Source organism: Dactylosporangium sp. NPDC006015, from assembly GCF_040614215.1.
Classification (GTDB): Bacteria; Actinomycetota; Actinomycetes; order Mycobacteriales; family Micromonosporaceae; genus Dactylosporangium; species Dactylosporangium maewongense.
This window is the reverse complement of record NZ_JBEXUD010000029.1, coordinates 1-57,671: the sequence shown is the minus strand read 5'-3', so window position 1 is coordinate 57,671 and position 57,671 is coordinate 1. Positions and strand designations below refer to the sequence as shown.

General features: G+C 71.6%; 39 protein-coding genes, 2 pseudogenes and 1 riboswitch. Of the genes and pseudogenes, 25 read left to right on the top strand and 16 right to left on the bottom strand.

The genetic code is table 11. The features are described from left to right. Positions 1-30: 30 nt before the first annotated feature. Positions 31-648, top strand: coding sequence for a Pr6Pr family membrane protein (locus ABZ321_RS37830; RefSeq protein ID WP_354900340.1), 618 nt, complete (start codon positions 31-33; stop codon positions 646-648). Here the strand turns inward: ABZ321_RS37830 and ABZ321_RS37825 are convergent. From ABZ321_RS37825 to ABZ321_RS37795, 7 genes and pseudogenes are all read right to left on the bottom strand, one after another. Further along, positions 601-1,053: pseudogene (locus ABZ321_RS37825) on the bottom strand (FAD-linked oxidase C-terminal domain-containing protein); the annotation flags it as partial. The gene ABZ321_RS37830 and the pseudogene ABZ321_RS37825 sit on opposite strands and share 48 nt — an antisense overlap. Before the next feature lie 686 nt (positions 1,054-1,739). After that, a pseudogene (locus ABZ321_RS37820) lies at positions 1,740-2,528 on the bottom strand (FAD-binding oxidoreductase); the annotation flags it as partial. Positions 2,529-2,889: 361 nt separating this feature from the next. Continuing rightward, the gene (locus ABZ321_RS37815; protein ID WP_354900338.1) at positions 2,890-3,891 is read right to left on the bottom strand and encodes a chlorophyllase; all 1,002 of its coding nucleotides are present in this window, start codon (positions 3,889-3,891) and stop codon (positions 2,890-2,892) included. Positions 3,892-4,176: 285 nt separating this feature from the next. Further along, entirely contained in the window at positions 4,177-4,353 is a 177-nt protein-coding gene (locus ABZ321_RS37810; RefSeq protein ID WP_344503667.1) for a DUF6104 family protein, read from the bottom strand. Between the two features lie 94 nt (positions 4,354-4,447). Further along, positions 4,448-8,203, bottom strand: a complete 3,756-nt coding sequence (locus tag ABZ321_RS37805) for a multifunctional oxoglutarate decarboxylase/oxoglutarate dehydrogenase thiamine pyrophosphate-binding subunit/dihydrolipoyllysine-residue succinyltransferase subunit (protein WP_354900337.1) — start codon at positions 8,201-8,203, stop codon at positions 4,448-4,450. A 205-nt stretch (positions 8,204-8,408) separates the two neighbouring features. After that, a complete protein-coding gene (locus ABZ321_RS37800) occupies positions 8,409-9,335 on the bottom strand; it encodes an ABC transporter permease subunit (protein ID WP_344513651.1) in 927 nt (308 codons plus the stop codon). After that, on the bottom strand, positions 9,332-10,243 hold the full coding sequence (locus ABZ321_RS37795; RefSeq protein WP_344513653.1) for an ABC transporter ATP-binding protein: 912 nt from the start codon (positions 10,241-10,243) through the stop codon (positions 9,332-9,334). Before ABZ321_RS37795 ends, ABZ321_RS37800 begins: the two co-directional genes overlap by 4 nt. Before the next feature lie 132 nt (positions 10,244-10,375). Here ABZ321_RS37795 and ABZ321_RS37790 point away from each other — a divergent pair, with 132 nt between their 5' ends. Then, the gene (locus ABZ321_RS37790) at positions 10,376-14,404 is read left to right on the top strand and encodes an Ig-like domain-containing protein (RefSeq protein WP_354900335.1); all 4,029 of its coding nucleotides are present in this window, start codon (positions 10,376-10,378) and stop codon (positions 14,402-14,404) included. Between the two features lie 12 nt (positions 14,405-14,416). Here ABZ321_RS37790 and ABZ321_RS37785 read toward each other — a convergent pair whose 3' ends face one another. Then, positions 14,417-14,821, bottom strand: a complete 405-nt coding sequence (locus tag ABZ321_RS37785; protein WP_344513655.1) for a DUF3052 domain-containing protein — start codon at positions 14,819-14,821, stop codon at positions 14,417-14,419. Positions 14,822-14,913: 92 nt separating this feature from the next. Here ABZ321_RS37785 and ABZ321_RS37780 point away from each other — a divergent pair, with 92 nt between their 5' ends. The 7 genes from ABZ321_RS37780 (at position 14,914) to ABZ321_RS37750 (ending at position 22,023) form a co-directional block, all read left to right on the top strand. Further along, positions 14,914-15,663: a GNAT family N-acyltransferase gene (locus ABZ321_RS37780; RefSeq protein WP_354900333.1), complete on the top strand. Its 750-nt coding sequence runs from the start codon at positions 14,914-14,916 to the stop codon at positions 15,661-15,663. 5 nt (positions 15,664-15,668) lie between these two features. Continuing rightward, positions 15,669-16,463: a lysophospholipid acyltransferase family protein gene (locus ABZ321_RS37775; protein ID WP_354900331.1), complete on the top strand. Its 795-nt coding sequence runs from the start codon at positions 15,669-15,671 to the stop codon at positions 16,461-16,463. Between the two features lie 56 nt (positions 16,464-16,519). Next, positions 16,520-17,332 carry a DUF4097 family beta strand repeat-containing protein gene (locus tag ABZ321_RS37770; RefSeq protein ID WP_344513661.1) on the top strand — a complete coding sequence of 271 codons (813 nt, stop codon included), beginning with the start codon at positions 16,520-16,522 and terminating at the stop codon, positions 17,330-17,332. Beyond that, on the top strand, positions 17,332-17,982 hold the full coding sequence (locus ABZ321_RS37765) for a PadR family transcriptional regulator (RefSeq protein WP_344513663.1): 651 nt from the start codon (positions 17,332-17,334) through the stop codon (positions 17,980-17,982). Before ABZ321_RS37770 ends, ABZ321_RS37765 begins: the two co-directional genes overlap by 1 nt. Positions 17,983-18,064: 82 nt before the next feature. Then, positions 18,065-18,805 (top strand): response regulator transcription factor, encoded by a 741-nt coding sequence (locus tag ABZ321_RS37760; RefSeq protein WP_344513665.1) that lies wholly within the window; start codon positions 18,065-18,067, stop codon positions 18,803-18,805. A gap of 9 nt (positions 18,806-18,814) precedes the next feature. Beyond that, positions 18,815-20,278, top strand: coding sequence for a HAMP domain-containing sensor histidine kinase (locus ABZ321_RS37755; protein ID WP_344513667.1), 1,464 nt, complete (start codon positions 18,815-18,817; stop codon positions 20,276-20,278). After that, a complete protein-coding gene (locus ABZ321_RS37750; RefSeq protein WP_354900328.1) occupies positions 20,275-22,023 on the top strand; it encodes a trypsin-like peptidase domain-containing protein in 1,749 nt (582 codons plus the stop codon). The genes ABZ321_RS37755 and ABZ321_RS37750 overlap by 4 nt, the downstream gene beginning before the upstream one ends. A 75-nt stretch (positions 22,024-22,098) precedes the next feature. On the opposite strand, the gene glpK is transcribed toward ABZ321_RS37750, so the two are convergent. Further along, complete coding sequence (gene glpK, locus ABZ321_RS37745; protein ID WP_344513671.1) at positions 22,099-23,571, bottom strand: glycerol kinase GlpK; 1,473 nt, start codon at positions 23,569-23,571, stop codon at positions 22,099-22,101. Between the two features lie 108 nt (positions 23,572-23,679). Between glpK and ABZ321_RS37740 the strand changes: the two genes are divergently transcribed. From ABZ321_RS37740 to ABZ321_RS37720, 5 genes are all read left to right on the top strand, one after another. Next, positions 23,680-27,093, top strand: a complete 3,414-nt coding sequence (locus ABZ321_RS37740; RefSeq protein ID WP_354900326.1) for a cyclic nucleotide-binding protein — start codon at positions 23,680-23,682, stop codon at positions 27,091-27,093. A 9-nt stretch (positions 27,094-27,102) separates the two neighbouring features. After that, positions 27,103-27,318 carry a hypothetical protein gene (locus ABZ321_RS37735; RefSeq protein ID WP_033358663.1) on the top strand — a complete coding sequence of 72 codons (216 nt, stop codon included), beginning with the start codon at positions 27,103-27,105 and terminating at the stop codon, positions 27,316-27,318. 38 nt (positions 27,319-27,356) lie between these two features. Further along, entirely contained in the window at positions 27,357-28,772 is a 1,416-nt protein-coding gene (locus ABZ321_RS37730) for a hypothetical protein (protein WP_354900324.1), read from the top strand. A gap of 64 nt (positions 28,773-28,836) precedes the next feature. Continuing rightward, the gene (locus tag ABZ321_RS37725; protein ID WP_354900322.1) at positions 28,837-30,111 is read left to right on the top strand and encodes a CehA/McbA family metallohydrolase; all 1,275 of its coding nucleotides are present in this window, start codon (positions 28,837-28,839) and stop codon (positions 30,109-30,111) included. 82 nt (positions 30,112-30,193) lie between these two features. Next, the gene (locus ABZ321_RS37720) at positions 30,194-30,571 is read left to right on the top strand and encodes a hypothetical protein (protein ID WP_344513679.1); all 378 of its coding nucleotides are present in this window, start codon (positions 30,194-30,196) and stop codon (positions 30,569-30,571) included. On the opposite strand, the gene ABZ321_RS37715 is transcribed toward ABZ321_RS37720, so the two are convergent. The 3 genes from ABZ321_RS37715 to ABZ321_RS37705 all read right to left on the bottom strand — a co-directional run bounded on the left by ABZ321_RS37715 (position 30,568) and on the right by ABZ321_RS37705 (position 35,463). Beyond that, on the bottom strand, positions 30,568-32,679 hold the full coding sequence (locus ABZ321_RS37715) for an EAL domain-containing protein (RefSeq protein ID WP_344513680.1): 2,112 nt from the start codon (positions 32,677-32,679) through the stop codon (positions 30,568-30,570). The genes ABZ321_RS37720 and ABZ321_RS37715 overlap by 4 nt on opposite strands. 14 nt (positions 32,680-32,693) lie before the next feature. Then, complete coding sequence (locus ABZ321_RS37710; RefSeq protein ID WP_354900319.1) at positions 32,694-33,488, bottom strand: SAM-dependent methyltransferase; 795 nt, start codon at positions 33,486-33,488, stop codon at positions 32,694-32,696. 124 nt (positions 33,489-33,612) lie between these two features. Next, complete coding sequence (locus ABZ321_RS37705; RefSeq protein WP_344513682.1) at positions 33,613-35,463, bottom strand: bifunctional metallophosphatase/5'-nucleotidase; 1,851 nt, start codon at positions 35,461-35,463, stop codon at positions 33,613-33,615. 209 nt (positions 35,464-35,672) lie between these two features. Here ABZ321_RS37705 and ABZ321_RS37700 point away from each other — a divergent pair, with 209 nt between their 5' ends. The 3 genes from ABZ321_RS37700 to ABZ321_RS37690 all read left to right on the top strand — a co-directional run bounded on the left by ABZ321_RS37700 (position 35,673) and on the right by ABZ321_RS37690 (position 39,035). Next, entirely contained in the window at positions 35,673-36,581 is a 909-nt protein-coding gene (locus tag ABZ321_RS37700) for a glycoside hydrolase family 16 protein (protein WP_344513683.1), read from the top strand. A gap of 130 nt (positions 36,582-36,711) precedes the next feature. Continuing rightward, positions 36,712-37,695, top strand: coding sequence for an NAD-dependent epimerase/dehydratase family protein (locus tag ABZ321_RS37695; protein ID WP_354900317.1), 984 nt, complete (start codon positions 36,712-36,714; stop codon positions 37,693-37,695). A 416-nt stretch (positions 37,696-38,111) separates the two neighbouring features. After that, a complete protein-coding gene (locus tag ABZ321_RS37690) occupies positions 38,112-39,035 on the top strand; it encodes a sigma-70 family RNA polymerase sigma factor (protein WP_344513770.1) in 924 nt (307 codons plus the stop codon). A 647-nt stretch (positions 39,036-39,682) separates the two neighbouring features. Here ABZ321_RS37690 and ABZ321_RS37685 read toward each other — a convergent pair. Together ABZ321_RS37685 and ABZ321_RS37680 are read right to left on the bottom strand one after the other, a co-directional pair. Beyond that, positions 39,683-40,429 carry a methyltransferase domain-containing protein gene (locus tag ABZ321_RS37685; protein WP_354900315.1) on the bottom strand — a complete coding sequence of 249 codons (747 nt, stop codon included), beginning with the start codon at positions 40,427-40,429 and terminating at the stop codon, positions 39,683-39,685. 45 nt (positions 40,430-40,474) lie between these two features. Then, on the bottom strand, positions 40,475-41,458 hold the full coding sequence (locus ABZ321_RS37680) for an NlpC/P60 family protein (protein ID WP_354900313.1): 984 nt from the start codon (positions 41,456-41,458) through the stop codon (positions 40,475-40,477). A gap of 8 nt (positions 41,459-41,466) precedes the next feature. Beyond that, a riboswitch (cyclic di-AMP (ydaO/yuaA leader) is annotated at positions 41,467-41,611 on the bottom strand. 291 nt (positions 41,612-41,902) lie between these two features. Between ABZ321_RS37680 and ABZ321_RS37675 the strand changes: the two genes are divergently transcribed. From ABZ321_RS37675 to ABZ321_RS37645, 7 genes are all read left to right on the top strand, one after another. Then, a complete protein-coding gene (locus ABZ321_RS37675; RefSeq protein ID WP_344513691.1) occupies positions 41,903-42,676 on the top strand; it encodes an ABC transporter ATP-binding protein in 774 nt (257 codons plus the stop codon). Between the two features lie 17 nt (positions 42,677-42,693). Further along, positions 42,694-43,458, top strand: a complete 765-nt coding sequence (locus tag ABZ321_RS37670; RefSeq protein ID WP_354900311.1) for an ABC transporter ATP-binding protein — start codon at positions 42,694-42,696, stop codon at positions 43,456-43,458. Further along, entirely contained in the window at positions 43,455-45,266 is a 1,812-nt protein-coding gene (locus tag ABZ321_RS37665; protein WP_354900309.1) for an AMP-binding protein, read from the top strand. The genes ABZ321_RS37670 and ABZ321_RS37665 overlap by 4 nt, the downstream gene beginning before the upstream one ends. Further along, positions 45,263-46,150 (top strand): branched-chain amino acid ABC transporter permease, encoded by an 888-nt coding sequence (locus ABZ321_RS37660; RefSeq protein WP_344513697.1) that lies wholly within the window; start codon positions 45,263-45,265, stop codon positions 46,148-46,150. Before ABZ321_RS37665 ends, ABZ321_RS37660 begins: the two co-directional genes overlap by 4 nt. Next, on the top strand, positions 46,147-47,247 hold the full coding sequence (locus ABZ321_RS37655) for a branched-chain amino acid ABC transporter permease (protein WP_354900307.1): 1,101 nt from the start codon (positions 46,147-46,149) through the stop codon (positions 47,245-47,247). Before ABZ321_RS37660 ends, ABZ321_RS37655 begins: the two co-directional genes overlap by 4 nt. A 22-nt stretch (positions 47,248-47,269) precedes the next feature. After that, positions 47,270-48,577, top strand: a complete 1,308-nt coding sequence (locus tag ABZ321_RS37650) for an ABC transporter substrate-binding protein (protein WP_344513701.1) — start codon at positions 47,270-47,272, stop codon at positions 48,575-48,577. 211 nt (positions 48,578-48,788) lie between these two features. After that, positions 48,789-52,475: a PQQ-dependent sugar dehydrogenase gene (locus ABZ321_RS37645; RefSeq protein WP_354900304.1), complete on the top strand. Its 3,687-nt coding sequence runs from the start codon at positions 48,789-48,791 to the stop codon at positions 52,473-52,475. Here ABZ321_RS37645 and ABZ321_RS37640 read toward each other — a convergent pair whose 3' ends face one another. Together ABZ321_RS37640 and ABZ321_RS37635 are read right to left on the bottom strand one after the other, a co-directional pair. Then, complete coding sequence (locus ABZ321_RS37640; RefSeq protein WP_344513705.1) at positions 52,476-53,312, bottom strand: DUF5753 domain-containing protein; 837 nt, start codon at positions 53,310-53,312, stop codon at positions 52,476-52,478. It abuts the gene before it with no gap. A gap of 76 nt (positions 53,313-53,388) precedes the next feature. Next, the gene (locus ABZ321_RS37635) at positions 53,389-54,171 is read right to left on the bottom strand and encodes a hypothetical protein (RefSeq protein ID WP_354900302.1); all 783 of its coding nucleotides are present in this window, start codon (positions 54,169-54,171) and stop codon (positions 53,389-53,391) included. A 243-nt stretch (positions 54,172-54,414) separates the two neighbouring features. Here ABZ321_RS37635 and ABZ321_RS37630 point away from each other — a divergent pair, with 243 nt between their 5' ends. Then, positions 54,415-57,078, top strand: a complete 2,664-nt coding sequence (locus ABZ321_RS37630; protein ID WP_354900300.1) for an EAL domain-containing protein — start codon at positions 54,415-54,417, stop codon at positions 57,076-57,078. Positions 57,079-57,671 lie beyond the last annotated feature (593 nt).

Sequence of the window (57,671 nt, the reverse complement as noted above, 5' to 3'; positions counted from 1 at the left end):
GGCGGGCGATTTACGGCTAGGTTGCGGCGCATGTCCGTCGTCTTCCGGGTGCTCACCGCGGTGAGTGCGCTGACCGGGATCGTCCTGCTGCTCGACTTCACAAACGGCGACGGGGGAGTGTTCGTCTACTTCACCGTGCAGAGCAGTGTGATCATCGCGGTGGTGTCCGCCGTGGCGGCGCTGCGGCCGGTGCCGGGGTGGGTGCGTGGGGCGGCGACGCTGTACAGCTGCATCACCGGCACGGTGTATCACTCGTTGCTGGCGAATCCGTCCAGCCCGTTCCACGTGGTGGATTCGGGGGCGCACGCACCGCACAACCTGCTGCTGCACACGGTGACGCCGATCCTCGCCGCGGTCACCTGGCTGTTCGTCGACAGGGAGCCGGTCCGCTGGTGGTATGCGGCCGTATGGCTCGGCTACCCCTTGGCGTATCTGGCCTTTGCGCTGGTACGAGGTGCGATCGTCGACAAGTATCCGTATCCGTTCGTCGACGCGAACGAGCTCGGCTACGGCGGTGTGACGATCTCGGCGCTCGGCTTCACCGTGGCGTTCTTCCTGCTCGGGCTGCTGCTCATCGGGCTGGGCGAGGGAATCCGGCGATTAACTGGGCAGCAGCGCGCCGGGGTTGAGGATCCCGCGGGGATCTAGCGTGCGCTTCGCGGCCCGCAGCACGTCGGTGAAGAGGGGGTCCCGCTCGAGCCACGGCAGGTGGTCCCGGCCGACCGCGTGATGGTGGGTGATGGTGCCGCCGGCGCTGGTGATGGCCGTGCTGACGGCGGCCTTGATCTCGTCCCAGATCATGACCTCGGCGCCGCGCCGGGCCGGCGTGATGATGGTGAAGTAGGGCGCCGGGCCGTCCGGGTACGCGTGAGTGATCCGGCAGGTGACCACGGCGACGCGGGCCGGGGCGGCGGCCTGCGCGGCGGCGATCACGGCCGCGTGCAGTGCCTCGAAGCGGCTCCACGTGCACGCGGTCTCGACGGTTTCGACGATGAGGCCGAGCCTGATGAGGGCATCGCGGGTGTACGGCGCCCGCAGAAACGACGATCGCCAGTTGCCGACATCGCCGCTCCGCCCCGAGCTGCCGCCGGCGACGCTACCTGAACGGCCGGAGCCGGCAAAGCCACCGCTGGACCGGCTGGAGGCACCGGAGCCGCCGCTGGAGAGGCCGCGGCCGGAGCCACCCGGACCGAGGCCGTCGCCGGAGCCGGCAGCGCCGCCGGAGCGTTGATCAGCGCTGTCGGAGTTGGGAGTGGAGCCGCTGGCGTCGTGGGCGGGGCGGTTGGAGTCACCCGGGTCGGGGATGTAGTCGGTGTCGGGGGCGCTGTCGGGGCGTTGAGCAGCGGCGTCGGGGTGGTGAGCACTGCCGTTGGAGTGTTGAGCGGCGCTGGCGGGGTTGGGAGTAGAGCCGCTGGCGTTGTGGGCGGGGCGGTTGGAGTCACCCGGGTCGGGGATGTAGTCGGAGTCGGCGGCGCCGTCGGGGTGGTGAGCGCTGCCGTAGGGGCGGTGAGCGGCGCTGGGGGAGTTGGGCGTGAAGCCGCCGGTGTTGGGGTAGGGCGGCTGGAGTCACCCGGGTCGAGGGTGTCGTCGGCGCCGGTGGGGCGGTGAGCAGTGCTGGCGGGGTTGGGAGTAGAGGCGCCGGTGTTGTGGGCGGGGCGGCCGGGGGTGGCGGGGGTGGTGGGGGTGCCGCCGTGGTCGGCGCAGAGGGTGAGGGCGTCGTCCAGGAGAGGCGCGGTCGGGCCTTCGAAGCCGAGCAGCAGCCGGGCCTGGCCGTCGGTGGCGCCGGCGTTCAGCATCGCCTCCACGGGGTCGAGGAGGCGGCAGTTGCTGGGGCGGAGGCCTGCCTGCAGGAGGGCGCGCATGGCGGCGATGCCCTGGTCGTACGCAGGGAAGGCCACCGACGTCGAAGCCTTGGCCGTTGGGCGAGGCGTGACGCGCAGCCACGCCTCCACGATCACCCCTAGCGTCCCCTCCGAGCCCGCGAACAGGCGGTCCGTCGACGGGCCGGCGCCGCTGGACGGCACCCGTAGCGACTCCACCGGGCCCTGCGGTGTGATCACCCGCAGGGCTGAGACGGCGTCGTCGATGCGGGTCGGGCCGGTCGCGTAGTGGCCGGCGGCGCGGGTCGCGATCCATCCCCCGACGGTGGAGAACTCGAAGCTCTGCGGGTAGTGGCGAAGCGTCAGGTCGTGCGGGCGGAGAGCCTGTTCGAGGGCCGGGCCGGAGACGCCGGCCTGCACCCGGACGGCGTGGTTGACGTCGTCGATCTCGAGGACCCGGCCGAGGCGGGACAGGTCCAGCGACACCCAGGGGGCGTCCCCGCGGTATTCGACGCCGCCCACGACGGAGGTGCCGCCGCCGTACGGGACGACGGCCGCCCCCACCGCCTCGGCCCAGTCGAGCGCGGCGACGACGTCGTGCCCGGTCCGCGGGAAACAGACCAGGTCAGGAGGGTTGTCGAGCCGGCCGCGCAGCGCTCGGATCACGTCGCGGAAGGCCTTGCCGTACGTGTGCGACGCCCGCGTCATCGAGTCGGCGGCGAACGCCTCCTGCATGATCGACGGAGGAATCAGGCGCGGCGGGGGCAGGACCGGGTCGTACGGCATCGGCAGCACCGACCCGTCGACGGGCATCCACGGCCGCAGCGACGTCTCGGCGAGGCGCCGGCAGGCGTCGTCGTCGAGGGCCTCGTCGGCCCAGCCCCAGCCCCACCACGACCGTTCCCGCCACGCGGTCATTGACGGAGAGTGCCACAATCCGACACGTTCGGCCACTGTCCGAGGGGCAGGTCATCGGTATTCTGTCGGCCATGCCCGATGAGCGCATTGACCCAAGCCAGAACACTCAGGCATTTCAGGCGTGGGTGGACAACAGCAACAACGAGACGGCTCAGCCCGCCGCGACCGGCTCCAAGGTCGGCCTCATCGTGGCCGGCGCCGTCGTCGCGGTCGTGGTGATCGTCGTCGTGGTGTTCGCGCTGCTGTAGATCCCCACCGATTCGAAGCGGGTCACCCCGTCGAGCCGGGCGTCGTCGTCCAGCCTGGCCTGGGCGATCTCGTCGCCGTCGAGCGCCCAGGCGAGGAAGTTCAGCAGCGTCGCCATCGCCTGGTGGTGCCCGCGCTCCGGGTCGTTGGTGGCGGCGCCGTGCTCGCCACCGATGATCGTCAGGAACGCCTTCGGCCACGGGTCCGCGGCGTACGACGTGCGCCCCTGCTCATACGCCACGACCGGGTCCTTGTCGCCGTGCACGAACAGCAGCGGCACCGGGCTGCCCTGGTACTTCCCGGCCGGCCGGCCCGCGAAGATGACCCCGGCCTTGAGGCGCGGGTCGCGGTGCACCGTGAACAGCCCGTCGGTCGTGGTCCCGCCGCCGGAGTGCCCGATCGCCGCCATCCGCTCGGAGTCGATGCTGTCGGCCAGCGGATTCCCGGGCTGCAGCATCTGCGTGATGACGAACGACGCGTCCAGCGACTGGTTGGGCACGTCGAACTTGTTGAACTTCGGCGTGTCCTTCTTCGTGAACGGGTACGCCGGGGCGACGACCACGTACCCGGCCTCTGCCAGGAACTTGGTCATGCCCTCCTGCAACTGCGGGTTGCTGTAGAAGCCGTGACTCCACAGGATCAGCGGCAGCTTCCCCGGCAGCACCTCGGCGCTGACCTGCACCTGCCCCTTGCTCCGCCGGGAGGAGCCGCGCGTCGGGTACCACACGGTGGTGGGTAGCGGCCGGTCCTTGCCCCGGGCAAAGTCGAAGTGCCGCACGCCGATGGCATGGCCGCTGACCCGGGTCGCCTCGGCGCTGGCTGCGGCGGCCAGGGGCTGCTCCTCCGCTGCTCCTGAGGCCGAAAAAGCGCCGCCCAGAAGGAGCAGGGCGGCGGCCAGGAGCGACACGGTTGCGGATCGGTTGCGACTTCGGGGCACGTACAGAATGTAGGTGTCCCATGCGCTACGCCGGGATCACCCGACTGGGGACAATCGATTGTCTTGCCGGACTACACCAAGTTGTTCCCGAACGACCCAATTGGCGGATGCGCCCCGCAGCCACATTGATTTGCAGCGCCCGATTGCACTGATAAATCGGATATGTCCGTCATTCCGGCGACCGTCAAAGCCGACCGTTGTGGTCGCTGCGGCAGGTGTACGACCAGTGCCCGCGCGGGCGTGGACGGACATCGGTCAGTCCTCGTCGTCGTCCAGGCGGGCCAGGTAGACGGCGAGGCGTTCGATCGGCGTCTCGAACTCGGGGTTCTGGTCGACGAAGTCGCGGAGGCGCTCGGCCAGCCACTCCAGCGTGACCTCCTCCTCGCCCCGGCGCTGGGCGAGCTCCTCGATGCCGCGATCGGTGAAGTACATGGGCACCTCCAAAGGAACCGGGGAGGGCGCGAGCCCTCCCCGGAACGGAACGAACGAACGAACCAACAGATGGAACCAGCGAAACGACAGAGGGTCAGCGCTTCGGCAGCGCGGCCTCGATGAGCGCCTGCTGCTCGGCGTCGTGGAGCTTGGTGGAGCCGACCGCGGGAGCGGCGGCGGCGGGGCGGGAGATGCGACGCAGGCCGACGCCCTGGAGGTGCTCCAGGAGGTTGAGCGCGATGAACGACCACGCGCCCTGGTTGGCCGGCTCCTCCTGGACCCAGGCGAAGTCCTCCGCGTTGGGGAACTGTGCCAGCGCCGCGCGCAGCTCCTCCACCGGCATCGGGTAGAGCTGCTCGACCCGGATGATGGCGGTGTCGGTGATGTCCCGCTCGGTGCGCGCCTGCAGCAGGTCGTAGAAGACCTTGCCGGAGCAGAGCAGGACCCGCTTCACCGCGGCGTTGTCCAGGCCGGCGCCCTTGATGCCCGGGTCGCCGAGGACGGTGGCGAAGGTGCCGCTGGTGAAGTCCTCGACGGGGGAGACGCAGAGCCGGTGGCGCAGCAGGGACTTGGGCGTGAAGACGACGAGCGGCTTCTTCTTCGGCGACAGCGCCTGGCGGCGCAGCAGGTGGAAGTGGTTCGCCGGGGTCGTCGGCACGGCCACCCGCATGTTGTCCTCGGCGCACAGCTGCAGGTACCGCTCGAGCCGCCCCGACGTGTGGTCGGGGCCCTGGCCCTCGTGCGAGTGCGGCAGGAGCAGCGTCACGGCGGTGCGCTGGCCCCACTTGACCTCGCCGGAGGAGATGAACTCGTCCACGATGGACTGGGCGCCGTTGACGAAGTCGCCGAACTGCGCCTCCCACATGACGAGGGCGTCGGGGTTCTCGACGGAGTAGCCGTACTCGAAGCCCATCGCGGCGAACTCCGACAGCAGGGAGTCGTAGATGAAGAGCTTCGCGTTGTCCTTGATGAGGGCGGACATCGGCATGTAGTCGCTGCCGGTCTCGGCGTCGACGATGCCGGCGTGCCGCTGCACGAACGTGCCACGGCGGGAGTCCTGGCCGGAGAGCCGGACCGTGACGCCCTGGTTGACCAGCGCGCCGAACGCGATGACCTCGCCGAAGCCCCAGTCGATGTCGCCGGCGGCGGCCATCTTCGCGCGGCGGTCCAGCAGCTGCTGGACGCGCTTGTGCGGGGTGAATCCGTCGGGGAGCTTGACGTGCGCCTCGCCGATCGCGTGCAGGACCGAGGCGTCGATCGCGGTCTCGACCACCGGCTCCGGCTCGGGCTCGCGCAGGCGGGTGAGGCGCGACGCCGGGTTGGACGACGCGTCGCGGGTCGCCTTGAACACCGTCTCCAGCTGCTCGTGGTAGTCCTTGAGCAGGGCCTCGGCCTCGGTGATCGGGATGTCGCCGCGGCCGATGAGCTCCTCGGTGTAGATCTTCCGCACCGAGCGCTTCTGGTCGATGATCGCGTACATCAGCGGGTTGGTCATCGACGGGTCGTCGCCCTCGTTGTGCCCGCGGCGCCGGTAGCAGACCAGGTCGATGATGACGTCCTTGTTGAACGCCTGGCGGTACTCGAAGGCGAGCCGCGCGACGCGGACCACGGCCTCCGGGTCGTCGCCGTTCACGTGGAAGATCGGCGCCTGGATCATGCGGGCGACGTCGGTGGAGTACAGCGAGGAGCGCGAGTACTCCGGCGCGGTGGTGAAACCGACCTGGTTGTTGACGACGACGTGGACGGTGCCGCCGGTGCGGTAGCCGCGCAGCTGCGACAGGTTGAGCGTCTCGGCGACCACGCCCTGGCCGGCGAACGCGGCGTCGCCGTGGATCAGCAGCGGCAGGACCGTGTAGCCCTCGAGCTTGAGGTCGATCGAGTCCTGCTTGGCCCGCACGATGCCTTCGAGGACCGGGTTGACGGCCTCCAGGTGCGACGGGTTCGCCACCACGGAGACGGTCGTGGCGTGCTCGCCGTCGGGGTGGGTGAACTTGCCGGTCATGCCCAGGTGGTACTTGACGTCGCCGGAGCCGTGCGCGGACTTCAGGTCCAGGTGGCCCTCGAACTCCGAGAAGATCTTCTCGTAGGGCTTGCCGACGATGTTGGCCAGCACGTTGAGGCGGCCGCGGTGCGCCATGCCGATGACGACCTCGTCGAGGCCGCCCTCGGCCGAGTTCTGCAGGATCTCGTCGAGCAGCGGGATCAGCGACTCGCCACCCTCGAGAGAGAAGCGGCGCTGGCCGACGTACTTCGTCTGCAGGAACGTCTCGAACGCCTCGGCGGCGTTGAGGCGGTTGAGGATGTGCTTCTGCTCGGCGGTGTCGGGCTTCTCGTACGGCTTCTCGACCCGCTCGGCGACCCAGCGGCGCTCCTCCGGGTCCATGATGTGCATGTACTCGACGCCGACGCGGCGGCAGTAGGAGTCGCGCAGGACGCCGAGGACGGCCCGCAGCTTCATCTTCTGCTTGCCGGCGAACCCGCCGACGGGGAAGACCCGGTCGAGGTCCCACAGCGTCAGCCCGTGCTCGAGGACGTCGAGGTCCGGGTGGCGGCGGATGCGGAACTCCAGCGGGTCGGTGTCGGCCATCAGGTGGCCGCGGACCCGGTAGGCGTGGATGAGCTCGACGACCCGGGCCGCCTTGTCGATCTGGCCCTCGCTGGTGCGGGCGACGTCACGCACCCAGCGGACCGGCTCGTACGGGATCCGCAGCGCCGTGAAGATCTGGTCGTAGAACCCGTGCTCGCCGAGCAGCAGCTCGTGCATGACCTTCAGGAACTCGCCGGACTGCGCGCCCTGGATGATCCTGTGGTCATAGGTGCTGGTCAGCGTCAGGATCTTGCTGATGCCGAGGTCGGCGAGGGTCTCGTCGGACATGCCGGCGTAGGGCGCCGGGTACTCCATCGCGCCGACGCCGATGATGGTGCCCTGCCCGGTCATGAGCCGCGGCATGGAGTGCACGGTGCCGATGCCGCCGGGGTTGGTCAGCGAGACCGTGGCGCCGGCGTGATCCTCCATGGTCAGCTCGTTGCGCCGGGCCCGGCGCACGATGTCCTCATAGGCCGACCAGAACTGGCGGAAGTCCATGGTGTCGGCGGCCTTGATGCTCGGCACCACGAGGTTGCGCGAGCCGTCGGGCTTGGTCAGGTCGATCGCGATGCCGAGGTTGACGTGCTCGGGCTGCACCAGGTTGGGCTTGCCGTCGATCTCGGCGAAGGAGTTGTTCATCTCCGGGTGCGCGGCGAGCGCCCGGACCATCGCGAACCCGATCAGGTGGGTGAAGCTGACCTTGCCACCCCGGCCGCGGGCCAGGTGGTTGTTGATCACGACGCGGTTGTCGGACAGCAGCTTCGCCGGCACGGCGCGCACGCTCGTGGCGGTCGGCACCTCCAGCGAGGCGTCCATGTTCTGCACGATGCGGGCGGCGACGCCGCGCAGCGGGACGTGCTTCGCGCCACCACTCGGCGGAGCGGCCTCGGCCTTCGCGGGTGCGGCCTTCGGAGCTGCAGGAGCGGCCTTCGGGGCGGCCTTCGGAGCCGCAGGGGCCGCGGGTGCCGCGGGTGCCGCCTTCGCGGGCGCGGGTGCCGCCTTCGCAGGTGCGGGCGCGGCCGGAGCGGTGGGGGCCGGCGCGGTCGTGGTCACGGCCGCCGGCTCAGCCGCCTCGGCGGTCGCCGTCGAGGTGCCCTCGGCGCCGTCCCCGCTCGGCTTGTAGTCGGCGAAGAAGTCGTGCCACGCGGGGTCCACGCTGGCCGGGTCGGCGAGGTACCTCTGATACATGTCCTCGACGATCCACTCGTTCGGGCCGAAACCCGCCAAGGGGTTCTCCTGCGAGTTGGTCGCTTGGGTCGACACGGCTGCTGATCGCCTCTTCCAAACGGAGTAGCTGGGGTCACGGATCCGCGTCAAGGCTACGCGCTGCCTAACGCTCGTTCGTCGCCGACGCCGCCGGAGTGACCATGTCGACGACGGCATGGGTCCATCCCATACAACTGTGGCCGCCATTCGGCGGCCACAACTGTCGTAGATCTGCCTGACAGGACGGATCAGGGGATCGGCGTCACGCGATGTCGCGTTTCCGGGTGATCAGCGTGCCGATGGTGCCGAGGACGACCGCCCACACGATGAGCACGACCGCGCCGGCCCAGCGTGGCGGCAGGTCCACCTCGCCGAGCTGGGTGGCCAGTCCGCCGACGACGTGCGACGACGCCAGCGGCGGGATGTAGACCGCGCTCTCCAGGACCCAGTCCTTCTTGATCACCAGCTCGTGGATCAGGGTGAGGACGATGATCGCGGCCCAGGTGCCGACGGTGTAGAGGCAGGCGGCGGTGATCGTCGCGCCGATCTGGCTGCGGATCAGCACTCCGATGCCGATGCCGAAGACCGCCCACAGCACGTACACCAGCAGGTTCAGGAGTACTGCCTGCTGCGCCGTCCAGTTCCCGAGGCTGTTGGTGAGGCCCTCGGCGCCGAAGTAGAGCACCCCGCCGACGACCGAGATCGCGGTGGTGATGATCCAGAACAGCACGCCCGCCAGACCCGCCGTGATGAGCTTCGCGGTGATGACCTTGGTCCGCTTGGGGGTCGCGAGGAACGTCGCGGTCGCCGTCTGGTGGTAGAACTCGTTGGTGATGATCAGGATCGCCACGAGCATCACCAGCAGCAGGCCGAAGAACTGGCCCGAGGTGTAGATGTTCGCGGCGTACTTGGCGAGCTGGCCGGCCGCGTGCGCCTTGGCGACCCGGGCCGCCTCCTGCTCCTGGTACTGCCGCTGGTCCGCCTCGAACTGGGCCCGCTGCTCCTCGGTGAGGTTCGACGGCGGGTCACCCTGCGGGTAGGCGGTGAAGTTGTCGGTCAGCTCCGACTTGGTCTGCTCGATGTTGATCCAGAGCGCCAGGCCGGTGAAGACCAGCGAGATCAGCAGGAAGATCCACCACATGTTCGTGGTGCGCACCTTCAGCAGCTCACTACGAATAAGCCGGATCATCGGATGGCCGCCTTTCCCTGGGTCAGTTCGAGGAACACGTGCTCCAGGTCGGGTCGCTCGTTGACCAGCTCGTGCAGCTCGATCCCCGCCTGCAGGGCCAGCCGGCCGACGGCCGGGGCGTCCAGGCCGGTGACCACGTGGCTGTCGTTGCCGTTGGGCTGGATCGAGGCGCCCGCGGCCCGCACCGCATTGACCAGCTCCGGCAGGTTGGGCGTCCGCACCCGGGTGCGCGGCGCGCTGGAGTTGCCGCCGACGATCTGCTCGACCGGGCCCTGGGTGACGAGGCGGCCGGCGGCGATGATGACGACGTCGTCGGCGAGGATCTCCATCTCCGACAGCAGGTGGCTGGAGACCAGCACGGTGCGGCCCTGCTGGGCCAGGCCCTTCAGCAGCCCGCGCATCCAGCGGATGCCCTCCGGGTCGAGGCCGTTGGCGGGCTCGTCGAGGATCAGCACCTGCGGGTCGCCGAGCATCGCCTGGGCGATGCCGAGCCGCTGCTTCATGCCCAGCGAGTAGCCGCGGAACTTGCGCTTCGCGGCGGGGGTGAGCCCGACCAGCTCCAGCATCTTGTCGACCTGGGTGTCCGGAAGGCCGGCGGCGGCCGCGACGATGCGCAGGTGGTTGCGGGCGGTGCGGCCCTTGTGCGCGGCCGAGGCCTCCAGGATCGCGCCGGCCAGCCGGAGCGGCTCGGCCACGTCGGAGTAGCGCTGGCCGCCGATGGTCGCGGTGCCCGACGTCGGGGTCACCAGGTTGAGGATCATGCGTAGCGTCGTGGTCTTGCCGGCGCCGTTGGGGCCGAGGAACCCGGTGACGCGGCCCGGCTCGACCACGAACGACAGGTGGTCGACGGCCGTGACGTTCTTGTACCGCTTCGTCAGGTCGGAGACCACGATCTGTCCGTTGGACAACGTGCCGCTCCCTCCAAGAGAGTGAAGTCGTCAATATGGCACGGCACGTCCACCCGCCGCCGCCCGCCCCAGCAGGGGATCAACACGAGGAAAACTCGCTCATTACGGGCAGTGTCCACGTATACACGATAGGTGGCAATTCGGATCGCGATCGTGGCGCTGCTGCTCCTCCCGGCGATCGTCGCGGGGGCGGCGAAAGACGCCGCGGCCGACATCGTCGACGCGTTCCGCCCCGTGTACTCGGTCAACGACAGCGGGTCGATCGTGCTGCGCGGCAACGCCAACCTGACCTGCGCCGACAGCAACCCGGCCTGCGCGGCGGCGCGGAACGGCACCGGCACCGGCGGCCAGCTCAACAACAACGGCTACAAGATGCGCCACGTGGACGTCGACCAGGACGGGGACGGAGCGGCGACGTTCAACTCCAGCACCGCCGACCTCGCGATCCCGGGCGGCGCGACCGTGCTCTACGCCGGTCTCTTCTGGGGAGGGGACACGGCACCGGGCACGGGCACGCCGGCACCCGACGAGAGCCGCAGGAACACGGTCCGGTTCAGGGTGCCCGGCGGCGGCGCGTACCGGACGATCACCGCGAACCGGCTCACCGACGTCACCACGTTCCCCGGGCACCGGCCGTACCAGGGCTACGCCGACGTGTCGTCGCTGGTCGCGGGCGCCGGCGGCGGCACCTACGCGGTCGCCGACATCCAGGCCGCCACCAACGTCAACGACCGCTACGCCGCCTGGTCCCTCGCCGTCGTCCTGCACGACCCGGCGCAGCCGGTGCGCAACCTCGTCGTCTACGACGGCTTCGGCTCGGTGCGCGGCATCACCCCCGCCGACGCGACGGTCCGCATCCCGGTCACCGGCTTCCAGACCCCGCCGACCGGGGCCGTCACCACCAGCCTCGGCGCCGTCGCCTACGAGGGCGACGCCGGCAGCGGCGGCGACAGCATCCGCCTCGACGGCACGCCGCTGACCGACGCGCGCAACCCGGCGACGAACTTCTTCAACAGCACCGTCAGCGACCGCGGCGCGACCGTCACCGCCCGTAACCCCGCCGACACCAACCTCCTCGGCTTCGACATCGACCAGGTCGACGCGAGCGGCCTGCTGGCCAACGGCGCGACCAGCGCGACGATCACCCTCGAGACCACCGCGGTCACCGGCGAGACGTTCTACCCGGGCGTGATCACGTTCGCGACCGACCTCTACGCGCCGCGGCTCACCGCGGTCAAGACCGCCACCGACGTCGACGGCGGCGACCTGGAGCGCGGCGACGAGATCCGGTACACGATCGAGGTCGGCAACGACGGGCTCGCCCCCGCCGAGGACGCCCAGCTCGCCGATGCCCTGCCACCCGGGACCACGTTCGTGCCGGGCAGCCTGACGATCGACGGCGCGACCCAGAGCGACCCGGTCGACACCGACCGCGCCGAGTTCAGCGCCGACGTCGTCGTCTTCAGAGTCGGTACGGGCAGCGACGCCACCCACGGAGGCCGCCTGGCGGTCGGCGACAAGGCCGTGGTCGCCTATCGCGTCACGGCGGGCGCCCCCGGCGCCACCGGCGCGGCGAGCATCCGCAACGTCGCCCACGCGGCCGCCACCGGCACGGACACCGGGGTGAAGCTGCGCGCCCCGTCCAACCCGACCACGCAGGACCTGCCCGCGGCGGGCCCGGCCGCCGACCTGGCGGTCACCGCCGCCGGCCCCCAGGTCGCGCAGGGCACCGGCCAGGTCCGGATCCCGGTGACGCTCACCAACACCGGCCCCGCCACCGCCACCGGCGTCACCCTGACCGCGGTCCTGCCGGCGGGCGTGACCGGCGACCCCGCGGGCGCCGGCCCCTGCGCCTGGGCCGGGCAGCCGCCGGCCGGGCAGACGCTCACCTGCCCCGTGGGGACGCTCGCCGCCGGTGCCACGTTCACCGTCGACGTCGTGGCGACCGTCACCGCGGCCGCCGGGCACCACACCGAGGTCACCGCGGCCGTCACGTCCTCGACCCCCGACCCGGTGGCCGCGAACGACACCGCGACCGCCGCCGTCGTGCGCAACTCGGCTCCCGCGGCCGTCCCGGACGCGGCGACCGCCGCCGCCGGCGGCACCGTGACGATCCCCGCCGCGGCCAACGACACCGACCCCGACGGTGACACCGTGCGCGCCGGCGGCATCGCCACACCGCCCACCGCCGGCCACGCCGTCGTCGACGCCACCGGCGCGATCCGCTACACGGCCGGCACCGGCGCGGGCACCGACACCTTCACCTACGTCGCCGCCGACGCCAACGGGGGCACCGCGACCGGGACGGTGACCGTGACCGTCACCGCGGGCAGCCCGCCAGGCCCCGGCACCGCCCCCGTCGCGGCGGACGACGCGGTGACCGTGCCGGCCGGCGCCACGTCCGCGACGTTCGACCCGCTCACCAACGACACCGACGCCGACGGCGACCCGCTCACCGTCATCGGGATCGGCACCGGCGGCGGCTCCGGCACGCCCACCGGGGGGACCGTCACGCTTACCGCGGCGGGGCTGCTCGTCTACACGCCGAGGGACGGCTTCCGGGGCGCCGACAGCTTCACGTACACCGTGGGCGACGGCAAGGGAGGGCACTCCACGGCCACCGTGACGGTCGCCGTGGCCGACCGCGCCCCGGTCGCCGGCGCCGACGAGCGCAGCACCCCGGCCGGCACCCCGATCGACGTGGACGTGCTCGCCAACGACACCGACCCGAACGGCGACCCGCTGACGGTCGGCGCCTGGGACGCCACCACCGCCCGCGGCGGCACCGTCACGCGGAGCGGCGGCCTGCTGCGGTACGCGCCGGCGGCGGGGTTCTCGGGCGACGACACCTTCACGTACACCGTGAGCGACGGGATCGTCACCTCGACCGGCACGGTCACCGTCCAGGTCGGCACGGCCGGAGCGCCGGCGCCACGCGCTGACGCCGCGAGCACCCCGACCGGCACCCCGGTGACCGTCGACGTCCTGGCGAACGACGCGGACCCGGCCGCCACCGTCACGGCCGTCACGCCCGGCGCGCACGGCACGACCGCGATCGGCGCCGGCGGGTCCGTCACCTACACGCCGCGGGGCGGCTTCTCCGGCGTCGACACGTTCGGCTACGCGGTCAGCGACGGCCGCGGCGGGCTCGGCACCGCGACCGTCACCGTCACCGTCTTCAACCAGGCGCCGGTGGGCGTGGACGACTCGCTGCGCGCGCCGGCCGGGACCGCGGTGGTCGTGCCGGTCCTCGCCAACGACACCGACGCCAATGCCGACACGCTGCGGGCCGTCGCGGCGACCGGGGCCGCGCACGGCACGCTGGCGATCGTCGGCGGCGCCGTGCGGTACACCCCGGCGGCGGGCTACCGGGGCGCCGACGGCTTCACGTACACCCTGAGCGACGGCAACGGGGGCACCAGCACCGCCACGGTGACCCTCGACGTCGCGGGTGGCGCACCGGTCGCCGGCGCCGACGCCGTGGCCGCCGCCGCCCCGGGCATCGCCGTGACCGTGACCGTGATCGCCAACGACAGCGACCCCGACGGCGACCCGCTCACGGTGACCGCGGCCGGCCCGGCGGGGCACGGCGGCACGGTGCTCAACGGCGACGGGACCGTCACCTACACCGCCGCGGACGGGTTCGAGGGGGTCGACACCTTCACCTACACGCTGCGCGACGCCACCGGGCTGCAGAGCACCGGGACGGTGACGGTGACGGTCGGGCTGCAGAGCACCGGGCCGGTGGTGGTGACCACGCCGACGGTGACCACGCCGGCCGGGAGCGGCGCGCGGACGATCGCCCCGCTGGACAACGTCAAGGACCCCGACGGCGATCCGCTGAAGGTCGTCGGTGTGACCCAGCCGGCGAACGGCACCGCCGTGCTCAACGCTGACGGGACCGTCACGTACACGCCGGACAAGGGCTTCGCCGGCGCGGACGCCTTCACCTACACCGTCACCGACGGCACCGCCACGGTCGCCGGCACCGTCGAGGTGATGGTCGGCCCGGTCGACCTGCCGGTCACCGGCGGCGCGGTGGCGCCGCACGCGATCGCGGGCCTGCTCATGCTGCTCGCCGGCTGGCTCCTGCGGTTCCTGCCGGCGCTGTCCTTCAGCGGCCCGCGACGCGCGGCCCGCGCCCACCGGCGCGGTGCCTGACGGCGCTGTGCCTCAGGTCCGGTCGGCGACCCGGATCACGTGCTTGAGCCCCGACCAGGTGTCGTCGATGGCGCAGACCTTGACGTCCACCCGGCCGTGCGCCAGGGCGAAGTCGCGGACCCCGTTCTCGTCGAGGTCGGTCGCGATGCCGGAGGAGCGCTTCGGCCAGGCGACCCACAGCGCGCCGCCAGGTGGCGTCTGCCGGTGCAGCACCGGCCAGCGCCGCCGCAACCTGGCCTGATCAGGGCAGAAGCAGACGATCACGTCGTAGAGGCCGGGCGCGCTGCGGCGGTGCAGCACCACGTCGGAGGGCAGGTCGCGCAGCTCGAACCCGGCCGGCGCCCCGTCGAGCAGCACGCGGTGCCCGGCGCTGACGCCGAGCTTCTTGGGCAGTGGAGTCCCTGAATATCCCGCCATGCCTGACCACGGTAGTCATCGTTCACCCGCCAGCCATGCGGGTAACCAGTCACCGTCAGCCAGCCGCAGGGGTCGACCCTTACACCGAAAGCATGACGATTCTCGCCGTCGTCGCCGACCCGGTCGGTGTCGACGAAACCGATCGCTACACCCTGCTGGTGGCCACGGACGGTGACCAGGTCCGGGCCGCACAACGGCTCCGCCACGACGTCTTCGCCGGCGAACTCGGCGCCAAGCTGCAGTCCGGCACGCCGGGCCTCGACGTGGACGCGTTCGACGAGCACTGCGACCACCTCATCATCCGTGACGAGCGCACCGGCGACGTCGTCGGCACGTACCGGATGCTGCCGCCGGACCGCGCGGTGGCCGCCGGCGGGCTCTACGCCGACACCGAGTTCGACCTCGCGGGCCTGCACCAGCTGCGTGGGGGACTGGTCGAGACCGGCCGCTCCTGCGTGCACCCCGACCACCGCAGCGGCGCCGTGATCAACCTCATGTGGGCCGGCATCGCGCGGTACATGCACCTGCACGGCCACCGCTGGCTCGCCGGGTGCGCGTCGGTGCCGGCCGCCGACGCCGCCGGGATCTGGGACCTCGCCCAGCGCAAGCACCTCGTGCCGCCCGCCTGGCGGGTCCGGCCGCGCAACCCCCTCGCGCTGGACGGGCCGGTGCCGGCCAAGATCGAGGTGCCGCCGCTGCTCAAGGGGTACCTGCGGCTCGGCGCCTGGATCGGTGGCGAGCCCGCGTACGACCCCGACTTCGACTGCGCCGACTTCTACGTGCTGCTGTCGCTGGACCGGGTCAACCCGCGGTACATGCGGCACTTCCTCGGTCAGGAGTGAGCGCGATGACCGTCGTCGACTCGCTCTGGCTGCCGCGCTCGACCTGCGACGTGAGCTGCCTGCCGGCCCGCTCGGACGAGCACGTCCCGGTCGCGACGATGGTGAAGCGGATCGTCGTGACCGGGTCGGTCGTGCTGCTCGGGGTGCTCGCGGTGCCGCTCCTGGCCCTCCTGCCGCAGCGGCACCTGATCGCCGTGCAGCGCCGGCTCGCCCGCGCGGTGCTCGCCGGGCTCGGGATCTCGCACCGGGCCGTCGGCCGGGTCCCGCAGTCCGGCGCGCTGCTGGTCGCCAACCACGTCTCGTGGCTCGACGTGGTCGTGATCCTGGCGCACGCGCCGGCCAAGCTCCTCGCCAAGCGCGAGGTGCGCCAGTGGCCGCTGATCGGCCGGCTCGCCGCCACCCTCGGCACCGTCTTCGTCGACCGGTCCCGGCCCAAGACCCTGCCGGCCACCGTCGGGCGGATCAGCACCGAGCTCGCCGCCGGTGGCGTGGTCGCCGTCTTCCCGGAGGGCACCACCTGGTGCGGCCGGATGGGCGGCACCTTCCGCCCGGCGATGTTCCAGGCCGCGGTCGACGCGGCCGCCCCGGTCGTGCCGGTGCGGCTCACGTTCGCCCAGAACGGCACGCCGACGACGGTCGCCGCGTTCATCGGCGACGAGACCCTCGCCACCTCGCTGCGCCGGGTCGTCGCCGCCCGCGGGCTGTCGATCGAGCTGAAGGCGCACGCCAAGCTGTACCCGGAGCCGACCTCCTCCCGCCGCGTCCTCGCCCGCGCCGCGACCTCGGTGGTGGCCGCCTAGAACATCCGAGACACGACAGTCGCGATGTATCGCGTTTGTCTGCTACCTTCGGTGGCATGACGACGTGGAACATCGCCGAGCCCACGCGGCTCGAGCTCAAGGGGGAGGTCAAGGACCTCCAGGTCACCCTGGTCGGCGGACGGGTCAACGTCGTCGGCGCCGACGGGCCCGCCCGGGTCGAGGTCACCGCGATCGGTGAGCGCCCGGTCACGGTCGCCCTCGACGACGACGGCGTGCTGCGCGTCTCCCACGGGCATCTCCCCAAGTGGCCCGGCTTCCTCTGGTGGCTCTTCCACAGCCGGTTCAAGGTCGACGTCTCCGTCATGGTCCCCGACCGGACCCCGGCCACGCTCCGCGTCGTCTCCGGCTCCGTCATCCTCTCCTCGCTGCGGGCCGGCGCCAAGGTGGACGCGACCAGCGCCCGGGTCACCCTGCTCGGCCTGGACGGCCCCGTCGCCGCCAACGTGATCTCCGGCTCCATCGAGGCGCTCACCCTCGACGGCGAGGTCGACCTGGAGACCGTCTCCGGCGAGATCGTCGTCGCCGACTCCACCGCGCGGAAGGTGCACGCCCGGGCGATCTCCGGCTCGATCACGTGCGACCTCGACAACCCGCCCGTCGACACGGACGTGCGCCTGGAGACCGTCTCCGGCGAGATCACCGCCCGGGTCCGCGAGGACAGTGACCTGCAGGTCCACCTCAGCGCGATCTCCGGACGGGTGGTCAGCGCGTTCCCCGGCCTCGACCAGGTCGGCCGCAGCGCCGTCGCCGGACGGCTCGGCGCCGGCACCGGCCGCCTGACCGCCAACGCAACGTCTGGCACGATCACCTTGTTGTGCCGGCCGGTCGATCTGGACGAGGATTCCTGATGAGTGCGGTGTTCAGTCACGGACGGTTGCGGCTGTACCTGCTGAAGCTGCTCAACGAGGGACCCCGCCACGGGTATGACCTCATCCGGCTCCTGGAGAACCGCTTCCACGGCCTGTATGCGCCCTCCGCCGGCACGATCTACCCGCGCCTGCAGCGGATGGAGGCCGACGGGCTGATCAGCCACACCGCGTCCGGCGGCCGGAAGGTGTACGACATCACCGACGCCGGACGGGCCGAGCTGGTGCAGCGCGCCGCCGAGCTGGAGCGCCTCGAGACCGACATCAACGCCTCCCTCGCCGACCTGTCGACCCTGGCCGACGAGGTCGAGCAGGGCGTCCACGGCTCGGTGCGCGACCTCAAGCGCGAGCTGAAGGAGGCCGGCAAGCAGGCCCGCACCGCGCCCGCGTGGGGCTGGGGCTACCCGCCGCGGCCCGGGGCGACCGGCGCCGCGAGGCCGGGCGGCGCCGGTGCCACCAGGCCGTCGCCCGCGCCCGGCGACGCCGCCGCCGAGCTGGAGGAGAAGGCCGCCCAGCTGCTCGCGGAGGTGCGCCGGCTGGCCCGCGCCAGCCGCGCCAGCCAGGAGACGATGCGTGCCACGCTGGTCGTCCTCGACGGCGCGATCGACCAGGTGCGCCGACTTCTGCGCTAGTTTTGGGTGACGGGGCGGGGTGTCCAGGAATTTCCCAGGCAACCATCAGCCCTGCTCCAGCGGGAGGCGGAAGACTATGCGCATGGGGGTACGAGGCGGCGTTGCACAATCCGGGGGTGCCCCGTCGCCAGGCGTTGCGCAGGCTGAGGCGAGACTGCTCGTGGTCGAGGACGATCCGAACATTCGCGAGCTCCTCTCGGCCAGCCTGCGTTTCGCCGGATTTGCGGTTGACGCGGTGACCACCGGTGCCGAGGCGGTCACCGCGGCCCGCGACGCGAAGCCCGACCTGGTCGTCCTCGACGTGATGCTGCCCGACCTCGACGGTTTCGAGGTCATCCGGCGGCTCCGCGAGGGTGGCGTCCGGCTTCCCGTCGTGTTCCTCACGGCCCGGGACGGCACCGAGGACAAGGTCCGCGGCCTGACGCTCGGCGGCGACGACTATGTCACCAAGCCGTTCAGCCTGGAGGAGCTCACCGCGCGGATCCGCGCCGTGCTGCGCCGCACCGCCGGCGACCCGGGGCCCAACCGGCTGGTCTTCCACGACCTGGAGCTCGACGAGGAGACCCATGAGGTGTCCCGCGCCGGGCAGACGATCGCCCTGTCGCCGACCGAGTTCAAGCTGCTGCGCTACCTGATGCTCAACGCGGGCCGCGTGCTGTCCAAGGCGCAGATCCTCGACTTCGTGTGGAATTACGACTTCCGCGGCGACGACAGCATCGTGGAGTCGTACATCTCCTACCTGCGACGCAAGGTGGACATCGCCGAGCCGCGGCTGATCCACACCCTGCGCGGCGTGGGCTACGTGCTCCGCCTTCCCGTCTGAGGCCTGCCGATGGTGCGGTTCATCGCCGACGTGCCGCTGCGGGTCAAGCTGATCGCCGCGGTCCTCACACTTGTCACCATGGCGCTGCTGGTCATCGGCGTCGCCAGCGCCCTGGTCATGAAGAGCAGCATGTTCGACAAGGTCGACCAGCAGCTGCGGACGATGGCCGAGACCGTCGACCTGAGCCGGCTGGCGCTGACCGACACCAGCCAGGACACGATCCTGCAGAGCAACTACTACATCGCCTGGGTCACGCAGCTGCGCACCGGCAAGCTCGAGACCGGCGTCGTCGGCACCCGCCAGGACGCCGACGCGCCACCCATCCCCGGCACGTGGGAGGACCTCGAGAAGCACCTGGGCGTGCCGTACACGGCGACCACCGCGAAGACGCATGAGCGCTGGCGCATCCTGATCATCCAGCGCCAGGACACGCTGCTGCTCGTCGCGGAGAGCCTCTCGATGGTCGACAGCGCCGTCGACGAGCTCGTCGCCGCGGAGCTGTTCGTCGGCGCCGGCGTCCTCGTCGTGCTCGCCGCCGTCGGCGTCGCCATGGTCCGCGCCAGCCTCCAGCCGCTGCGCGAGATCGAGCGCACCGCCGCCGCGATCGCCGCCGGCGACCTCACCCGCCGGGTGCCCGAAAGCCCGCCGGAGACGGAGATGGGGCACCTCGCCGCCGCGCTCAACGCCATGCTCGCCCAGATCGAGGGCGCATTCAGGCTGCGCGAGGCGTCCGAGGAGCGCATGCGGCAGTTCATCGCCGACGCCTCCCACGAGCTGCGCACGCCGCTGACCACGATCCGGGGCTTCGCCGAGCTGTACCGGGTGGGCGCCGTCAGCGAGCCGGGGGACACGCTGCGGCGCATCGAGGACGAGGCCTCCCGCATGGGTCTGCTGGTCGAGGACCTGCTCATGCTGGCCCGCCTCGACCAGGAGCGCCCTCTGGCACTGGCCGACATGGACCTGCGCGTCATCGCCAGCGACGCCGTGGCCGCCGCCCGGGCCGTCGCCCCCGACCGCACCGTCGACCTGGAGATCGAGCGGGACGAGCCGATCGAGGTCAACGGCGACGAGTCCCGCCTGCGCCAGGTCGTCGGCAACCTCATGACCAACGCCCTCACCCACACGCCCGCCGGCACGCCCGTCGCCCTGCGCCTGCGCCGCGACGGCACCGACGCCCTCATCGAGGTCGCCGACCACGGCCCGGGTCTCACCGAGGAGCACGCCGCCCGGGTGTTCGAGCGCTTCTACCGGGTAGACAAGGCGCGCACCCGCAGCAAGGCCAGCGGCTCGCACAGTGGCAGCGGCCTGGGTCTGGCGATCGTGGCCGCCCTCGTCTCCGTGCACCACGGCACCGTCTCGGTCTTCAACACCCCCGGCGGCGGCGCCACCTTCCAGGTCCGGCTCCCTCTCACAGGCGGTTCCCAGGCCGCGATCAGTGGTTTGCAAGCTGCCGTCGCCAAGCTCAAATCATGAGCGAACAGCAGGGATGGGCGCCGGACCCGGCCGACCAGCAGGGTCGGGCGTCGAGCCCGGCCGCACAGCCGGCCACCGAGCCGGCCAGCACCACCACCGGGCCTTCGAGCCCCACGCCGCCCGGCGGCTCGCCGGCTGACGGCACCCCGGCGGACGCCGCCTCGTTCGGCACCACGCAGGACCACCTGATGCGGTCCGAGACGCCCCCCACCTGGCCGACGAACCCGGCCGCCACGGCCGCCGGCGCCGCCGACGTCCAGGACCCGGCCCGGACCTGGCCCACCACCCCGCAGGCCCCGCGGGCCATGCCGGCCGCGCCGGTCACGCCGGCCGCGCCCACCTCCCAGACCGCCGCCCTCGGCCCGCTGCCCGCCGTCCCCGGCTCGCAGCCCGCCGTCCCTGGCTCGCTGCCCGCTGTCCCTGGCTCGCAGCCCGCCGGTCACGACGCCCAGACCGCCGCCCTCGGCCCGCTGCCCGCCGTCCCTGGCTCGCAGCCCGCCGGTCACGACGCCCAGACCGCCGCCCTCGGCTCGCAGCCCGCCGCGCCCGCCGTCCCCGGCCCGCTGCCCGCCGTCCCCGGCTCGCAGCCCGCGGTGCCCGCCGGTTACGGCTCGCAGCCCGCCGCGCATGGCGCGCCCGGCGCGCGGCCCGGCGCCGACGGACCCATCCAGACCTGGCCGGCGTCGCAGCCCGCGGCTCCGCAGGCCGGCAACCTCCGCTCCGTCGCGCAGAGCGGTCCCATCGCGGCCGGGCAGAACGGGCCGTACCCCTTCTCCGGACAGCAGCCCGCCGCCCAGCACCACGCCGCCCAGCACCACGCTGGGCAGTACCCCGGCGGACAGCACAACGGCGGGCAGCAGCAGCCGCACCTGCCGACGGCGCAGCTGCCCCCGCACGTGCCGCACATGCAGCGGCCGTTCCAGTGGCAGCAGCCGCAGCCCGGGTCGGTGTTCGTGCCGCCCCCCGTGCGCAGGCGCAGCCGGGTCGGCCTCGCCGTGGCGGGGATCGTCGCGGCGATCGGGCTGTCGGCGGTGTCGGCGTTCGGCGGCGGGCTCGCGGCCCTCGAGCTGCGGCCCGCGGCCTCACCCGCGGTCGTTGGCGCCACTAACTCGCCCGGCTCGGCCACCGGCTCCTCCACCACCCTGTCCGACGTCGCGGCGCAGGTGCTGCCCAGCGTGGTGTCGATCAGCACGGGCAACGCGGTCGGCTCCGGCGTGGTCATCACCGACGACGGGGCGATCCTCACCAACAACCACGTGGTCGCCACGGCCCGGGGCACGTCGGTGCAGGTGACGTTCTCCGGCGGGCGGACCGCCCAGGCGAAGATCATCGGCACCGAGCCCGCCACCGATCTGGCCGTGGTCAAGATCGTGGGGGGCGGCACGTACACGCCGCTCGTGTTCGGCGACAGCTCGACCGTCAAGGTCGGCGACACGGTGCTCGCCGTCGGCAGCCCGCTCGGCCTCGACGGGTCCGTCACCGCCGGCATCGTGAGCGCCGTCAACCGCACGATCGACGAGGGCAACGACGGCCAGTCCGCCGCCGCGAAGATCAGTGGGGCCATCCAGACCGACGCCGCGATCAACCCCGGCAACTCCGGCGGCGCGCTGGTCAACACCGCCGGTCAGCTCGTCGGCATCAACACCGCGATCGCGACCTCGGGCGACACCGCCGGCAACATCGGCGTCGGCTTCGCCATCAGCAGCAACACCGCCAAGGCCGTCGCTCAGCGCCTGCTGAGCTAGAAGCTGGTTTCCCTCCAGAAAAGAGATCCGGTGGTGCGCCTGGCGGGGCGCCCACCGGATCTCTCTTTGCGGGCCTCAGGCCCAGCCGAACGAGCGCTCCACAGCCTTCAGCCAGGACGCGTGCCCCTTGTCCCGGGTCTCCGCGGACATGGACGGCGACCACTGCCGGTCCACCCGCCACTTCTCCCGCAGCGTCTCCGTGTCGGGCCAGAACCCGACGGCGAGACCCGCCGCGTACGCGGCACCCAGCGCCGTCGTCTCGGACACCGTCGGGCGGACCACCGGCACATCCAGTACATCGGCCTGAAACCCCATCAGGAGGTCGCTGGCGGTCATCCCTCCGTCGACCTTCAGGGTCTCCAGCGGCACCGCGGACTCGGCCATCATGGCGTCCACGACGTCCTTGACCTGCCAGGCGGTCGCCTCCAGGGCGGCCCGGGCGAGGTGCCCCTTGGTGACGTAACCGGTCAGGCCGGTGATGACGCCGCGCGCGTCGGGGCGCCAGTGCGGGGCGAACAGGCCGGAGAACGCGGGCACGATGTAGCAGCCGCCGTTGTCGGCGACGGTGGCGGCCAGGTCGTTGATCTCCGGCGCCGAGCTGATGAGGCCCAGGTTGTCGCGCAGCCACTGCACGAGGGAGCCGGTGATCGCGATGGAGCCTTCCAGGGCGTACACGGCCGGGGCGTCGCCGATGCGGTAACCGACGGTGCTCAGCAGGCCACGCGTGCTCGCCACCGGCTGGTGACCGGTGTTGAGCAGCAGGAACGAGCCGGTCCCGTAGGTGCACTTCGCCTCGCCGGGCGCGAAGCAGGCCTGGCCGAAGAGCGCCGCCTGCTGGTCGCCGAGGGCGCTGGCCACCGGCACGCCGTGCAGCAGCGTCTTCGCCTCGCCGTACACGTGCGAGGAGGGGCCGATCTCCGGCAGCATCACGCGCGGGATGCCGAACGCCGACAGCAGCTCGTCGTCCCAGTCGAGCGTGGTGAGGTTCATCAGCATCGTCCGGCTGGCGTTGGTGACGTCGGTGACGTGCCGGCCGGTGAGCTTCTCGATGAGCCAGGTGTCGACGGTACCGAAGTGGATCTCACCCGCCTCGGCGCGGGCGCGCAGGCCGGGCACGTTGTCCAGCAGCCAGACCGCCTTCGGCCCGGCGAAGTACGTCGCGAGCGGCAGCCCGCACCGCTCACGGAAGCGGTCGGGGCCGGCGTCGCCGGCGAGGGAGCGGATGAGGGCGTCGGTGCGGGTGTCCTGCCAGACGATCGCCGGGTGCACCGGCTCGCCGGTCTCGGCGTCCCACAGGATCGTGGTCTCGCGCTGGTTGGTGATGCCGATGGCGGCGACATCGGCGCGGGACAGGCCCGCCTGGTCGAGGGCGCGGGTCGACACGGCCTGGACCTGGTGCCAGATCTCGACCGGGTCGTGTTCGACCCAGCCCGGTCTCGGGAAGCTCTGGCGGTGTTCGCGCTGGTCAAGCGCCACGATGGCGCCGTCGGCGTCGAACACGATCGCACGGGAGGAGGTCGTGCCCTGGTCGATGGCGAGGATGTACACGCTGCCATCTTCGCCGAAGAGTTGTCACGTTCGGGACGGAACCTTCCCGTGGTCGCGTTCGCCGCCTACGCTCCCTGCCGGGAAACAGTGGCCCTATCAGGAGCGATCGTGGCCGTCATCGAGACGCGCATCAGTGTCTGGGAGGCCCTCGCCGGGCGCGCCCCAGGAGTTCCGCTGGGCCCTGCCGACCAGGGTCTATGGCAGGCGGTCACCGACCGGCTCAACCCTGCCCGGGCCCGGCCCGTCCTGCGCAAGGCGGTCGAGGCGGTCACGCTCACGTCCGCCCGCGGCGTCGACTACGTGATGGTGCGCTCGCCCGACCGCGGTGAGGCCTGCTACCTGCGGCTCACGCCGGACGAGTGGAGCCTGGCGCAGCTCATGGACGGCACCCGGACCGTCGCGCGGCTCGTCGCCGACTTCGCCCGCATCGCCGGCCGGCTCGCCCCCGACCAGGTCACCCGGGTCGTCGCCGACCTCGCCGGCAACCGCATGCTCGACGAGCTGCCGGTCGACGCGTTCCACCGGCTGCACCGCGTACACCGGCGGCCGTGGCCGATCCGGCTCGGCAAGGCGATCGTCGCGACCGCCCAGGGCCGCCGGGTGGTCATCGCCCGCGTCGACCCGATCGTCACGTTCCTGTACAAGGCCGGCGGCCGGCTGTTCTTCACCCGGGTCGTCGCGGTGCTCGCCGGGCTGGTCGCGCTCGCCGGCCTCGGCGTCTTCGTCTTCAACTGGTTCCGCGCCGACCAGTCGGTGTTCCTGACCGACGACTCCTACTTCACCGGCGCCCTGGTGCTGCTGGGCCTCAACGTCGTCGCGCTCGCCTGCCACGAGCTGGGGCACGCGCTGGGGGCGAAGCACGCCGGCAGGAAGGTCCCGGTCGCCGGTTTCCTGGTGTACTTCGGGATCCCGTCCGTCTTCGTGGACACCACCGACGTCTGGATGGCCGGCCGGCGCGCGCGGCTCGTCACCACGATCGCGGGCCCGGCGACCGGCCTGGTGCTCGCCGGCGCCTGCCAGCTCGTCGGGCTGTTCTACCCGGAGCTGGAGCCGTGGACGTTCAAGCTGGCGTTCGCGTGGTACCTCAACGCGCTGTTCAACCTCAACCCGTTCATGGCGCTCGACGGTTACTACCTGCTCATGGACTGGCTGGAGGTGCCCAACCTGCGGGCCCGCGGCCTGGCCTGGGTCATCGCCCGGCTGCGCCGGCGCCCGCCCCGCTTCGGTGAGCTCGACCGGGAGGGCCGCCTCGTCGCCCTGTACGGCATGCTCGCCGTCGTCTGGCTCGCCATCGCCGTCAACCTGATGTACCGGATCTACACCGACCGGGTCGCGGGCGTCGTCACCGGCCTGTGGAACGCCGGCTGGGCCGCCCGCGCGCTGCTCGCCGTCATCGTCGCCGGGCTGCTCGCCCCGCTGGTCTACCTGCTGTTCTCCTGGCTTCGCCGGCGGGCCCGGCGGGTGCGGGACCGGATGGGGGAGCGCAAGCTGTCCCGCGACGAGCCGCGCCGGCTCGCCGCCCTGCGCGCGTCCAAGCTCGCCGACCTGCCGCCGGCCGCGCTCGCGAAGCTCGCCGAGCAGGCCCGCTGGGTGCACCCGCGGACCGGTGAGCAGCTGGTCTTCGCCGGCGCCGCGCAGCAGTCGGTCTACGTCGTCGTCGACGGCGCCCTGGAGGCCCGCCGCCCCGGCGACCCGACCGGCACCGTCCGGGAGCGGGTCGGCCGCGGCGGCGTCGTCGGCCTCGCCAACGCGATCACCGGCGCGCCCGCCGCGCTCGGCTGGCTGACCGCCGGCACGACCCTGCTCGCGATCCCGCCGTCCACGGTCGCCGCGGCCGTCGGCCCGCTGTCCGGCCCGCCGCCGGTGGAGTGGGCCGAGCTGGAGGCGCTGCTGGCGGAGGCGCCGGCGCTCGCCGACCTCGGCGCGGAGGACCGCCTCGGGCTCATGAGCCGCGCGCACCCGGCGCAGCTGATGCCCGGGCAGCCGGTGCACCTGGAGACCGGCACCGACGCGATCGTCGTCGCGTCCGGGTCGCTGCTGCGGCCCGATGGCGTGCAGGTCGGCCGTGGCGCGATGATCGGCCCGTACGGTGAAGGCCCGCCCGGCCAGGTCGCCACCGCCCGCTCCGCCGCCCGCGTCTGGGTGCTGCCCGCCGTCGCCGGCCTGCCGCTGCTCATCGGCGCATCCACGGCCGGCACTGTGGCTGGCTCTGTGGCCGGCTCTGCCGCCGGCGGTCGCGCGCCGTTGTCGGGCGCCCACCCGCCGTCGGCGTACCCGCCGCTCGCGGCGCCGCCCGGTGTCCACGGCCCGTCCGACGACTCGGTCGACAAGCGCTTCGAGCGCAAGCTGTGGTGGCTGCTGGTGCTGCTGCTGATCTTCGCGCTGTTCCTGACCGGCAGCAATCTCTTCTCCGCGCCCGTGTGGGCCGAGATGCCGACCGACCGGGCCCTCATCACGGCCACGCGGGGGCAGACGACGGTCACGATCCACGGCGAGGAGCACACCCTGCGCCGCGACGGCAAGATGTACGTCGAGCTCGGCGACGCCGTCTCCGTCGCGGACCGCTCCACGGCCACGATGACGTTCCGCGGCGGCAGCGTCACGGTCCTGTGCGCCGGCACCCGGGTCGACGTCGGCGAGCTGGTCAGCTCGGTCGACCGCCGCCCGATCCAGCCGACCGGCGCGTACACGCTGCGCTCCGGCCGCACCCTGGTCGACACGACGAGCACCACGACGGCCTTCGAGCCGCTGAAGCTCACCGTCACCGGCGCCGGCGACCCGGTCGCCAACGACGGGCGGGCCAGGTTCGCCCTGACCGCCGGCAGCGCGTCACCGGAGGTCGGCTCGGGCGTCGTCACCCAGGGTGGCTCGGCCGTCACGGTGGACCCGTCGGCCGACCTGACCTGCGGCGACGGCATCGCCCTGCCGAAGCCGGGTGGCACGCCGACCGTGTCACCGGGGCCGTCCCCGTCGGACACGCCGTCGGAGTCCCCGTCCCCGTCCGTCTCCCCGTCGGCGTCCGAGAGCGCGTCGGTTGCCCCGACCACCCCCGGCCCTACCCCGACGAAGACGAAGACCCCAGGCCCGACCCGGACAACTGCGGGCCCGCCGCCGCCCACGACGACCACGGCGCCGCCGCCCCGCGACACGACCGTTCCCGTGGTCAACCGGGTTACGGCTCGGGTCACGCGCATCTATGCAGTCGATGCCAAGGGAACCGCCTGCAACAGCAACGGGCCCACAACGACGACGATCTTCGGAACTGTCAGTGACAAAGTCGACAGCCCCACCACTCTGACGGTGACAGTGCGGCTCACCGTCAACGGCACGTCGCGATCCGCAACCGGCAAGGCCGACGCCAGTGGCAACTTCAGCCTTGTTGTGGGGCCGTTTCCTGACACCATCACGAAGACCTACAACACGACCGGTGATGTCAGTGTCTCCGTGACAGACCCGGCGAAGAACACCGGCAACGGCAGCTCGGCCGGGCTCATCACTTTCACCAACTGTATGTACGGCTAGGAGAAATCGGTGCTTTGTTGGTTCTGCGCCAAGGCGGCGCGGGGGTCGTGCCGGTTCTGCGCGCGCGGGCTGTGCGAGGACCATGCGAAGTTCGGCCCGTATCTGCTGGAGGTGCACCGGTCGCAGAGCCGCGGCCGGGCCGAGGGGCTCGTCGTGGAGGACGCGGTGCAGTGCGGCACCTGCCGTCCCCGCCCGCAGCCCGTGCCCATGCCTGAACTCGACTGATTTTCACGACCTGTGCCATAACTGGGGGGACTGTTCCGATGAGCGACTTCGACGACGTACTCGAGCGGCTGCTGACCGATCCGGGCTTCCAGGCGCGCCTGGCGGCCGACCCGGCCGGCGCGCTCGCGGGGTACCAGCTGAGCGCCGACGAGCTGGAGCTGCTCCAGGCGCAGGTCGGCGGCGCCGACGCGGGGCAGTCGCGGGTCGAGCAGCGCACGAGCAAGGCCAGCATGTTCGGCCTGTTCTCCTCGATCGGCTCGGGTATCGGTGACGTCGTCCACGGCCACGGCGGCGGTCCCTCGTTCGATCATGGCGCCGGGCACAACCTGGGCGACGGCGGTCAGGGCTCCGGCGCGGCGCACAGCGCGGCCCGCGGGCTGGGCGCGCTGGAGCAGTCCGGCGGCCGGCACGCCGCTCCCGAGCCGGAGCGGCACGGCGGGCTGGCCGCGCACCTGCGGGACGCCATCGACCACGGCGCGCACACGTCGGCCGGCGGTGCCGAGGCGCACGCGGGCCCCGGTGGCGCGTACGCGTCCGCGGGCGGCGTCGAGGCGCAGGCCGGCTACGGCGGCGCCGGGCTCGCGGAGGCGCCGGACCCCCAGGGCGGCGGCTACGACGGTCTCGCCGAGGCGTCCGACGACCCGCGCTCGTACGCGTCGGCGGGCCATGGCGGCGGTCAGGACAGTGGTTACGGCGGCCTGTCCGAGGCGTCCGACGACCCCCGCTCCTACGCGTCGGCGGGCTACGGCGGCGGTCAGGACAGCGGCTACGGCGGCCTGTCCGAGGCGCCCGACCCGCAGGGCAGCGAGGGGCTCGCCGAAGCGTCCCCGCACGGCGTCAGCGAGGTCCACTCCAGCGGCCAGGGCACCGTGTACCGCAGCGCGAGCGCCGGCATCGGCGAGGCCGTCGGCCAGGGCGCGCACGCCGGCACCGGCCACGCGGAAGCCGGCTTCGGAGGGGCCCACGCGGAGGCCGGCCTCGGAGGGGCCCACGCGGAGGCCGGATTCGGAGGGGCCCACGCGGAGGCCGGATTCGGAGAGGCGCAGGCCGACGGCGGCGGGCGGCACGGGATCGCCGGCGGGCTCGACGGCATCGTCGGCGGGCAGCAGCCCGGCCACGGGAGCGGGACGGGTGTCGCGGGTGGCATCGCCGGCGCGCTCCGGGACGGTGTGCCCGGCGGGGTGGGTCAGGCGCCCACCGACGGCTACCACACCCGGGTCGACTGGGACGGCGACGGCCGGTGGGACCAGCACACCTACGTGAACCGGGCCGACGGCGGCGTCGACATCGTCGTGGACACCGACGGTGACGGGCGGGCCGAGTTCGTCGGCCACGACACCGACCGCGACGGCCTCATCAACTCCTCCGAGATCGACACCAACCGCGACGGCGTCATGGATCAGCGGTACGAGGACCTCAACGGCGACGGCTGGCTGGACCGCCGCACCCGCTGAGTGTAAATCTGCCAGACATCAACAGGTATCGAACCGTTGGGTCGGGTGGCGTGTGCTGTGGGGCATGACTGGAGACCACTCCCATCACCGTCACGAAGGCCGTCATGAAGGCCGTCATGACGGCATCGACCGCCGGGGGCTGCTCGCCGCGGGCGCCGGCGGGCTGCTCGTCCTCGCCACCCCGGGTGTCGCGTCCGCCGGTGCAGGCCGGACCGCCCGCGCCGAGACCGGCACGGCCGCGACCGTCGGCGCCGGCCCGGCCGCGCTGACCGGGGCCGCCCGGGCGTCCGCCATCACCGCCGGCACCGGCCTGGTCCACGCCGACCTGCACAACCACACCGTGATGTCCGACGGCGACGGTGACCCCGCCCTCGCCTTCGCCTCGATGCGCTCGGCCGGCCTGGACGTCGCCGCGCTCACCGACCACACCACCCTCTTCGGCATCAGCGGCCTGTCGAAGTCGGAGTGGGACCGCACCGGCGCCCTCGCCAACGCCGCCGACGACCCCGGCAACTACACCGCCATCCGCGGCTTCGAGTGGTCGCACCCGCTGCTCGGCCACGTCAACGTCTGGTTCACCAACGGGTTCACCGATCTTGGCGGATCGAGCAACATGGGCGGCCTGTACAACTGGATCACCGGTAACGGGGGCATCGCCAGCTTCAACCATCCGGGGCGCGAGGTCGGCCGCTTCGGCAACTTCTCCTACTCGGCGGCCGCCCGCGACGCCATGGTCAGCCTGGAGATGTTCAACCGCGGCGACGACTACCTCTTCGACGGCTGGTCAGAAGGCCGCACCTGCGCCCTCAACGCCTGCCTCAACGCCGGGTGGCGGACCGGGCTCAGCGGGGTCTCGGACGAGCACGGCACCGACTGGGGCTTCCCCGAGGGCAAGGGCCGCACCGGGCTGTGGGTGACGCAGAACACCCGCGCCGGGGTCCTGGAGGCGATGCGGGCCCGCCGCTTCTTCGCCACGCGGGTCTCCGGCCTGCGCGTCGACGCCACCGCCAACGACGTCCGGATGGGCGGGGTGCTGCCGCTCGCCCGCGGCGACGTGCGCTTCGCGCTGGACCTCGACCGCGGCCCGGACTGGCAGGGCAAGCCGGTCCGGATCCAGGTCCTGCGGCCCGGTGTCGCCGCCCCGACGGTCGCGGACGTGATCGACACGGTCGCCAATCAGGTGGTGCGCTTCACCGTGCCGCTGGACGTGGCGATGGGCAACTGGGTCGTGCTGCGCGTCTCGGACCCCACCCGACCCAACCCGAGCCCCGGCCCCAACGGTCACCCCTGCAACGACTTCGGCCTCGCCTACACCAGCCCCTGGTGGTTGCAGCCCTGAGTGAGTGGCACGTTTCGGGGATCAGCTGATCGGAGGATCCGCCTACCGTTTTCCAGGTAACCAGACGAGCCGGGAGCGGGCCATGAGCGACTACGACATCGACTGGGAGATGGAGGACGGCCTCCACGTCGACCCCGACGGTGGCGCTGACCTGCTCTCCTCCGACCAGCAGTTCGACGAGCACCACGACGACTTCGGCGTCGACACCGAGGGTCACGACGGCGCGCACGTCGTCGACGGGGACGCGTTGGGCGACTACCACGACGAGCAGCCGAGCTTCGGCGACGTGAGCGACGAGGCGCAGTACATCGACGAGACCGACCTGCCCGAGTTCCACTTCGATCCGGGCTTCACCGACGGGTCCTACGACCTGGTCGGCGCCGACCGGCACGAGGCGGACCTGTGGTCGCAGCTGATGGTCGACATGAACGAGGACGTCAACCCGTACGCGCTCGGTTAGAGCCTGATCGCGGACGGGGGTCCGGCGCTCGCGTAGTACCAACCCTGTGCGGTGTCACAACCGAGGGCCAGCAGCCGATCGGCCTGCTCCGCCGTCTCGACGCCCTCGGCTGTGACGCTCAGGTTCAGGGCGTGGGCAAGGCCGATCACCGCCGCGATGATCTTCTGGTCGACCGGGTCGGCGCCCTCCGGCGGGCGCAGCCCGGCGACGAACGAGCCGGCCAGCTTCAGGCTGTGCACGGGCAGGTGCCGCAGGTAGGCGAAGTTGCTGTACCCGGTGCCGAAGTCGTCGATCGCGATGCGCGGGCCGAGCGCGGCGAGGGCGTTGAGCGCCTCGGTCGGCTCGCCGCCGCTGCCCATGACGGCGCTCTCCGTCAGCTCCAGCTGGAGCCGGTCGGGGGCGAGGCCGGTCTGCTCCAGGATCGCCTTTACGTCCCTGACGATCGTGCGGTCGCGCATCTGCCGGACCGCCAGGTTGACGCTCATCACCGGCGCCCGGTCGCCGTGCTCGCGGTGCCAGCGGGCGGCCTGCTTGCACGCCTCGTGCAGCACCCACCGGCCGAGCGGCACGATCAGCCCGGTCTCCTCGGCCATCCCGATGAACGCGTCCGGCCCCAGCACCCCGAATCGCGGATGCCGCCACCGTACGAGCGCCTCGACGCCGATCGTCACGCCGTCGCCGAGGCGGACCAGCGGCTGGTACTCGACGAAGAACTCGCGCCGCTCCAGCGCGGCCGGCATGCTCGCCGACAGCTCGTAGCGGGTCACCTCGCGGGCGTGCCGCTCGGCGTCGAAGAGCGCGAGCCGGTTGCGGCCGTCGGCCTTCGCCCAGTACAGCGTCGTGTCGGCGGCCTTCATCAGCTCGCCGGTGCTGGTGCCGCGCAGCGGCTGCTCGACCACGCCGATGCTGGCCGAGATGCTGATCTCGTGCCCGCCCACGTGCACCGGCGCGCGGACGGTGTCCAGCGCCCGCTCGGCGACCGCGACGACCTCGTCGGTGCCGCCGGCCCGCTCGATGAGCACCACGAACTCGTCGCCGCCCATCCGGGCGACCAGCTGGCCGTCGCCGGAGATCGAGCGGGCTAGGCGCCGGGCGACGGTCTGCAGCAGCTGGTCGCCGACGTCGTGCCCGAGCGTGTCGTTGATGACCTTGAACCCGTCGACGTCGAGGTAGCACACGCCGACCCGCGACTCGGGCTCCTCCTCGGCGCCGGCGAGCAGCTCGGCGAGCCGGTCGAAGAACATCGTCCGGTTGGGCAGCTGCGTCAGCGGGTCGTGCAGGGCCTGGTGCCGCAGGCGCAGCTGGAGCAGGTAGCGCTCGGTGATGTCCTCGACCATCGCGACCAGCCACTTCGGCTCGCCGTCCTCGTCGCGGATGATCGACGCGACGAGGTCGGTCCACACCTGGTGGCCGTCCTTGTGGATGTACGGCTTCTCGATCCGGAACTGGTCGCGCCCACCGGACAGCAGCTCCTCGAACATCCCGGCCGCGACCGGCGGGTCCTGCGGGTGCACGAAGTCCTCGAAGGTCATCGCCCGCAGCTCGTCCTCGGTGTAGCCGAGCATGTCGCACAGCGCCTGGTTGACCTCGATGACCACGCCGTCGACGGTGCTCACGCTCATCCCGATCGCGGCGCCGGCGAAGACCGCGCGGAAGCGGGCCTCGCTGACCCGCCGGCTCTCCTCGGCGCGGGCCCGGGCCCACAGCGCCGCGGTGCGGATCTCCTCCTGCTCGTCGAGGATCCGGTCGCGCAGCGCCTGCGCGTAGCCGGCGGCGAGCGCGCCCTGGATCTCCGCGACCCGCCTGGTCGGCGCCTTCGCGAACTGCTCGCTGAGCACCGCGACCGTGCGCTCCAGGGTCGTCGGCTCGGTGAAGTGCGCGGCGACGAGCGTGGTGCCGACCTCGCGCACGTCGCCGAGGTCGAGGGTCTCGGCCGTGAGCGCGTGGATGAGCCGGGTCGACAGGGCGGTGAGGAAGTCCTGCACCTCCAGGCCGCTCATCGACACGTAGCTGGTGCCGGCGATGGCCAGCGACCAGCTGCGGGCGAGCCGCTCGGCGGCTCGGTGCGGGCGGTCCCACGACGTCGGCGTGGGGCTGAGGGCGGTCATGATCGGTGGGTGCACTAGTCCTTGCGGGCGACGGCGGCGCAGCCGATCGCGTTGCCGTCGGGTGGGGTCTCGTCGTCCGGGTCCGGCCGCCAGTCGTAGGTCGCGACCACGCCCGGATCCACGATCGTGAGATCGCCCAGCAGCTTCCTGACCTCGTCGCTGCCGCGCAGGATCAGCGGCGTCGGCGACTTGCGGTAGACCTCCCACGCCGCGTCCTCGGCGGGGGTGAGCGGCCGGTCGAGTCCGGCGTGGGACAGCACCACGTGGCTGCCCGGGATGCCCGCGGCGGCGTACCCGCTGACGATGTCGGCGGGGCGCTCCTCGTCGGGCACGAAGTGCAGCACCGCGGCCAGCACGAACGCGACCGGCTGGGTGAAGTCGATCAGCCGCTGGACCTCGGGGGTGGCCAGCACGTCCGCGGGGGCGCGCAGGTCGGCGGCGACGACGGCGGTGTCCGGCACCTCGGCGAGGATGGCCCGGCTGTGCGCGACCGCCACCGGGTCGTTGTCGACGTAGACGACCTTGCCGCCCGGGACGAGCTCGTGGATGTTGCCCACGGTCGGGATGCCCGAGCCGAGGTCGATGAACTGCCGGACACCCTGCGCGCTCAGCATGGACACGGCGCGGCGCAGGAAGGCCCGGTTGCTGCGGGTCAGCGCGGCCACGGCCGGCATGAACTTGAGGACCTGCTCGGCGAACGCCCGGTCGGCGGCGAAGTTGTGCGAGCCGCCCAGGTAGTAGTCATAGACGCGGGCCACGCTCGGCTGATCGAGGTCGATGTCCGCGGGTGCCCAGCTCGGTCGCTCCACCGATCAACGCCTTTCGACCTCGGTCGTGCAGTCCGCACGTGCGTGCTGCGGTTCTTCGGGCGCCTGCGAGCATACGTGCGGGCGGGCGGGAGCAAAACCCACCGCCCGCCCACACGGACATCGATCAGGCGATCTTCGTGATTCGGGTACCCGGGCCCGGAGCGATCGGACCGGTCGCGAGGTGCGCGGTGAGGGCGTCGACGTCGAAGCCCGGCGCGTACACGCGGGTGGCGCTCGGCTGGTTCAGGTTGCTGAAGCCGTCGCCGCCGTTGGCCAGGAAGTCGTTCGTGGTCAGCTGGTACGTCGCCGCGGGGTCGATCGGCGTGCCGTTCAGCGCGAGGTCGCTGACCTTCGAGCCGAGCGGGGCCGACGCGCTGTAGGTGTAGGTGAACCCGGCGGACACCTGCAGGATCTTCTGCGTGGTCTGCCCCTCGAAGCCGGTGAACTGCTGCTCGAGGACCTTCTTCAGCTGGGCGCCGGTGATGGGCTGGGTGACGACCAGGTTGTTGAACGGCTGGACCGTGAAGGCCTCGCCGTACGTGACCTGGCCGGGCGCCTCGCCGCCGGGCGAGTTCGCGTAGATCAGCGACGCCCGGATGCCGCCCGGGTTCATCAGCGCGATCTGCGAGCCCGCGGCGGCGGTGTACTTGAGCTGCGCGTCGGCGATCACGTCACCGAGCGTCGACTCGCCGCTGGCCAGCGCGATGTTGGTGATGTCGGCGGTGATGCCGCCGATGACCTTGTTCGCCAGCGGTGCGACGGCCGTGCGGTACTTGTCGGCGATGACCTTGACCTTCGGGTCGACCAGCGCCGCGTTGCGCACGAAGTTGCCCGCCGCGTCCTTCTGCCACGTGCCGTCGGCGTTCTTCACGCCGTTCTCGACGATGACGTTGGTCGCGGACGCGTCGACGAACTTGCGCGACTTCTTGTCCAGCGTCACGCGGATGTCGGTGACCAGGGTGCCGGCCGTGCCCGCGCTCGTCACCAGCGAGCTGGCGCCCGAGGAGTTCGGCAGCTGGCAGGTGTAGAAGCGGTGCGTGTGGCCTGACACGACGACGCCGTAGGCCGGGTTGAGGCCCTTGACGATGTCGGTGATCGGGCCGGCGAAGTTGGCGCAGCCGGACGGGTCCAGCGGCGCGGGCGGGCTGCTCTGCAGACCACCCTCGTGGATCAGGAGGACCATCGACTTGATGCCGAGCCAGCCCAGCAGCGTCGCGTACTGGTTGGCCGTCTCCACCTCGTCGCGGAAGTCGACGCTCTTGATGCCGGCCGGGTTGACGATGCCGGGCGTGCCCTCGAGCGTCATGCCGACGTACGCGACCGGGACGCCCTCGTAGAGCCTGATCGTGAACGGCAGCAGGATCGGCAGCTTGTTGGACTTGTTGGTGACGTTCGCCGCGAGGTAGGGGAACTTCGCGCCGGCGAAGCCGTCGCCGTCCTGGCAGCCGTCGACGGGGTGGCAGCCGCCGAACTGGATGCGCTTGAGCTCGTCGATGCCCTCGTCGAACTCGTGGTTGCCGACGGAGGAGATGTCGACGCCCATCGCGTTGAGGGCCTCGATCGCCGGCTCGTCGTGGAACGCGGCGCTGACCAGCGGCGTGGCGCCGATGCTGTCACCGGCCACGACCGTGTCACTGTTGCGCACGCCGTCGGCCTTCGCCGCGGCGCGCAGCTTCGTCAGCCAGGTGCTCAGGTACTCCGCACCGCCGGCGGGAGTGCCGTTGATGAGCCCGCCGCTGCCGGTCGGTGGGTCGATGTTGCCGTGGAAGTCGTTGAACCCGAGCAGCTGCGCGGAGGCCGTTGGACCCGTCTTCTGGGCGAACGACACGTTGGCCGGCGTGAGCGGCGTCCACTGGTCGGACTGCTCGGGCGCGCCGGACTTGGCTAAGGGCAGCAAGGCGACAACCGCGACGGCGAGCGCCGGCACCGCGAGGTGCTGGGCGATCCGCCGCGCGCGGGCGCGGGGCTGGGCCATGATCTCTCCTTTTGGAAGACATGCGTCGACGGACATCCTTCCGCAGGCGTCGATCCGGCACGAGCGTCGGCGGGATACGGCTGGATTGCATGCGGGTGAATGCGAGGGTCCGTATCCGATCGGGCCGCCAAGTACACACGATCGTCGACGCTCCGCAGTGCTGTGCGGACGCAAGGTATCCGGTAGGTTTTTCGAAAGGAGGCAGACACATGTTGAGGCGAGCCGCGACCGTCATGGTCGTCGTCACGTCCGCGATCTGGGTGGCTCCCGCGCCGGTCCTCGCCGTCGACCAGGCCGACTGGCAGCCGGTCTTCTCCGACTCCTTCGACGATCCGGGCACGCTGCCGTCCGGCTGCGCCGCCTATGACGGCTCGTCGGAGGGCGCCCAGCCGACCTACTTCCGCCCCGAGGCGGTCACCGTCTCCGGCGGTCGCCTGCACCTCGCCCTGCACCGGCGCACCTACGGGGGCAAGCCGTTCGTCACCGGCGAGCTGCGCTGCCTCGGCGCCGCCCAGCAGTACGGGCGCTACGAGTTCCGGGCGCGCGTGCCCGTCGGCGCGGGCATCTCCTCGATCGCGATGCTGCGCCCCGTCGACCAGCAGGCGCCCCAGGACGAGTCGCAGCTGGAGATCACCGCCCGGCCCGGCGCCGAGACCGCCCTGGTGCGCAACGGGTCGGGCACCGGCACCTCGGTGCGCACGCTGCCCGGGCCCTTCAGCGACTGGCACTCCTACGCGATCGAGTGGTCCCCGGCCGGCTTCAAGGTCTTCGTCGACGGCAAGGAGCGCTCCACCGACCCCGGTGCGTCGCCGGCGCAGCGCTGGTTCGGCTTCGCGGTGACGACCAGTGAATCGGGCGCCCCGGGCACATCGACGACGCTGCCAGCGGAGTTCCAGGTCGATTATCTGCGGGTGTACGCGTTCGCTCCGGTCTCCTCGCTGCCGGCGGTGGCGGCGCAGCCGTCGACCGCGCAGAACGGGATGTCGGGCTCGCCGGGCGGCCACCGGTGGTCGCTGTGGCTGGCGGTCGCGGCCACGGTGATGGCGGCGGTGGCTCTCTTCGCTCTGGTGGTGCACAAGACCCGCCCGCATCGGCCGCCCCCGTCGCACCGCGCGTAGCGCGCCGCGACGGCTCCCGTTCGCGTCCGGCTTCTGCCCGGCACCCGCGCTGCGCCCGCGCTTCGCCCCGTGCTCACGCTCGTGGCGAACAGGGCTGCCGGATCGGCCCGCGGCGGCGAAGGATCGCCGGATGAGAATCCTCGTACTCGGCGGCACCGTGTTCCTCGGCCGGGCGGTCGCCCGGCAGGCCCTCGCCGCGGGCCACGACGTCACCTGCGCCGCCCGCGGCACGTCCGGCGATCCGGTCGACGGCGCGACGTTCGTCACCGTCGACCGGGAGGAGGCCGGCGGCCTGGGCGCGGTCGAGGGCACGTTCGACGCGGTGGTGGACGTCGCCCGCAAGCCCAGCCACGTCCGGCACATGGTCGCCGAGCTGGCCGGCCGGGCCGGTCACGTGACGTTCGTGTCCAGTTGCTCCGCGTACGCCGATGCGGTGACGCCCGACCAGACGTCCGAGACCGCGCCGCTGCTGCCGCCCGCCGACCCCGCGAACGAGGACCCCGCCGCCGGCGCCGAGGAGTACGGCCGGTGCAAGGTCACCTGCGAGGAGCTGGTCCGCGAGGGCTTCGGCGAGGTCCTCGTCAACCGGGCCGGGCTGATCGTCGGGCCCGAGGACCCCACCGGCCGGTTCGACTACTGGGTGGCCCGGCACGCCCGCGGCGGCGAGATCCTCGCCCCGGGCGACCCCGACGAGCGGGTGCAGTACGTGGACGTCCGCGACCTGGCCGACTGGATCCTGCGCTGCGCCGAGGAGGGCCGCACCGGCACCTACGACGGGATGGGCGCCCCGATGACCCGCCGCGAGTTCCACGCCGGGCTGCAGGCCGGGACCAGGGGCACCGGGACCCTCACCTGGGTGCCGCAGGACTTCCTGACCGGCCACGCGGTCGTGCCCTGGTCGGGCGCGCGGTCCCTGCCCCTGTGGCTGCCGCTGCCCGAATACGGCGGGTTCCTCACCCGGGACGTCACCCGGTCGCTCGCCGCCGGCCTGCAACCCCGCCCCCTTCCCGAAACGGCGGCCGCCACACTCGCGGCATTCAGTGACACTCGCCACATTACTGGTCTCACCGAAGAGGAAGAAGTCGAGCTGTTGCGGGAATGGCACGCACGGTAGGGGGTGGTGTGACGAGCCAGTCAGCATTTCGACAGACCGCTGCCCGCGTCGATTCCTGCGGATACATGTGCATTTGCCTGTCATGCGGGCGACTCTTGCCGATGAACAGCGGTGACCCCGGTCCCATCGAACGTCGTTCCCAGGGAACTCACAGCGAGTTTAGGCGTCTGACGGGCAGGAATACCACGTATCACTTGTTGCAACCGAAGCGAACCGGAGCTGCTCCCGAGTCGTCTAGGTAAGTGGTGCAACTCTCACGGGTCGTCACCGGAATCGCCCGCGAGGGTGGAATTCCGCAGGCCACGTGACCGTTGTGTAGGGGGCATACCCGGGGGGCACCCGTTTTAGCAGGGTGAAACGGGGAAGGCGAAGGATGGACGGGGAGGGGCCCGAAGGTGGAGAACGTGAAAGTGGAGATGCGACCCGATACAGGTGCAGAAGAGCGTGACCTGGTTGGTGTGTACCTGCATGAGATCTCCCGCACGCCGCTGCTCGACGCCGCTTCTGAGGTCGAGCTTTCCAAGGCGGTCGAGGCTGGTCTCTATGCGGAGCACCTGCTGGACGAGGGCCGGCTGCCCGACGGTGTGAGCGCCGCCGAGCTGCAGCGCCTCGTCGACGAGGGCGAGCGGGCCAAGGACCGGTTCATCCGGGCCAACCTGCGGCTCGTCGTGTCGATCGCGCGGCGCTATGTGCGGTCCGGCATGCCGATGCTCGACCTCATTCAGGAGGGCAACACCGGCCTGGTCCGCGCCGTCGAGAAGTTCGACTACGTGCGCGGCTACAAGTTCTCGACATACGCGACATGGTGGATCCGCCAGGCGATCAGCCGGGCGATCGCGCAGCAGGAGCGCACGGTCCGGCTGCCCGTCCACCTCGTCGAAGACGTCAACCGGATGCGCAACGTCGCGCGTCAGCTGACCCGCGAGCTCGGCAACGACCCCGAGCCCGAGCAGCTCGCCACCGCCCTCGGCGTCCCCGTCGAGCGCGTCCACGAGCTGAAGCGCTGGTCCCAGGACACCGTCTCGCTCGACACGCCGGTCGGTGACGACGGTGACACCAGCCTCGGCGACCTGGTCTCCGACTCCGACGCACCGTCGCCGGAGGACGTGGTCCTCGCCGCCCTGGAGCGCCAGCGCATCGAGGGTCTGCTCAATCACCTCGACGACCGGTCCGCGGGCATCATGCGCGCCCGCTACGGTCTGGAGGACGGCCGCGAGCACTCGCTGACCGAGGTCGCGAGCCGGTTCTCCCTCTCCCGTGAGCGCATCCGCCAGCTGGAGATCCAGGCCCTCGGCCGTCTCCGCGAGCTGGCCCGTGCCGAAGGCCTCCAGGCCGCCTAGCCCGCAGACGACCCGCAGCCCCTGACCGTCCCGGTCGGGGGCTGCTTCCACATGTTGGGACGCTTAGGTCTCGTTTAGGTCACCGACCATCGATCAACGCCCACGTCCCGTAGCGGTGCCGGCTCGCCCTCAACATTGCGGCACGACGCCCCGGGACCGGCCGCCGGCGCCCCGGCCCGTAACGCAGCGTCAGGAGCGGCGCGGGGCGGGTGCCCGGCTGGCGGCGCGGTGCCGGGAATCGCCCGCCGGGTCCCTTCGATGACGCGTCGCCCGGCTCGCCCGCCGACGTGCCCGCCGGCGGCCCGTCCTCCGGCCCGACCGGCGACGCCCCGGCCCGGGTGACAGAGGCGTCCCCTCCGTGCCGAGTCCTGGCCGTGCCGCGGTCCGGGTGGGCGGGGCGTTCCCGGCTGGTCGGCGGCGTCCGGGCCGGCTGGGCGGCGCTCCTGCCCTGCCCTGTCCGTGCCGTGCCGCGTCCGTGCCGTGCCGTGTCCTGGCCGTGCCGTGTCCGTGCCGTGCCGTGTCCTGGCCGTGCCGTGTCCTGGCCGTGCCGTGCCGTGTCCTGGCGGTGCCTGCCGCGGTCCGGGTGGCGGCCCGGCTGGTCGCGGTGCCAGGGCCCGGGGTGGCGGGCCGGCGGTCGGTGGGCGGGGTCAGGGGCGCCGGGCCACGACGAAGAGGCGCGGGAAGGGCAGGATCGTGCCGAACGGCTCGCGGGGGTAGCGCTCGCGCAGCGCGGCGGCCACCCTGGCCCGGAAGTCGTCGAGCTCCGCACCGGACAGGGCGTCGAAGTAGGGGCGCAGGCCGGTCCCGCTGAACCACTCCAGCACCGGGTCCTCGCCGGGCAGGACGTGGAAGTACGTCGTCTCCCACGCGTCCACGGCCAGGCCGAGCCCGGCGAGGGTGCGCACGTACCAGGCCGGCTCCCGCACCGGCGTCGCGCCGCGCGGCCCCAGGACGGTCGGGTCCAGGATGTCCGCGTCGAGGATCGGCCCGCCCGTCGGGACCTGGAACGCGAGCGTGCCGCCGTCGTCGAGCGCCGCGGCGAGCGTCGGCATCAGCGCGGCATGGTCGTCGACCCACTGCAGGGAGGCGTTGGCGACGATGACGTCCACGGAGCCGCGCTGCGGCCGCCACCCGGCGATGTCGCCGAGCTGGAACGACAGCTGCGGGGTGCCGAGCGCTGCCGCCTTCGCGAGCATCTCGGGGGAGGAGTCGATGCCGAGCACCGCCGCGTCCGGGTAGCGCGTCGCGAGGGTCGCGGTCAGCGTGCCCGGCCCGCACCCGAGGTCCACGACCGCGACCGGCGCGGTGGTCTGGATGCGCGCCACCAGCTCGTGGAAGGGCCGCGCCCGCTCCTCGGCGAAGCGGCTGTACTGCTCGGGATCCCAAGAGGCCATGCCCCAATCTTGCCGGGCATGGCCTCTTCGACGTGCTGTCAGGGCTTACTTGTGCGGTCTGCCGTAGCCGTACGTGTCGCTGCGGCCGTCGATCGACTGGACCTCGACGTTCCGCCCCGTCGTCGGGGCGTGGATCATCTTGCCGTTGCCGATGTAGATGCCCACGTGCCCCAGGCCACGGAAGAACGCCAGGTCGCCGGGGGAGAGCGCGGACCGTGAGATGTGCGTGGTCTTGCTCCACTGCTGCGCCGCGTTGTGCGGCAGGATGACGCCGGCCGCCTTCCAGGCGCCCATGGTCAGGCCGGAGCAGTCCCAGCTGCTGGGTCCGGCGGCGCCCCACTTGTAGGGCTCGCCGAGCTGGGCGCAGGCGAAGGCCACCGCCGCGTTCGCCGGTGACGTGCACTCGGCACCGAGCGCGACCTTGACACCCGTGGAGCCGGTGCCGCCGGTGGTGGAGCGGCGGCGGAGCGCCTCGAGCTTCTTGACGTCGCCCTCGATCTTCTTCTTCTTGGTCTCGAGCTCGGTCTTCTGCGCGGTCTCCGCGGCGAGCGTCTCGTCGATCTTCTTCTTCTCTTCGTCCAGCTTCGACTTGGCCGACGTGAAGTCGGCGATCTCGTGCTGCTGGTGCTTGCCGATCTGCTGCAGCGTGGTCAGCTGGTCCATGAGCGTGTCGGACGACCGCGCGTTGAGCACGATGCTGAGGTTCTGCAGGCTGCCCGCGCCCTTGAACGCCGCGACGGCGATGACGTCCACGTTGGCGTTGGCGTTGGCCATGTTGTCGACGTAGGGCTGGAGCTTCTTCTGCAGCTCGGCGGCGGCCGCCTGGGTGGCGGCCAGATCGCCATTGATCTTGTTGTAGGCCTCGACCAGGTCTTCGAGCTCGTCGCCCGCCTTCTGGATCTGGGCGTCGATCTCGGCCGCTGTCGGATCGGCCTTGGCGACACTCGCGGGCGCCACGATCGCCAGCGACACGACCCCGATGAAGAGCGTGCGCAGCAGGGACCGTTTGGTGCGGTGTCCAGCGGACAAGGGATGACCCTTCTTCACCGACCGCCTACCGGGTTAGCTGACGGGTTCGGGCGGGAAGAGTGCGCCCTACCGCGCTGTGCGGATTCACCCCAAGGACCCTGGGTCCCCGGCTCGACAGCGCCAGAGCGGCGCTCGACTCGGCGGCGCTTGCCCGGCGCCGCCCGGGGTGGGCGACGGACTGCCGTGCAGGCCAGGACATAACTTAACGTGATCACCAACGAAGCGAAACCCGCGAGCGTTGTTGAATATCGATTACCCCAAAAGTCCGAATCACGGCGGGTTGTCGCTCCACATCGGACAGTGACGCACCACAGAAGATGGTGTTGACGGACACACAATTGGGGCTTGATTCTGCTCTGAGACCCGGTTAAATACACGTAACTTTATTCACCGTCGATGCACATAGTTCGCCCACTCCGAACACCCCCGGAGGAGCGTCACCGGATGTTGCGTGTCCAGAACCTCGAGGTCGTCTACGACGACGTGATGCTGGTGCTGCGAGGCGTCAGCCTGCAGGTCCCACCAGGACGCATCGTCGCGCTGCTCGGCGCGAACGGTGCCGGCAAGACCACGCTGCTGCGGGCCCTGTCGGGCCTGCTCGGCGTCCACGACGGCGCCATCACCAAGGGCGCCATCACGCTCGACGAGAAGCCCATCCACCGGCTCAAACCGGCCGCCGTGGTCCGCCGCGGCGTCTCGCAGGTGATGGAGGGGCGCAGGACCTTCGCCGAACTGACCGTCGAGGAGAACCTGCGGCTCGGCGCCCACACCCGCCCGAAGGGCCGGGCGGAGGCGATGGACCGCATGTACACCCTGTTCCCCGTGCTCGCGCAGCGCCGCGGCAGCATCGCCGGCTACCTCTCCGGCGGCGAGCAGCAGATGCTGGCGATGGGGCGGGCGCTCATGTCGGACCCGGCGTACCTGCTGCTCGACGAGCCCAGCCTCGGGCTCGCGCCGCGCCTGGTCGAGCAGGTCCGCGACCTGATCGTGCAGATCAACCAGGCCGGCACCGGCGTGCTGCTGGTCGAGCAGAACGCGACCATGGCGCTGTCGATCGCCGAGCACGGATACGTGCTGGAGACGGGCAAGGTCGTGCTCGACAAGCCCGCCGCCGAACTGCTCGCCGACGACGACATCCGCGAGTTCTACCTGGGACGGGCCGAGCGGTCCTTCCGCGACGTGAAGCACTACAAGCGTCGCAAGCGCTGGCTGTCATAGAAAAATCAGGAGTCGCCGTGCTGCGTTTCGAAGACGTCCGGCTCAGCTTCGCCGGCGTCAAAGCCATCGACGGGGTTTCGTTCACCGTCGCCAAGGACGAGCTCTTCGCCGTCATCGGGCCCAACGGGGCCGGAAAGACGTCGATCTTCAATGTGATCTCCGGGGTGTACCGGCCGCAGCAGGGCAAGGTGTCCCTCGACGGCGCCGACCTCACCGGACTGCGCCCGGACAAGGTCGCCAAGCTGGGCGTGGCGCGCACCTTCCAGAACGTCGAGCTGTTCCAGCACCTGACCGTGCTGGAGAACCTCATGCTCGGCCGGCACCACCACATCCGCTACGGCACGCTCGCCGCGATCGCGTGGCTCGGCCGGGCCCGGCGCGAGGAGATCGCCAACCGGGCCGTGGTCGAGGACATCGTCGACTTCCTCGAACTGGCGCAGTGGCGCCGGCTGCCGGTGGGGTTGCTGCCGTACGGCGTGCAGAAGCGCGTCGAGCTCGGCCGGGCCCTCGCGATGGAGCCGAAGCTGCTGCTGCTGGACGAGCCGGTCGCCGGGATGAACCTGGAGGAGACCGAGGACATGGCCCGCTTCATCCTCGACGTCCGCGAAAAGCTCGGCGTCCCGATGATCCTCGTCGAGCACGACATGGGGCTCGTCATGGACCTCGCCGACCGGGTGATGGTCGTCGACTTCGGCGTCCCCGTCGCCACCGGCACGCCCGCCGAGGTGCAGAGCAACCCCGACGTCCTGCGCGCCTACCTGGGGGAGGTGGAGCGAGCATGACGATCGCCGAACTGGTCAGGCGGCACGCGGAGCGCACGCCCGGCGCCGTCGCCATGCGGGAGAAGCACCGCGGCATCTGGCGCGAGATCACCTGGCGTGACTACTGGAAGACCGCGGAGACCGTCGCCCGGGCGCTCAGGTCGCTCGGCGTCCAGCCCGGCGACCGGGTCGCGATCCAGTCGGAGAACCGCTCCGAGTGGCTCTTCGTCGACGTGGCGACCGTCGCGGTGCGGGCGGCGACCGTCGGGCTGTACCCGACGAACCCGCCGGACGAGGTGCGCCACATGCTCGCCGACTCCGGCGCCCGGATCCTCTTCGCCGAGGACCAGGAGCAGGTGGACAAGGCCCTGGCGGTCCTGGACGACTGCCCCGGGCTGGAGTGGATCGTCTACCTGGAGCCCAGGGGCATCCGCGGCCGGTACAAGCACCCGAAGCTCATCGCGTGGAGCGACCTCCTGGCGTCGCACGCGGACGCGGAGCCGATCGAGCTGGCCTCGGACCCCGGCGACGTGGCCACGCTGATCTACACGTCCGGCACGACCGGGCGGCCCAAGGGCGCGATGCTCACCGTCGCCAACGTGGACTTCGCGATCCGGGTCCTGGTCGAGGGCGGCGGGTTCACCGACCCGCCACCGGGGCCGCACGACCTGACCCTGTCCTACCTGCCGCTGTGCCACGTCGCGGAGCGGGTCTTCACGGTCTGGTTCAACGCCGCCGCCGGCGTCACCGTCCACTTCGGCGAGTCGATCGCGACCGTGCAGGCCGACCTGCGTGAGGTGCAGCCGACGATCCTGTTCGGGGTGCCCCGCATCTGGGAGAAGATGATGGCCGGCATCACCGTCCGGCTCGGCGGGGCGTCGCCGCTCAAGCGGGCCAACGCGCGGCTGTGGCTGCGGGTCGCGGACCGCATCGGCGCCACCCTGGAGGCCAACGGCGGGCGGCACACCACCGGCAGCCGGCTGCGGTACGCGATCGGCTGGCTGCTGTGCTACCGGGCGCTGAAGGACCGCATCGGCGTCCGCCGGGTCCGCTACGCCGCCAGCGGCGCCGCCCCGATCGCCCCCGACGTGCTGCGGTTCTTCATGGGCATCGGGGTGCCGATGCACGAGGTGTACGGCATGACCGAGAACACCGCGATCGGCACCGCCAACCGCCCGGGCCGGATCAGGCTCGGCACGGTCGGCGAGGCGCACAGCGGCGTCGAGATCCGCATCGCCGACGACGGGGAGATCCAGACCCGGCACCCGGGCACGTTCGCCGGCTACTTCCGCAACCAGGCGGCGACCGACGAGGCGATGACGGCGGACGGCTGGCTGCGCACCGGCGACGTCGGCGAGCTGCTCGACGGTACACACCTGAAGATCACCGACCGGTCGAAGGACATCATCATCACGGCCGGTGGCAAGAACGTGGCGCCGAGCGAGATCGAGAACGCGCTGAAGGCGTCGCCCTTCGTCAAGGAGGCGGTCGTCATCGGCGACCGGCGGGCGTTCCTCACCGCCCTCATCGGCATCGAGCTCGACACCGTGGGGGAGTGGGCGCAGCGCCGCGGCATCGGCTACACCACCTACCGCGACCTGGCCGGCAAGCCCGAGGTCATCGCGCTGATCCAGGGCGTGGTCGACGCGGTCAACGCCGGCCACAACCCGGTCGAGCAGGTCAAGACGTTCCGGATGCTGCCCAAGGAGCTCGACCACGAGGACGGCGAGCTCACCGCGACGCAGAAGGTCCGCCGCGGCGCCGTCGCCACGACCTTCGCCGCGCTGGTCGACGACATGTACGGGAGCCTGAACAGGAGCACAGTGTGAAGGACTTCCTCGAGAGCGTCCTGCGCGGCATCGGCACGGGCAGCGTCTACGCGCTGCTCGGCCTCGGGTTCGTGATCATCTACAAGGCCACCCGGGTCATCTCCTTCGCCCAGCCCGCGTTCATGCTGGCCGGCGCGGTCCTGGTGACCTACCTCGCCGGTCCGCTCGGCTTCTTCCTCGCCCTGGCCGCCTCCGCCGTGCTCACCGGCGGCATCGCGCTCGGCGTGGAGCGGCTCGCGGTCCGCCCGATGATCGGCCGGCCGGTGTTCACCGTCGCGATCATCACGCTCGGCATCGACATCGCCGTCCGGGTCGTCGTCAACGGCGCCATCGGCCTGGACGTGCGGCAGGTCGGCGACCCGTGGGGCCTGAAGGTGTGGAAGCTGCCCGGCGGCGTCCAGGTCGAGCAGCGACACGTCGCGATGGTCCTCACCACCGCCGTGCTCATCGCCCTGCTGTTCGTGTTCTTCCGGTACACCCGGACCGGCCTGGCGATGCGGGCCGCCTCCTACGACCAGGAGGCGGCGCTCGCCCAGGGCGTCAGCGTCGGGTCGGTGTTCGCGCTGTCGTGGGCGCTCGCCGGCGCGCTCGCCGCGGTCGCCGGCACGTACGCCGCCGTCGGCGGAAGCGTCAGCGAGTCGCTGTGGCTGATCGCGCTGACGGCCCTGCCGGTGATCATCCTCGGCGGCCTCGACTCGCTGCCCGGCGCCGTCATCGGCGGCCTCGTCGTCGGCACCGTGCAGGAGCTCACCGCCACCTATCAGGGCTCGGTGCCGTGGCTCGGCGGCAACATCTCGGTCGTCACGCCCTACGTGGTGATGTTCCTGGTCCTGCTCGTGCGCCCCTACGGCCTGTTCGGCACCCGGGAGGTCGAAAGGGTATGAGAAACCGTCCGCTGCTGCGCACCTCGTACAACCAGGAGCTGGCGCTGCTGGACACCACCTCGAAGAAGGTGGCGGTCGGCATCCTCCTCGCGGTCGGGGCGGCGCTGCCCTGGCTGGTCGAGGACCAGCTGCTCCAGCTGATCGGGCTCGCCTGCGTGACCGCGATCGGCGCGATCGGGCTCAACATCGTCACCGGCTACGCCGGGCAGGTGTCGCTCGGGCACGCGTTCTTCCTCGCCATCGGCGCCTACACCGCGGCCGCCATCGCCGGCGACCCGGACGCGCGGACCATCGGGTTCGGGGTCCAGGAGATCCTGATCTGGCTGCCCGCCGCCGGTCTCGTCGCCGCGGTCGCCGGTGTACTGGTGGCGCCGCTCGCCACCCGCCTCCGCGGCCTGTACCTGGCGATCGTGACGCTCGGTCTGGTCTTCATCGGCGGCCACGTCATCAACGAGTGGTCGGAGCTGACCGGCGGGCCCGGCATCGGCCGGCAGCCCCCGGCGCCGAAGCTGCTCGGCTACGACCTGAACGCCTCCGACGCGTTCCTCACGAGAGATCAGAAGCTGTACCTGCTGATGCTCGTGCTGCTCGTCCTCGCGGCTCTCACGGCGCGCAACCTGGCGCGCTCGCGGGTGGGCCGGGCGTTCACGGCCATCCGGGACCGCGACATCGCGGCCGGCGTGATGGGCGTGAACCTGGCCAGGTACAAGACGATCGCCTTCGGGGTGTCGTCGTTCTACGCCGGCTGTGCCGGTGCGCTGCTCTACGTGGGGGTCGGCTACTTCGACCCGACGACCTTCAACCTGCTGCTGTCGGTGCAGTACATCGCCATGGTCCTCATCGGCGGTGCCGGCACGGTCAGCGGCGCGATCCTGGGTGCCTTCCTCATCACGCTGCTGCCGCGGCTGATCCGTGAGGTGCCGTCATTCCTGCCGTTCATCAGCAACTCGCCCGCGGAGTCCCCCAACGCCTACCAGCTCGAAACCGTCCTCTACGGCGTGTTGATCATCGTGTTCCTGATCTTCGAGCCGCGCGGGCTGTTCGGCATCTGGATCCGGCTCCGCACGTACTGGAAAGCCTGGCCGTTCTCGTACTGACCTCGTCGTAAGGAGCTCCTCAATGAAGAGGTTGGGCATGATTGCCCTCGCCGCGGTGCTGACCGTCGGCTCACTCGCCGGATGTCGCGGCAGTGATAACAGCGACAACACGGACAACAAAGGTTCGTCGGGCCCGAAGTCGGACGTCGGGATCACCAAGGAGCCCTGTCCCAAGTCGGAGCACAAGGACCGGGGCTGCATCTACCTCGGCATCATCTCCGACCTGACGGTCGGGCCGTTCCACGTCCTCGCCGTGCCGATCACCGACGCGCAGAAGGCGTTCTGGAAGCGGGTCAACGCGCAGGGCGGCATCGGCGGCTACGACATCGACGCCGAGACCTACGTGCGGGACAACAAGTACAACCCGCAGACGCACAACGAGGCGTACCAGGAGATGAAGGGCAAGGTCCTCGCCCTCGCGCAGAGCCTTGGCTCGCCGACCACCGCGGCGATCCTGCCCGACATGAAGCAGAACAACGTCATCGCCGCCCCCGCGGCGTGGACGTCGGCGTACGCGTTCGAGGACAACATCCTCGAGTCCGGCGCCAACTACTGCATCGAGTCGATGAACGCCGTCGACTACGCCAACGAGACGTTCAAGCCCAAGACGGTCATGGCGGTGCACCTCGCCGGCGACTACGGCGACGACGCCGCGGCCGGGGCGAAGATCGCCGCGGAGAAGCTCGGCATGACGTTCATCAACGTGAAGACCGACTCCGGCACCGACAAGCAGGCCGGCGCGGTCACCGCGATCGTCACGCAGAAGCCCGACCTGGTCATCCTCACCACCGGGCCGGCGGACGCGGCCGCGATCGTCGGCGGCGCCGCCCAGCGCGGCTTCAAGGGCCGGTTCATCGGCACCAGCCCGTCGTGGAACCAGGGCCTGCTGGCGACCGCCGCGGCGCCCGCGCTGAAGGCGCTCTACGTGCAGTCCTCGCCGTGGAAGTCCTGGGCCTCCGACACCCCGGGGCACAAGGCGATGCGCGAGGCGCTGCCGGGCGTCACGCCGAACGACGGCTACACGTCGGGCTGGGTCTGGTCGTACCCGCTGCTCGCCGCGCTCAAGAAGGCCCAGGCCGACGGTGACCTGACGCGGGCCGGCCTGCTCAAGGCAGCCAAGTCGCTCACCAAGGTCGACTACGAGGGCATGCTGCCCGACGGTGCCGGCAACTACGCCGCCGGCGCGGACGGCATCTTCCGCCAGTCGCTCATCTACAACCCGACCGTCGGCGCGGGCGGTCCCAACGACATCAAGCTGGAGAAGGACTACTTCACCGGCTCGGTCGCGAAGGACTACAAGCTCGACAAGCCCTGCTACGAGAAGCTGTAGACACCCCTGCGATGACGACGACCCGTTCGGCCGGCTGGCCGAACGGGTCGTTTTTTCCGCCGCCGGTGTCCGGAGTGGTCGGATTCGAGGCGAAGTCGCACGTCGCGGGTCGGCAACGCGACATTTCCTCGCCATCTGGCGATCGGTAGGCTGGCGCAATTTCCGGACTCCCGTCTCTCTGTAACCCCCATCGAGAGGACGGTTCATGTCGATGCGTCGACGTACCGTGCGCGCCTTGCTCGCCGCCCTGCTCACCGCCGGCACGCTCGTGCCGATCGCCGGCTCGCCGCCGGCCGCCGCGTCGACGCTCCCGACCGGCTTCCAGGAGCAGGTCGTCTTCAGCGGCCTGACCAACCCGACCAACATCGAGTTCTCGCCTGACGGGCGCGTGTTCGTCGCGGAGAAGCGGGGTCTGATCAAGGTCTACGACAGCCTGTCGGACCCGACCCCCGACGTCTTCGCCGACCTGCGCACCAACGTCCACGACCAGTGGGACCGCGGCATGGTGGGCCTCGCGCTCGCGCCCGGCTTCCCGACGAACCCGTGGGTCTACGTCCTGTACTCCTACGACGCGCTGCCCGGCGGCACCGCGCCGAAGTGGAACGATGTCTGCCCCGACCCCAACAACGGCAACTGCGTCATCACCGGCCGGCTGTCGAGGCTGCAGGCCAGCGGCAACCAGATGGTCGGCACCGAGCAGGTGCTGATCACCGACTGGTGCCAGCAGTTCCCCAGCCACTCCGTCGGCGACCTGCGCTTCGGCGCCGACGGCGCGCTCTACGCCTCCTCGGGTGACGGCGCCAGCTTCAGCGCCACCGACTACGGCCAGTTCGGCAGCCCCGCCAACCCGTGCGCCGACCCGCCGTCGCCGGCCGGCACGGCGCTGAGCACGCCCACCGCCGAGGGTGGCGCGCTGCGCTCCCAGGACGTCCGCACCCTCGCCGACGCGACCCAGCTCAACGGCACGATCATCCGGATCGACCCGGTCACCGGCGCGGCGCTGCCGACGAACCCCAACGCCGCCCTGGGTGACGCCAACGCCCGGCGGATCGTCGCCTACGGCATGCGCAACCCCTTCCGGTTCACGTTCAAGCCCGGCACCAACGAGCTGTGGAGCGGCGAGGTCGGCTGGAACACGTACGAGGAGATCAACCGGATCGCCAACCCGGTCGCCAGCACGATCGGCAACTACGGCTGGCCGTGCATCGAGGGGCCGAGCCCGCAGAGCGGCTACGACGGCGCGAACCTCAACATGTGCGAGTCGATGTACGGCGCGAACCCGGCCGTGCCGAACGTCCAGCCGTACTACTCCTGGAACCACAACGCGAAGGTCGTCGCCGGCGAGAGCTGCCCGAGCGGCGGCTCGTCGTCCTCCGGCGTGGCGTTCTACCCGGACAGCGGCCCCTACCCGGCCGCCTACCGCGGCGCGCTGTTCTTCTCCGACTACAGCCGCGACTGCATCTGGGCCATGATGCCCGGGACCGCCGGTGGCCTGCCGTCGACGTCGAACATCATCACGTTCGCCGCCGGCGCCGCCAACCCGGTCGACCTCGCCGTCGGCCCCGGCAACGAGCTGTACTACGTGGACCTCGGCGGCACCGTGCGCCGGATCCGCTACTACAACGGCAACCAGCCGCCGGTCGCGTCGATCACCGCCAACCGCACCTCCGGCGGCACGCCGCTGGCCGTGACCTTCGACGGCTCGACGTCCTCCGACGCCGACCCCGCCGACCAGGGCCTGCTCACCTACCAGTGGGACTTCACCAACGACGGGACCGTCGACGCCACCGGGGTGACCGCGAACTTCACGTACACCACCCCGGGCACCTACACGGCCAGGCTGCGCGTCACCGACACCCTCGGCGCCACCAACGACAAGACGATCACCATCACGGCCGGTAACGACGCGCCGACCGGGGTCATCGACACGCCGGCCTCCTCGTACACCTGGGCCGTCGGCGACGCGATCAGTTTCACCGGTCACGCGAGCGACCCGCAGCAGGGCACGCTGCCCGCGTCCGCGCTCAGCTGGACGACCGTGCTGCACCACTGCTCGTCGCCGGGGGTGTGCCACGAGCACCCGCTGCAGACGCTCAACGGCGTCGCCAGCGGGACGCTCACCGCGCCCGACCACGAGTACCCGTCATACCTGGAGCTCAGGATGACGGCGACCGACGCGGGCGGGCTGACCAGCACCACCACCGTCAACGTGCAGCCCAAGACGGTCGACCTGACGTTCGTCAGCAACCCGGCCGGGCTCAACCTGACGGTCGGCGCGACGAGCCAGACCGCACCCTTCACCCGCACCGTCATCCAGGGGTCGACCAACACGGTCAGCGCGCCGACGCCGCAGCTGTACAACAACGTGCCGCAGGCCTTCGGCAGCTGGTCCGACGGCGGGGCGCAGACCCACGTGATCACCGCCCCGGCGACCGCGCGCACGTACACCGCGACCTACGCATCCTCGTGCAAGGACACCTTCGGCTACGTCTGCTCGGCGTCGCCGCGGGCGTTCGTGCCGGCCGACGGCACCGTGCTGCCGCTGACCGGTGACGACAACATGAGCCAGGTGACGCTGCCGTTCGGCTTCAAGTTCTACGGCACGACCTACACCTCGGCCTGGATCGACACCAACGGCCGGCTGAGCTTCGCCAACCAGGGCTCCTCCACCACCGAGCACGGCGCGATCCCGTCCACGGCGACGCCGAACTCGTCGGTGTACGCCTACTGGACCGACCTCGTCGTCGACGGCTCGGCCAGCGTCCGCACCGCGGTGACCGGCTCGGCGCCCAACCGGCAGTTCATCGTCGAGTGGCGCAACGCCTACCAGTACGGGTTCACGTCCCGGCGGATCAACGCCGAGGCGATCCTGTACGAGAACGGCGACGTCGTCACCAACTACTCCGGCATCGACAACACCGCCGAGGCCGGCGCGTCGTCGACGGTCGGCATCGAGAACGCCACCGGCACCGTCGGCATCCAGTACTCCAACAACACCTCGGCGCTGCAGAACGGCATGGGCGTGCTGTTCAAGGCGCCGGGCGGCGGGGAGGACCCACCGCCCGTCACCGGCACCGTGACCGGCACGGTGACCAACCAGGGCAGCGGCACGCCGGTCGCCGGCGCGACGGTGACGCTCACCCCCGGCGGGTCGACGAAGACCACCGCCGCCAACGGCACCTACACGTTCACCGGCGTGCCGGCCGGGTCCTACACGGTGACCGCCTCCGTCGGGTCCGGCGGGCAGTGCGGCGGGGGCGGCGCCTCGGCCCCGGTGACCGTCGCGGCCGGCACCTCGACCGTCAACCTGGCCCTGACGCAGGGCGCCGACGCGTTCGGCTACACCTGCGCCGACGGGCCGCGCGCGTTCATCGACGCCGACACGCCGCTCACCCTCACCGGTGACGACGCGATCGTCCAGCTGACCACGCCGTTCCCGGTCAAGCTGTACGGCACGTCGTACACCTCCGTCTGGGTCGACACGAACGGCAAGGCGAGCTTCGTGAACCCCGGCGCGGCGAACGCCGACCACACGACCCTGCCGACCACGGCGGCGCCGAACGCGACGGTCTACCCGTTCTGGTCGGACCTCGTCGTGGACGGCCAGTCCAGCGTCCGCACCGGGACAACGGGTGCGGCGCCGAACCGGGCGTACGTCATCGAGTGGCGCAACGTGTACCTCTACGGCAACACGTCGCGGCGCCTCACCTTCGAGGCGGTCTTCTACGAGAACGGCGACATCGCGTTCGCGTACAAGGAGCTCGACAACGCGTTCGAGCAGGGCAGCACGGCGACGGTCGGGATCGAGAACGCGGCCGGGACCGTCGCCTACCAGTACGCCAACAACCAGCCGGTGCTGGTCAGCGGCAACGGGGTGCTCTTCCACCCGCCGGCCTGATCATCCCCTCTTGAGTTCCGCGGCGACCTGCCGCATGAGGTCGATCGAGGCCTCGTGCGGCAGGGCCTTCGCCGCCAGCCGGCGCAGCCCCTCGGCGTGCTGAGCGATCTGCTCCGGCTCCTCGATCAGCTGCCCGCCCTTGTGCAGCATGCCGTCGTCGGCGCCGAACTCGAGCACGGTGAACGCGCCGTCCCACCCGACGTGGTAGCCGGCGTTGAACGGCACGATCCGCACGTCGGTGTACTCCCGATGCGCGAACTCCACCGCGTGCTCGATCTGGTCGACGAGGACGGCCTCGTCGTCGTGCAGCGGCAGCCGGCGCAGCACCGACTCGTCGATCAGCGCCTGGAACTTGGACGGCTGGTCACGCTCGAACAGCTCGCTCTGCCGCCGCAGCCGGAACTCGACGCGCTGCTCGTGATCGCCGGCCCTCTGCTCGGCGGTCGTCGCGGTCGCGTAGCGCCGGGTCTGCATCAGCTCGGGGAACTGCATCGGCTCGAACGTGCCGACGAACACCGCCTCCGCCTCGAACCCCACATAGGTGAGCAGGGGACCGGGCAGGGTCGAGCGGTACTCGTCCCACCACATCCGCCGTTTCGCCGCCCGAGCCAGCTCCAGCAGGTCGTCCACCAGCTGGGTGTCGTGCAGCCGGTAGTACGCCAGCAGGCTGCGCAGGTCGCTGACCGAGATGGCGACGGTGCCGTTCTCGATCCGGATCAGCTTCGACAGTGACCACTCCATTTCGGCGGCCACCAGGTCCTGGGTCAGTTCACGTTCTCTCCGGAGCCGGCGCAACTCGGCTCGAAGGCGACGCTTGCCCACGATCGGTCCACTCATGGACTGTTCCCCCAAATCGCGTCCAGATGGCAACGCGGCGTCTCTACCCGATTCGCGGCGAATGCACCTGGTGATTTCAGCCCACGTCTGCTTGTGAGGGGGCGTGCGCCGCCAGGAAGATCTCGGCCATCGCGCTGGCGGGAGCACCGGCGGCGCCGCTGGGTGAGCCGCGGCGGGCGAGGTTCAGGCCGACCAGGACGCCGGCGGCGACCGCGAGCGCGACGACCACCACGCCGACCGCGATCCACCATGCCGTGGTGCTGCTCATCCGGCCCGGTGGCGGCGCGACCTGGGTTGCCTGGGCGGTCTGGGCTGCCTGGGCGGTCTGGGTGGTCTGGGTGGTCTGTGGAGTGGGCGCTTGTTCGAGCGGCTGCTGGAGCGGCTTCTGCTCCTTGGACGGGCGCTGCATCGGTACAGCTGCCGCCGTTGCTTTTGTGGCTTTTTGTGCTTTTTCCTGGTTCTTCCTGTTTGGTCGCACCGGCGGAGGTGGGGGCATGACCCCCGCCGGTGCGTACGTGTCCTCGTCCAGGAGCTCGTCGCCCTCGGTCGTCGCCCAGGGGGAGGGGCGGACGGTCCAGTTGGACGCCCGGGCGTAGTAGACCGGTGCCTCCGGCGGGTGCGTGTCGCCGGCCTGCCGCCTGGGTGGTGGCTGGCGGGCGGGCGGTGGCGTCCCGGGTGGAGGGGCCGGCGGGATCTCCGGCGCCTGGCGGTCCGGTGTGGTCGGTGCCCAGGGGGAGGGGGCGACCGGCCGGACCTGTGGCGCCGTCCGGGAGCGAGGCACCTCACGCGGCGGCGGGAAGTAGATCCCGTCCTCCGCATGGTCGTCGTCGCGACGTCTGTGGTGCCGGCCCTCGGTCATCGAGTTCCTTTCTCGTCGGCGAGGCCGCTACGCAGCGCAAGGGTGAGGAAGCACGCTGCGGTCAACCTAGCACTGGGAACCGTCGATGTGTGACCGCTCGGCTACTCCTTGATCAAAGGTCCTTAGCGGTATCTGAGGATCGCACAATTGGGACATTTTTCTGGAACCTCTCAGATCTGGCGCTGTACGGCCGAATGTCCTGCACGTTCGGGCGGGCGTTCGGTATTGGTGGTGGCTCTGTCGATGTCGGTCGATGTGCGGTCGGTGTGGTCGCATCGCGCGCTGCGCGCCGCCGTGATCCTCGCCGTGCTCAGCACCGGCTGGCTCGCCGCGCAGTGGCCGCACGCGCTCATCCACCCGGCGATCGGCTGGATCCCCGTGCCGCTCAGCGCGGGCCTCGGCGCCGCCGTGTGCTTCCGCACCGCCCGCCTCGCCGGAGAGGCCGGACGCTTCTGGCGCCACCTCGGCATCATCATGCTCATCCTGCTCGCCGGCGTCATCAGCAGCGCCGTGGACAGCCTGGCCGGCCCGGACGCCCCGACCCAGCGCTCCGGCGGCTTCACGATGGTGCTGTACCTCGGCGCCGTCCTGGTCCTCGTCTGGGCCCTGCTGCGCCTCCCCGTCCGGCGTCGCATGATCACCTTCAGCCTCGACCTCGCCGTGGTGGTCTGCGCCACGACGCTCGTCGCGTGGTTCTTCGCCGTGCAGCAGTCGCTGGAGGTCGCCCGGGTCACCGGCACCGTCTGGACCATCTTCGGCATCCTGCTCATGCTGTTCGCCGGCCTGCTCGCGGTCGCGAAGGTCGCCCTCGCCGGCACCGGCGGCCTCGACCGTGCCGCCCTGTGGGTCCTCGGCGGCACCGTCCTCATGGGCGCCGGCCTCGGCGCGATCGCGCCGCTGCTGGAGTCCCGGCCGTACCTCAACGACTGCCAGCTGTCGATCCCGGTCTGCGCCGCCGGCATCGTCCTCGCGGCCCTCGTCCAGCGGCACGCGACCCCGGCCTCCCTCGCCGCCCCGCGCAAGCCGTCGCGGCCGTTCAGCCTGCTGCCGTACCTGGCGGTCATCGTCGCCGACGGCTTCGTCCTGGCCGGCGTCGGACCCGACCAGACCCAGACCCGGATCCTCGTCGGCGGGTCGGTCCTGCTCACCCTGCTCGTCGTCGCCCGCCAGCTGGTCGCCTTCTACGAGAACAGCAGCCTGCTCGCCCGCGTCGACGCCAGCATGCTGGAGCTGCGGCGGCACGAGCGCCGGTTCCGCTCCCTCGTGCAGAACTCCAGCGACATCTTCGCCATCACGGACGCCGCCGGCCGCGTCACGTACGCCAGCCCGAGCCTCATCCGCTTCCACGGCATCCCCGCCGACCGCTTCCTCGGCAGCATCGCCAGCGAGCGGGTCCACCCCGACGACCTGGCGCCCCTGCGCCGGCAACCGGCCGTGCCCGGCACCGCCCGCACCGCGCAGATGCGCCTGCGGCACGCCGACGGCACCTGGCGCTGGTTCGAGGTCGTCACCACCAACCTCCTGCACGACCCCAGCGTCCGCGGCATCGTCAGCAACGCCCGCGACATCACCGAGAGCCGCCGGTATCAGGACCAGCTCGCGTACCAGGCGTCCCACGACGCCCTCACCGGCCTCGCCAACCGCGCCCTCTTCAACGCCGACACCGTCCAGGCCGTCCGCGACGCCCAGTCCTCCTCCAGCGGGCTCGCCCTCGCCCTCGTCGACCTCGACGACTTCAAGGCCATCAACGACCGCCTCGGCCACGCCGTCGGCGACGCCCTCCTCGTCGAGGTCAGCGAGCGCCTCCGCACCAGCGTCCGCCCCGGCGACACGGTCGCCCGCCTCGGCGGCGACGAGTTCGCGGTCCTGCTGCCCGACGCCACCGCCGCCGAGAGCGCCCGCATCGCGGAGGCCTTCATCGACGCGCTCGCCGTCCCCGTCCGCGCCGCCGGCTACGAGCTGCTCATCCAGGCCAGCATCGGCGTCGCCCGCCACACCGCCGACTGCGACGCCTCCGACCTCCTGCGCCGCGCCGACATGGCCATGTACGCCGCGAAGGAGCTGGGCAAGAGCCGCTGGGTCGAGTACGGCCCCGAGCTCGACGCCCACGCCGTCGAACACGCCCAGGTCGCCGCCGAACTGAGCCAGGCCCTCGACCGCGACGAGCTCTTCGTCCTCTACCAGCCCATCGTCGGCCTCCCCGACGGCGAGGTCCGCGGTGTCGAGGCCCTCGTCCGCTGGCGCCACCCCACCCGCGGCCTGGTCTCACCGGTCACGTTCATCCCCGTCGCCGAACGCACCGGCCTCATCGTCCCCATCGGCGCCTGGATCCTGCGCTCGGCGTGCGCCCAGGGCGCCCGCTGGGCTCGCGAACTGGGCCCCCTGGCCCCGTGGAAGATCAGCGTCAACGCCTCCGCCCGCCAGCTGCTCGAACCCTCCTTCGTCGCCACCGTCGCCTCCACCCTCGCCGACACCGGCCTGGACCCCGCCCGCCTCACCATCGAGATCACGGAGACAGCGGTCTTCGGCGGCGGCCGCGCCCTGGACACCGTCCGCGCCCTGCACGCCCTCGGCGTGAAGATCGCCCTCGACGACTTCGGCACCGGCCACTCCTCCCTCGGCCTGCTGCGCACCTGCCCCGTGGACGTCCTCAAGGTCGACAAGTCCTTCGTCGACGGCGTCACCGGCACCGTCGAACAGGAGGCCATCGCCACCTCCATCAGCGAGATCGCCCAGGCCCTCCGCCTGGAAGCCGTAGCCGAGGGCGTCGAGACCGCCGCCCAGGCCGACCGCCTGCTGGAGCTCGGCTACCACCTGGCCCAGGGCTTCCACTTCGCCCGCCCCCTCCCAGCCGACGAGATCGCCCCCCTCTGCACCCACCCCGCCGTCCCAAACCTGACCCACTGACCCCACAACCACCTTTCGGGATCACGAGTCTCCCCGGCGCGGAGACCGTAGTGCGCGGATTCGCAGCAGTGGGTGAGCTGATCGGGCCGGGGTTCCGTACGGCGGCCTCGGGCCTGACTCGGACACCATGACGCCCGGGACGCCATGACGGGCGGACGCGGTTCGGGGTCGCCGGGATCTCGATCCGGTCGGCGCCGGGTCCCACGCGGCGGTTTCGGGCTCGACCCGGCGCCCGCGACGTGCATGCCATGGCGGGTGGATTTCGCGTCGCGGTCGGTCACAGCAGATGTTCGACCGACTGAGGTCGAGGACGCGGAGCAGTCTCGGGCGCAACGGCACAGAACCATGCGCAAGCGGCCAGCACTCATGATCCGGAAGACTTTATGCAGCCAGGGACCTGCGAGCGAACCCCGCCAACGCCAGGACGTCGCGCCACGGGACGTCACGCCCCGGAGAGTTCATCTGCGCGGACACGCAGGGACGGCGCAGGCCCGACGCGGCGCAGGCGCGGCGCGGGGGCGAGACGGCGCAGGCGCGGCGCGGGGGCGAGACGGCGCAGGCGCGGCGCGGGGGCGAGACGGCGCAGGCGCGGC

What these genes read in the sequence shown, in the direction of transcription:
- ABZ321_RS37830 (WP_354900340.1), top strand. Translation starts at nt 31, where the DNA reads ATGTCCGTCGTCTTCCGGGTGCTCACCGCGGTGAGTGCGCTGACCGGG.
- ABZ321_RS37810 (WP_344503667.1), bottom strand. Translation starts at nt 4,353, where the DNA reads ATGTACTTCACCGATCGCGGCATCGAGGAGCTCGCCCAGCGCCGGGGC.
- ABZ321_RS37800 (WP_344513651.1), bottom strand. Translation starts at nt 9,335, where the DNA reads ATGATCCGGCTTATTCGTAGTGAGCTGCTGAAGGTGCGCACCACGAAC.
- ABZ321_RS37785 (WP_344513655.1), bottom strand. Translation starts at nt 14,821, where the DNA reads ATGGCGGGATATTCAGGGACTCCACTGCCCAAGAAGCTCGGCGTCAGC.
- ABZ321_RS37780 (WP_354900333.1), top strand. Translation starts at nt 14,914, where the DNA reads ATGACGATTCTCGCCGTCGTCGCCGACCCGGTCGGTGTCGACGAAACC.
- ABZ321_RS37775 (WP_354900331.1), top strand. Translation starts at nt 15,669, where the DNA reads ATGACCGTCGTCGACTCGCTCTGGCTGCCGCGCTCGACCTGCGACGTG.
- ABZ321_RS37770 (WP_344513661.1), top strand. Translation starts at nt 16,520, where the DNA reads ATGACGACGTGGAACATCGCCGAGCCCACGCGGCTCGAGCTCAAGGGG.
- ABZ321_RS37765 (WP_344513663.1), top strand. Translation starts at nt 17,332, where the DNA reads ATGAGTGCGGTGTTCAGTCACGGACGGTTGCGGCTGTACCTGCTGAAG.
- ABZ321_RS37760 (WP_344513665.1), top strand. Translation starts at nt 18,065, where the DNA reads ATGGGGGTACGAGGCGGCGTTGCACAATCCGGGGGTGCCCCGTCGCCA.
- ABZ321_RS37755 (WP_344513667.1), top strand. Translation starts at nt 18,815, where the DNA reads ATGGTGCGGTTCATCGCCGACGTGCCGCTGCGGGTCAAGCTGATCGCC.
- ABZ321_RS37750 (WP_354900328.1), top strand. Translation starts at nt 20,275, where the DNA reads ATGAGCGAACAGCAGGGATGGGCGCCGGACCCGGCCGACCAGCAGGGT.
- ABZ321_RS37730 (WP_354900324.1), top strand. Translation starts at nt 27,357, where the DNA reads ATGAGCGACTTCGACGACGTACTCGAGCGGCTGCTGACCGATCCGGGC.
- ABZ321_RS37725 (WP_354900322.1), top strand. Translation starts at nt 28,837, where the DNA reads ATGACTGGAGACCACTCCCATCACCGTCACGAAGGCCGTCATGAAGGC.
- ABZ321_RS37720 (WP_344513679.1), top strand. Translation starts at nt 30,194, where the DNA reads ATGAGCGACTACGACATCGACTGGGAGATGGAGGACGGCCTCCACGTC.
- ABZ321_RS37715 (WP_344513680.1), bottom strand. Translation starts at nt 32,679, where the DNA reads ATGACCGCCCTCAGCCCCACGCCGACGTCGTGGGACCGCCCGCACCGA.
- ABZ321_RS37705 (WP_344513682.1), bottom strand. Translation starts at nt 35,463, where the DNA reads ATGGCCCAGCCCCGCGCCCGCGCGCGGCGGATCGCCCAGCACCTCGCG.
- ABZ321_RS37700 (WP_344513683.1), top strand. Translation starts at nt 35,673, where the DNA reads ATGTTGAGGCGAGCCGCGACCGTCATGGTCGTCGTCACGTCCGCGATC.
- ABZ321_RS37695 (WP_354900317.1), top strand. Translation starts at nt 36,712, where the DNA reads ATGAGAATCCTCGTACTCGGCGGCACCGTGTTCCTCGGCCGGGCGGTC.
- ABZ321_RS37690 (WP_344513770.1), top strand. Translation starts at nt 38,112, where the DNA reads ATGCGACCCGATACAGGTGCAGAAGAGCGTGACCTGGTTGGTGTGTAC.
- ABZ321_RS37685 (WP_354900315.1), bottom strand. Translation starts at nt 40,429, where the DNA reads ATGGCCTCTTGGGATCCCGAGCAGTACAGCCGCTTCGCCGAGGAGCGG.
- ABZ321_RS37675 (WP_344513691.1), top strand. Translation starts at nt 41,903, where the DNA reads ATGTTGCGTGTCCAGAACCTCGAGGTCGTCTACGACGACGTGATGCTG.
- ABZ321_RS37665 (WP_354900309.1), top strand. Translation starts at nt 43,455, where the DNA reads ATGACGATCGCCGAACTGGTCAGGCGGCACGCGGAGCGCACGCCCGGC.
- ABZ321_RS37655 (WP_354900307.1), top strand. Translation starts at nt 46,147, where the DNA reads ATGAGAAACCGTCCGCTGCTGCGCACCTCGTACAACCAGGAGCTGGCG.
- ABZ321_RS37650 (WP_344513701.1), top strand. Translation starts at nt 47,270, where the DNA reads ATGAAGAGGTTGGGCATGATTGCCCTCGCCGCGGTGCTGACCGTCGGC.
- ABZ321_RS37645 (WP_354900304.1), top strand. Translation starts at nt 48,789, where the DNA reads ATGCGTCGACGTACCGTGCGCGCCTTGCTCGCCGCCCTGCTCACCGCC.
- ABZ321_RS37640 (WP_344513705.1), bottom strand. Translation starts at nt 53,312, where the DNA reads ATGAGTGGACCGATCGTGGGCAAGCGTCGCCTTCGAGCCGAGTTGCGC.
- ABZ321_RS37635 (WP_354900302.1), bottom strand. Translation starts at nt 54,171, where the DNA reads ATGACCGAGGGCCGGCACCACAGACGTCGCGACGACGACCATGCGGAG.
- ABZ321_RS37630 (WP_354900300.1), top strand. Translation starts at nt 54,415, where the DNA reads ATGTCGGTCGATGTGCGGTCGGTGTGGTCGCATCGCGCGCTGCGCGCC.